General features: G+C 48.4%; 39 protein-coding genes and 1 pseudogene. 25 read left to right on the top strand and 15 right to left on the bottom strand.

Features of this window, described 5'->3' with window-relative positions:
* The 3 genes from ABJO30_09080 to ABJO30_09090 form a co-directional block, all read left to right on the top strand.
* A partial coding sequence (locus ABJO30_09080) for an acyl-CoA dehydrogenase family protein (GenBank protein ID MEP3232967.1) occupies positions 1–708 on the top strand: 708 nt, incomplete at its 5' end.
* Positions 709–710: 2 nt separating this feature from the next.
* Positions 711–1,838, top strand: coding sequence for an acyl-CoA dehydrogenase (locus ABJO30_09085; GenBank protein ID MEP3232968.1), 1,128 nt, complete (start codon positions 711–713; stop codon positions 1,836–1,838).
* Positions 1,839–2,012: 174 nt separating this feature from the next.
* Positions 2,013–3,788, top strand: coding sequence for a pilus assembly protein TadG-related protein (locus ABJO30_09090; protein ID MEP3232969.1), 1,776 nt, complete (start codon positions 2,013–2,015; stop codon positions 3,786–3,788).
* Positions 3,789–3,873: 85 nt separating this feature from the next.
* On the opposite strand, the gene acs is transcribed toward ABJO30_09090, so the two are convergent.
* Entirely contained in the window at positions 3,874–5,835 is a 1,962-nt protein-coding gene (gene acs / locus ABJO30_09095; GenBank protein MEP3232970.1) for an acetate--CoA ligase, read from the bottom strand.
* A 240-nt stretch (positions 5,836–6,075) separates the two neighbouring features.
* Between acs and ABJO30_09100 the strand changes: the two genes are divergently transcribed.
* The 5 genes from ABJO30_09100 (at position 6,076) to ABJO30_09120 (ending at position 14,243) form a co-directional block, all read left to right on the top strand.
* Complete coding sequence (locus tag ABJO30_09100) at positions 6,076–6,483, top strand: D-Ala-D-Ala carboxypeptidase family metallohydrolase (GenBank protein MEP3232971.1); 408 nt, start codon at positions 6,076–6,078, stop codon at positions 6,481–6,483.
* Positions 6,484–6,698: 215 nt separating this feature from the next.
* Positions 6,699–11,495, top strand: a complete 4,797-nt coding sequence (locus tag ABJO30_09105) for an NAD-glutamate dehydrogenase (protein MEP3232972.1) — start codon at positions 6,699–6,701, stop codon at positions 11,493–11,495.
* Positions 11,495–11,956, top strand: a complete 462-nt coding sequence (locus ABJO30_09110) for a GNAT family N-acetyltransferase (GenBank protein ID MEP3232973.1) — start codon at positions 11,495–11,497, stop codon at positions 11,954–11,956. The genes ABJO30_09105 and ABJO30_09110 overlap by 1 nt, the downstream gene beginning before the upstream one ends.
* A 127-nt stretch (positions 11,957–12,083) precedes the next feature.
* Positions 12,084–13,124: a DMT family transporter gene (locus ABJO30_09115; GenBank protein MEP3232974.1), complete on the top strand. Its 1,041-nt coding sequence runs from the start codon at positions 12,084–12,086 to the stop codon at positions 13,122–13,124.
* A gap of 48 nt (positions 13,125–13,172) precedes the next feature.
* The gene (locus ABJO30_09120; protein MEP3232975.1) at positions 13,173–14,243 is read left to right on the top strand and encodes an enolase C-terminal domain-like protein; all 1,071 of its coding nucleotides are present in this window, start codon (positions 13,173–13,175) and stop codon (positions 14,241–14,243) included.
* Between the two features lie 9 nt (positions 14,244–14,252).
* Here ABJO30_09120 and ABJO30_09125 read toward each other — a convergent pair whose 3' ends face one another.
* The 4 genes from ABJO30_09125 to hemC all read right to left on the bottom strand — a co-directional run bounded on the left by ABJO30_09125 (position 14,253) and on the right by hemC (position 19,648).
* A complete protein-coding gene (locus ABJO30_09125; protein ID MEP3232976.1) occupies positions 14,253–16,037 on the bottom strand; it encodes a heme biosynthesis HemY N-terminal domain-containing protein in 1,785 nt (594 codons plus the stop codon).
* Positions 16,038–16,053: 16 nt separating this feature from the next.
* Positions 16,054–17,901 (bottom strand): hypothetical protein, encoded by a 1,848-nt coding sequence (locus tag ABJO30_09130; protein MEP3232977.1) that lies wholly within the window; start codon positions 17,899–17,901, stop codon positions 16,054–16,056.
* 64 nt (positions 17,902–17,965) lie between these two features.
* A complete protein-coding gene (locus ABJO30_09135) occupies positions 17,966–18,691 on the bottom strand; it encodes a uroporphyrinogen-III synthase (GenBank protein MEP3232978.1) in 726 nt (241 codons plus the stop codon).
* A gap of 3 nt (positions 18,692–18,694) precedes the next feature.
* Complete coding sequence (gene hemC / locus ABJO30_09140) at positions 18,695–19,648, bottom strand: hydroxymethylbilane synthase (protein ID MEP3232979.1); 954 nt, start codon at positions 19,646–19,648, stop codon at positions 18,695–18,697.
* A 72-nt stretch (positions 19,649–19,720) separates the two neighbouring features.
* Here hemC and tsaD point away from each other — a divergent pair, with 72 nt between their 5' ends.
* From tsaD to ABJO30_09175, 7 genes are all read left to right on the top strand, one after another.
* Positions 19,721–20,857, top strand: coding sequence for a tRNA (adenosine(37)-N6)-threonylcarbamoyltransferase complex transferase subunit TsaD (gene tsaD, locus ABJO30_09145; protein ID MEP3232980.1), 1,137 nt, complete (start codon positions 19,721–19,723; stop codon positions 20,855–20,857).
* Complete coding sequence (locus ABJO30_09150) at positions 20,854–21,831, top strand: NAD(P)H-dependent glycerol-3-phosphate dehydrogenase (protein MEP3232981.1); 978 nt, start codon at positions 20,854–20,856, stop codon at positions 21,829–21,831. Before tsaD ends, ABJO30_09150 begins: the two co-directional genes overlap by 4 nt.
* A gap of 38 nt (positions 21,832–21,869) precedes the next feature.
* Positions 21,870–22,532, top strand: coding sequence for a hypothetical protein (locus ABJO30_09155; GenBank protein MEP3232982.1), 663 nt, complete (start codon positions 21,870–21,872; stop codon positions 22,530–22,532).
* A 103-nt stretch (positions 22,533–22,635) separates the two neighbouring features.
* Positions 22,636–22,917, top strand: a complete 282-nt coding sequence (locus tag ABJO30_09160; GenBank protein MEP3232983.1) for a YciI family protein — start codon at positions 22,636–22,638, stop codon at positions 22,915–22,917.
* A gap of 5 nt (positions 22,918–22,922) precedes the next feature.
* Positions 22,923–23,360 carry an EVE domain-containing protein gene (locus tag ABJO30_09165; protein MEP3232984.1) on the top strand — a complete coding sequence of 146 codons (438 nt, stop codon included), beginning with the start codon at positions 22,923–22,925 and terminating at the stop codon, positions 23,358–23,360.
* Positions 23,360–23,710 (top strand): DUF6614 family protein, encoded by a 351-nt coding sequence (locus ABJO30_09170; GenBank protein MEP3232985.1) that lies wholly within the window; start codon positions 23,360–23,362, stop codon positions 23,708–23,710. The genes ABJO30_09165 and ABJO30_09170 overlap by 1 nt, the downstream gene beginning before the upstream one ends.
* Positions 23,710–24,894, top strand: a complete 1,185-nt coding sequence (locus ABJO30_09175) for a crosslink repair DNA glycosylase YcaQ family protein (protein ID MEP3232986.1) — start codon at positions 23,710–23,712, stop codon at positions 24,892–24,894. The genes ABJO30_09170 and ABJO30_09175 overlap by 1 nt, the downstream gene beginning before the upstream one ends.
* Before the next feature lie 39 nt (positions 24,895–24,933).
* Here ABJO30_09175 and ABJO30_09180 read toward each other — a convergent pair whose 3' ends face one another.
* From ABJO30_09180 to rsfS, 6 genes are all read right to left on the bottom strand, one after another.
* Positions 24,934–25,461 (bottom strand): RNA pyrophosphohydrolase, encoded by a 528-nt coding sequence (locus tag ABJO30_09180; GenBank protein MEP3232987.1) that lies wholly within the window; start codon positions 25,459–25,461, stop codon positions 24,934–24,936.
* 20 nt (positions 25,462–25,481) lie between these two features.
* Positions 25,482–26,720 carry a divergent polysaccharide deacetylase family protein gene (locus ABJO30_09185; protein MEP3232988.1) on the bottom strand — a complete coding sequence of 413 codons (1,239 nt, stop codon included), beginning with the start codon at positions 26,718–26,720 and terminating at the stop codon, positions 25,482–25,484.
* 170 nt (positions 26,721–26,890) lie between these two features.
* Positions 26,891–28,228, bottom strand: coding sequence for a S41 family peptidase (locus ABJO30_09190; GenBank protein MEP3232989.1), 1,338 nt, complete (start codon positions 28,226–28,228; stop codon positions 26,891–26,893).
* Between the two features lie 36 nt (positions 28,229–28,264).
* Positions 28,265–29,905, bottom strand: coding sequence for a peptidoglycan DD-metalloendopeptidase family protein (locus ABJO30_09195; GenBank protein MEP3232990.1), 1,641 nt, complete (start codon positions 29,903–29,905; stop codon positions 28,265–28,267).
* Between the two features lie 135 nt (positions 29,906–30,040).
* Positions 30,041–30,523 (bottom strand): 23S rRNA (pseudouridine(1915)-N(3))-methyltransferase RlmH, encoded by a 483-nt coding sequence (rlmH, locus tag ABJO30_09200; protein MEP3232991.1) that lies wholly within the window; start codon positions 30,521–30,523, stop codon positions 30,041–30,043.
* Between the two features lie 42 nt (positions 30,524–30,565).
* Positions 30,566–30,937, bottom strand: coding sequence for a ribosome silencing factor (rsfS, locus tag ABJO30_09205; GenBank protein MEP3232992.1), 372 nt, complete (start codon positions 30,935–30,937; stop codon positions 30,566–30,568).
* 316 nt (positions 30,938–31,253) lie between these two features.
* Between rsfS and ABJO30_09210 the strand changes: the two genes are divergently transcribed.
* A complete protein-coding gene (locus ABJO30_09210) occupies positions 31,254–32,447 on the top strand; it encodes an NAD(P)/FAD-dependent oxidoreductase (GenBank protein ID MEP3232993.1) in 1,194 nt (397 codons plus the stop codon).
* Between the two features lie 32 nt (positions 32,448–32,479).
* Entirely contained in the window at positions 32,480–33,277 is a 798-nt protein-coding gene (locus ABJO30_09215; GenBank protein MEP3232994.1) for a fumarylacetoacetate hydrolase family protein, read from the top strand.
* Here ABJO30_09215 and chrA read toward each other — a convergent pair.
* Positions 33,274–34,557, bottom strand: coding sequence for a chromate efflux transporter (gene chrA / locus ABJO30_09220; protein MEP3232995.1), 1,284 nt, complete (start codon positions 34,555–34,557; stop codon positions 33,274–33,276). The two genes, ABJO30_09215 and chrA, sit on opposite strands and share 4 nt — an antisense overlap.
* Before the next feature lie 168 nt (positions 34,558–34,725).
* On the opposite strand from chrA, the gene otnI reads away from it, so the two are divergent.
* The 6 genes from otnI (at position 34,726) to ABJO30_09250 (ending at position 40,349) form a co-directional block, all read left to right on the top strand.
* The gene (otnI, locus tag ABJO30_09225) at positions 34,726–35,499 is read left to right on the top strand and encodes a 2-oxo-tetronate isomerase (GenBank protein MEP3232996.1); all 774 of its coding nucleotides are present in this window, start codon (positions 34,726–34,728) and stop codon (positions 35,497–35,499) included.
* A gap of 100 nt (positions 35,500–35,599) precedes the next feature.
* Positions 35,600–36,067 (top strand): TerB family tellurite resistance protein, encoded by a 468-nt coding sequence (locus tag ABJO30_09230; GenBank protein MEP3232997.1) that lies wholly within the window; start codon positions 35,600–35,602, stop codon positions 36,065–36,067.
* Between the two features lie 18 nt (positions 36,068–36,085).
* Positions 36,086–36,790 (top strand): glutamine amidotransferase, encoded by a 705-nt coding sequence (locus ABJO30_09235; protein ID MEP3232998.1) that lies wholly within the window; start codon positions 36,086–36,088, stop codon positions 36,788–36,790.
* Positions 36,791–37,188: 398 nt separating this feature from the next.
* Positions 37,189–37,485 carry a YggT family protein gene (locus ABJO30_09240; GenBank protein MEP3232999.1) on the top strand — a complete coding sequence of 99 codons (297 nt, stop codon included), beginning with the start codon at positions 37,189–37,191 and terminating at the stop codon, positions 37,483–37,485.
* Between the two features lie 138 nt (positions 37,486–37,623).
* Complete coding sequence (locus tag ABJO30_09245; protein MEP3233000.1) at positions 37,624–39,669, top strand: NADH:flavin oxidoreductase; 2,046 nt, start codon at positions 37,624–37,626, stop codon at positions 39,667–39,669.
* A 29-nt stretch (positions 39,670–39,698) separates the two neighbouring features.
* Positions 39,699–40,349 (top strand): pyridoxamine 5'-phosphate oxidase family protein, encoded by a 651-nt coding sequence (locus ABJO30_09250; protein ID MEP3233001.1) that lies wholly within the window; start codon positions 39,699–39,701, stop codon positions 40,347–40,349.
* Positions 40,350–40,403: 54 nt separating this feature from the next.
* On the opposite strand, the gene ABJO30_09255 is transcribed toward ABJO30_09250, so the two are convergent.
* The 3 genes from ABJO30_09255 to ABJO30_09265 all read right to left on the bottom strand — a co-directional run bounded on the left by ABJO30_09255 (position 40,404) and on the right by ABJO30_09265 (position 42,213).
* Entirely contained in the window at positions 40,404–41,201 is a 798-nt protein-coding gene (locus tag ABJO30_09255) for an alpha/beta hydrolase (GenBank protein MEP3233002.1), read from the bottom strand.
* Between the two features lie 120 nt (positions 41,202–41,321).
* Positions 41,322–41,846: an inorganic diphosphatase gene (ppa, locus tag ABJO30_09260; GenBank protein ID MEP3233003.1), complete on the bottom strand. Its 525-nt coding sequence runs from the start codon at positions 41,844–41,846 to the stop codon at positions 41,322–41,324.
* 184 nt (positions 41,847–42,030) lie between these two features.
* Positions 42,031–42,213 (bottom strand): DUF6356 family protein, encoded by a 183-nt coding sequence (locus ABJO30_09265; protein MEP3233004.1) that lies wholly within the window; start codon positions 42,211–42,213, stop codon positions 42,031–42,033.
* A 1-nt stretch (position 42,214) separates the two neighbouring features.
* Here ABJO30_09265 and ABJO30_09270 point away from each other — a divergent pair.
* Positions 42,215–42,400 (top strand): annotated as a pseudogene (locus ABJO30_09270) (Lrp/AsnC ligand binding domain-containing protein).
* 278 nt (positions 42,401–42,678) lie between these two features.
* Positions 42,679–42,912: 50S ribosomal protein L21 (gene rplU, locus ABJO30_09275; protein MEP3233005.1), on the top strand; the 234-nt coding region annotated here is incomplete at its 3' end.

Here is a 42,912-nt window from a genome sequence, read left to right on the forward strand (position 1 = left end):
CAATATGCCGACTGGATTTTTTGCCTTGTGCGCACATCCAGTGAAGGCAAAAAGCAAGAAGGCATTTCCTTCCTTCTGATCGACATGAAAAGCGAAGGCATTAGCGTGCGCCCTATCGTGCTGCTTGAAGGGGAGCACGAAGTAAATGAGGTCTTCTTCGACAATGTGAAAGTGCCAGTTGGCAATCTTGTTGGCGAAGAGAATAAGGGATGGACCTACGCCAAATATCTGCTCACCCATGAGCGGACGGGTATTGCAGGTGTGGGCTTTGCAACGGCTGGATTAGAGAATTTAAAATCCATCGCGCGGCAACAGACAAAGCGTGGCAAACCATTGATTGAAGACCCGCTCTTTTCTGCCCGCATTGCAGAAGCTGAGATTGACCTTGATGCCATGCGCACGACAAATTTGCGCGTGTTGGCTGACGCTACAGGGGGCGCTGCTGGTGGGTTGGAAAGCTCGATGTTGAAGGTAAAAGGCACCGTGCTTCGCCAAAACCTCAACGCGCTCACCCGCCAAGCCCTCGGCCCTTACGCCTTGCCGTTTATCTCAGAAGCCTTGGAAGAGGGTTATAATGAGCCGCCAATTGGCCCTGATTATGCTGCCCCCGTTACCAAGCAATATTTCAACAACCGCAAAACCTCGATTTATGGCGGCTCCAATGAAGTGCAAAAATCAATCATCGCAAAACTAAGCTTGGGGCGTTAGGCATGGATTTTAATCACACAGAAGAACGCCGCATGCTCGCGGAATCTTTAGGCCGCTATTTAAACGACAACTATACCTTTGAAACCCGCATGAAAATTGCCGAGAGCGACGATGGTTATTCGCCCCAAAAATGGCAAGAGCTTGCAGAAATGGGTATCATTGGCGCGTTGTTTTCAGAAGACAAAGGCGGCTTTGGCGGCGCTGGGTTTGACATTACTGTGGTGTTTGAAGAATTAGGCCGCGCAGGCGTAGTCGAACCATTTCTTAGCACACTATTGGCAGGCTCTGTTCTGGCTCAATTAGACGACCACGACCCACTGATTGAAAGTATGATTGCAGGTGAAGAGCTCGTCTCGCTTGCCCACGGTGAAGCCAATGCCCATTACGATCTTGACCATGTGGCAACAACGGCCACAGAAGCCGGAGACGGCTTTGTCTTGAATGGCGCGAAAGCCGTCGTGCTCAATGGCGGTGAAGCAAATAAGCTTATTGTCAGCGCCCGCATATCTGGTGAAACATTCTCACAAGACGGCATCGCACTTTTTCTCGTAGATGCAAATCAGGTGGGCGTTATCATCCGCCCCTATCCAACAATGGACGGTTCTCGCGCGGCTGAAATATCGTTTTCCAATGTTAAACTGAAAACCGATGCCCTCCTCTCATCATCACCAAGCACATTCGCCATTTTGGAAACCGCTTATGCGCGGGCCATTCTTGCCGTATCCGCTGAGGCTTTGGGTGCGATGGAAACCGCAACCCGCATGACGGGTGAATATTTAACGACCAGAACCCAATTTGGCCAACCCATCGGCATGTTTCAAGCGCTTCAACATCGCATGTCTGAGATGATGATCGAACTGCAACAAATGCGCTCTTCGCTCATCAACGCAGCCGGTAGTTTTGAGGACGATAAAGCAGCCCGCGACAAAGCAATTTCTGCGGTTAAGAACCTAACAGGTCGCGTGGGAAAATTGGTTGCTGAAGAAAGCATTCAAATGCATGGCGGCATTGGCATGACATGGGAATATGCCCTGCCCCATTTTGCTAAGCGGATCATTATGATTGATCATCTGTTTGGTGACAGTGATCATCATCTAGAACGCTTTGCCGCTCTATCTCAAACGCCATAACAAAAGCGCTAACAGCCATCTTATTTTACAGCATTAAATCACATTTACTTGCAATTATGTATTTGTAAACTTGCAGAAATTATAATTAGACCTCAACTAAGTTTGAGCTAATTCAGAAGGTAGTTTCTAAAACTTAACCATTCTAGGCTCACCGCAAACAAAACGGGCGATACCATGAAAACCTTCCGCACTCTTCAAGGCCATATAAGACGTTTTTGGAATGATGAAACAGGAAACATCGCCATGCTTACGGGGTTGGCAGTTGTCGCTGTCGTCTTTAGTGCCGGCGTAGGCATCGATCATATGCGCGCTCTGAATGAAAAAGCGACATTGCAAAAGTCTTTAGATGCAGCAGCGATTGCGGGCGCTACAACAATTGCAACGGACCCAGGCGGCGCAGAAAACGCGGCGCTTCAAGTCTTCAATTTGAATTATAGCGCCGAAAATGGGATCAACAATGGTGAGGTAGGGTTTACCTTTAACCAAACTAATGGCCTGATAACAGTAACAGCAACTTCTCAAATAAAGACCTTGCTGACTAGCATTTTAGGCAGAGAATTCATTCCGGTAAATGCACTTGCCTCAGCGCAAGGATCCCTTTCACGCGTCGAATTTATCTTGGCTGTCGATCAATCAGATTCAATGCGCGGCTCTAAACAACAAGCTTTAGTACAAGCGTTGGATGCATTCAAAAACAATGTTTATCAAACAGATGAAGACGGCAATTTCGTTGATCGCGACGAAATTCTTGTTGGCCTAGTCCCTTGGCAGTCATTCGTAAATGTTGGCATTGAAAATGCTACAAATTGGACGAGAGGATTCAATTCTTCAGCCATAAACTTTAATATCACGGACCCTTCAAGCCCAAGCAATTTGCAATTCAATGAAAACACCGATCGAGATGTGATCATTGATGCAATTGCACAACACGATTTCGCTGAGCATGGTTTTGATGTTCCGCAAAATAGCCTAGATTTGGCCAGCCGCAGGCAGTTTCTTGAAGATAATGTTTTCGATATCAACTTTCCTGAGCCTATTGAGTCGGACGATTATTCAGGCTTGAGCTGGCGTGGTTGTATGATGGCCCGCGACACTGATGCAACAATTCCATTTTCAACGAGCGACAATATCAGTGATTTCAATCCGAGCATAACAGAGCGCACAGATCTCCCCGCCAATTTGGATGTTTTAGATCTGCCCGTTGGAAATCGTGATTTCAGGGCTTTTTACCACCCGCCTAGATGGGCAGCGGGTCAAGCACGCAATTCCGGCAACGATTGGCAGCCTTTTGGTGTTGTTTTCGCGCAGCAACCAAGGTCCAATGAATTTCGCAATCCCAATGTCGGCTGTATCACTTATGAAACAACTTACTTGACCGAAGATGCTAATCAAATCTCATCTGCAATCGACGTATTAAGGGCCGTGAACCCTGATGTAGGAGGGGTTGGCCCATTTGATGATGAAACGGCGCACACAGACAGCAGCATTGGTATGGTTTGGGCATTGCGGATGCTTGACCCAGATTGGGCAAGTGATTGGGCTGGTAGTGCCGTCCAACCTGCCGCATTTGATGATAATGAGGCTAGAAAAGTCATTATCTTGCTGACAGATGGTGCGAATGGCATCGGCTCAAACACAGCGCCGCTCACATGGAGTCCGTACGGTGACACAGAACAAACGTTAAATGTAGGCAACAATAATCAAGCAAGAAATGCCTTGAATATCCGTACCCTTCGGATATGCGAACTCGCCAAACAATTGGATGTTGAAATCTACACCATCGCTTTTGAAGTGGATGATGGTAACGCTAGAGAAATGCTTCAAAATTGCGCAACGCCAGATAACGGCAACCAAACTTATTACTTTGAAGCCAGTGCGGATGGAACGGCATTGGAAAGTGTCTTTGCGACTATCGCGACACAAACAAGACGCATCCTCCTCACTCAGTAAATAAATTTATAGACAAAAAAACCCGCTTTTCAGTGATGCTGAAAAGCGGGTTTTATTTACGACAATTCAAAGTACGCTAATAAGATTAGCTGTTTGAACGGTTTTGACGGTTCTCAATCAAATCATCCACCACAGACGGATCTGCCAAGGTTGATGTATCACCAAGGCTTGAGAAATCATCTTCCGCAATCTTGCGAAGGATCCGGCGCATAATTTTACCAGAGCGGGTTTTCGGCAGGCCTGGTGCAAATTGAATTGCATCAGGTGAAGCAATTGGCCCAATTTCATTGCGAACATGGGTGCGCAATACTTTCTTGAGCTCATCTGTTGCTTCAACGCCAGCCATCAAAGTGACATAACAATAAATGCCCTGTCCTTTAATATCATGCGGGAAACCAACCACAGCGCTTTCAGAAACAGCATCATGCGAACCTAAAGCACTTTCAACTTCTGCTGTGCCCATACGGTGACCCGATACATTGATCACGTCATCCACACGGCCTGTGATCCAGTAATAACCATCCTCGTCACGACGACAGCCGTCACCTGTAAAGTACTTGCCTTTATAGGTTGAGAAATAGGTCTGAACGAAACGCTCATGGTCACCATAAACCGAGCGCATTTGGCCCGGCCATGAATCAGTAATGCAAAGATTGCCGTCTGTTGCGCCTTCAAGCGGGTTGCCATCATTATCAACAAGCTGCGGCTGAACACCGAAGAATGGCAATGTTGCAGAACCTGGTTTCAATGCGGTCGCACCTGGAAGCGGCGTGATCATATGACCACCCGTTTCTGTCTGCCACCAAGTGTCAACAATCGGGCAACGCCCTTCGCCAACAACACTATGATACCAATTCCAAGCCTCTGGGTTGATCGGCTCACCGACTGTACCCAAAATGCGAAGTGATGAACGCGATGTTGATTTCACCGGATCGTCGCCACCTTGCATCAACGCGCGAATTGCCGTTGGAGCTGTGTAGAATTGATTGACTTGGTGCTTATCGCAAACCTGCCAGAAACGAGAATTATCTGGATAGTTCGGTACGCCCTCAAACATCACTGTCGTCGCGCCATTCGCAAGCGGACCATAAACGATGTAAGAGTGGCCAGTTACCCAGCCCACATCCGCCGTACACCAGTAAACGTCACCGTCTTTATAATCGAAGACGTACTCATGGGTCATTGCTGCCCAAACGAGATAGCCGCCTGTTGTGTGAAGCACACCTTTTGGCTGACCAGTTGAGCCAGACGTGTAAAGAATGAAAAGTGGATCTTCCGCGTTCATAGCTTCTGGTGGGCAATCAGGAGAGGCTGCATCGCAAACATCCCCATACCAAACATCACGACCATCTACCCAACCGATATCACCACCGGTGCGCTTGACCACGATTACTTTTTCAACATTGACGCCACCTTTAGCAGCAATATCAATCGCCGCATCCGTATTGGCTTTCAATGGAATACCGCGTCCACCGCGAAGACCTTCGTCGGCTGTGATCACAAAGGTTGATTCACAATCAACAATGCGGCCTGCAAGCGCGTCTGGTGAGAAGCCACCGAACACGATGGAGTGCACAGCACCGATACGAGTACAAGCAAGCATTGCATATGCTGCTTCAGGGATCATCGGCATATAAAGAGTAACGCGGTCACCCTTTTTAACGCCGGCGTCTTTCATTGCATTTGAAAGACGGCAAACTTTTTCATGAAGCTGATTATACGTGATATGCGCATCATCTGTTGGCTCATCGCCTTCCCAAATGATGGCCGTTTGATCACCGCGTGTTGCCAAATGACGGTCAATACAGTTGGCCGATACATTGAGCAGGCCATCTTCAAACCATTTGATTGAAACATCTGGATACTCAAATGTGGTGTTTTTGACCTTGGTAAAAGGCTTGATCCAATCAACACGTTTACCGTGCTCAGCCCAAAACCCTTCAGAGTCGTTCACGCTTTGCGCATACATCTCATCATATCGCGCTTTATTAATGTGCGCGCTATCTGCAGTTGCCTGATCTACTGCATAAACTTTCACGTCAGACATATATTCCTCCCGTTGACGATCAGCTGCGACCAGCAATGTGGCCACAAAAATCTGGGCGCACCTTAAGCACAGCAAGACTTCAAGTCCATTAGACTATGAGTGAACGCTGAGCCAAAAAACGATATTAAGGATTGATTAAGCAACAAAACCAAAATCTGAACAAAGATTAACAAAATCATTCGAATTTTAACCGTTTTGGCTCACCCTGAACCCAAGTGTTATCGTTATCCGGTCAGTAAAATGCGTACCCGTAAGCTTGTATCTTTGTCTTTTTTTCTGTCAGCCGCCGTTCTTCTAAGCGCCTGCGCAAAGACCCCCGTCGTCAATCTGTTTTTTGCCGGGGACAAAGATGTGCGTTATCTTGATACCAAGTCCTGCGTACCATTCAGACTGCGCCGCGTCTTAAATCATACGTCGCGTAAATTTGGCCGTGTAACGGTTACATCAACCAAGCGCGAGAAAAGTGAAAACCGTCGCAAAGGCGGGGCTAAAAAATCATATCACCTGCGCTGCGAAGCGACCGATTTCACCCTCAAAGCCGATCGCCGTAAAGTACTCAAGTTTTTGAAAAATCATAAGGGCGTCGGCGGATACAGTTCTTATGTGCGCCACTATCACATAGATACTGGCCCAAGGCGCACTTGGTAGATCAATTAACGAACCAACAACCAAGAAGTCAGCAAAAGTGTGACTTGTCGCCTGCTTTTTCATTGCAAGGTTGCAAAGTGTGCATTGTCGGCTCACAGTGATTCGCAAGGATTGGATATTGCCCTCAGGGTGAGCCGGACCGTGCAGTTATTTTGCACCAGACGTTTCCCGCGGGTTAACCGATCATTTTGCAACGGTCCGGGAACTAATTGATCATGGATAAAGCTGCCCCCCTCGCGTCTAAAAAGCTTAATGAAGCGGCGAAATTACTTAATCGCAAAAACAAGTCCCTCGGGACCTTCCTTCAAACAACTTACGAATTCGCCATTGATGACGATCTTGAACGCTATAGCGGACAAGATATCGCGAAGTTTAGCGAAGCCACTTTCAAAGCGCTCTCAAATCGAAAAAGCGGTACGCCACTGATCGATATTTCTGAGCATGTGATTGGCAGCAAAACCAATCCTCGCACGGTTACAACCCTTAATATTGTAAACGACAACATGCCGTTTTTGATTGATAGCGTTGTGCCAGAAATCCGCGCCCTCGGCCACGACATCGAATTATTGGTGCATCCAATTTTTGTGGTTGAACGCGACAAAGCTGGCAAGCTGAAATCAACACCCCTTGCGCGCACGCCATCAACAGGGCCGACGGAAAAACAAGAAAGCTTGATCCACATTCACGTGGGCAAACTGACAGCCGCTCAACATAAAGAACTGAAGTCATCACTAACCACCCTTTTGAAATCCGTGAAAGGTGTCGTGCGTGACTGGCGCCCGATGTTAAAGCGGCTTGATCAGGCGATCGAACAATACAAAACGTCGCCGCCTGCATTAGAAGTTCAAAAAATTGCCGAAGCGGTGCAGTTTTTAGAATGGTTGCGAAGTGATCATTTCACCTTCTTAGGCATGCGCGAATATCGCCACGATGAAAAAGCCGAACGGTTTATTCAACCCGTTGAAAATAGTGGCCTTGGTATTTTGAAAGACCCGAAGGTGCATGTGCTGAAACGCGGGAACGAACTGGTGTCTATCACTCCAGAAATCCGCGAATTCATAACACGCCCCGAACCTTTAATTATCTCCAAAGCCAATGTGCGGTCTAAAATTCACCGCCAAGTGCATATGGATTATGTCGGCATCAAGCTTTATGACGAGGATGGATCCGTCACAGGTGAATTACGAGCAATCGGCTTGTTCACAGGGCCTGTCTACGCAACATCAATTGCAGATATCCCGTATATCCGCCACAAAGCAGAAGCGGTGATGAAACGCGCGCCTTTTGCCGAAGACAGCCACTCAGGCAAAGCGCTTTGGAATGTGCTTGAAGCCTATCCACGCGATGAATTATTCCAAATGGGTTTCCAGCAGCTTGATGAATTTGCTCACGCTGTTTTGGCTCTTGATAACAGGTCAACCGTGCGGGTGTTGCCACGATGGGATAAATTTGACCGCTATGTCTCCGTCATCACCTTTGTTCCGCGTGATCGCTACAACACAGATACCCGCATTCGCATCGGCGAATATTTTGAAGAAATTTTTGACGGCCGCGTTTCCGCGTTTTATCCAGGCTTCCCAGAAGGTCTCCTTGCACGGGTCCACTTCATTATTGCCCGCAATCCAGGCGAACAACCCGCGATCAGCGCCGACCATTTAGAAATCGCAATTGAAGCGATCACCCAGACATGGGAAGACAGCCTCATCGAAGCGTTGCAAGCTTCGCGATCTAAAGAGAATGCCTCGCAATATCGCCAAGCGTTTTCAGCGGCCTACCAAGAAGCCTTCATTCCTGCAGACTGCCTCAGCGATATTAAGGTCCTTGAAGAGCTGCAATCGAGCAACGATATTCACGCAGATTTCTATCGCCGCCCTGATATGCCTGCAAACCGCATTGGTTTGAAATTATACAATCAACTAGAGCCAATTGAACTTTCCACACGGGTGCCACTGCTTGAAAACATCGGCTTTCGGGTCATCAACGAACGGACTTACAAGATCGAACCATGGGGAGAGGCAAGCACTTATCTCCATGACATGACATTGGAGACAACCTCTGGCGCAGACCTTGATCTAGGCGAGAGCAAAGAGCTTCTCACCAATATGCTGCTTGCCATTTGGAATGATAAAACAGGTAATGACGGCTACAACGCGCTTGCCATTAATGCGGGCCTTGCTTGGCGCGACATTGCGGTTTTGCGCACAGTATCACGCTACCTCCAGCAAATTGGTGTTACCTACAGCCAAGACTACATGTGGCGGGCACTCAACAAAAACGCAGAAATCGCAGCCTACTTAAGCGCGCTGTTTAACGCGCGTTTTGATCCCGACACCAAAGGCCGCGACAAGAAACAATCAAGTATCAGCAAGCAGATTGATGCAGCGCTTGAAAATGTTGCAAGCCTTGATGAAGATCAAATCATCCGTCGGTTCCGCTCTGTGATCATGGGAACGGTTCGAACCAACTTCTTCAAGAAAGACGCAAACGGCGACACAATTCCTGAGATTTCGCTCAAGCTTGCCCCGCGCGAGATTGAAGGCTTGCCTGAACCACGCCCTTACCGCGAAATCTTTATGACAAGCCCACGGGTTGAAGGCCTGCATTTGCGTTACGGCAAAGTAGCACGGGGCGGCCTTCGTTGGTCAGACCGTCCAGAAGACTTCCGAACCGAAGTGCTGGGTCTTGTGAAAGCGCAGCAGGTCAAAAACGCTGTGATCGTGCCAGTTGGCTCCAAAGGCGGTTTCGTTCCTAAGAAACTCACACCAACCATGAGCCGTGATGAATTCATCCATGAGGGAACTGAGGCCTATAAGATTTTCATCTCAAACTTACTTGAGATCACGGACAATCTGGACGGTACAAAAGTGGTGCATCCAGAAAATGTTGTGCGTCATGAAGAAGCCGACCCTTATTTGGTTGTTGCAGCGGACAAAGGCACAGCAACCTTCTCCGACACGGCCAACGGTATCAGCCAAGATCATGACTACTGGCTAGACGACGCTTTTGCTTCGGGCGGCTCTGCTGGTTATGACCATAAGAAGATGGCCATCACCGCGCGCGGTGCATGGGAAACGGTTAAACGCCATTTCCGTGAGATGGATAAGGACATCCAAAAAGAGCCGTTCACCGCAGCCGGTGTTGGCGATATGTCAGGTGATGTTTTCGGCAATGGTATGTTGCTATCAAAAGCCACAAAACTTGTAGCCGCTTTTGACCACCGCGATATTTTCATTGATCCAGACCCAGACCCAGCAAAGACCTTCAAAGAGCGCAAGCGCCTGTTTGATATGGGGCGCAGCTCTTGGCAGGACTACAACACGAAACTTATTTCAAAAGGCGGCGGCATTTTCCCTCGCTCTTTGAAATCAATCAACATCAGCCCAGAAATCCAAAAGATGCTTGGCGTCACGACTAAGACAATGACGCCATTTGAGTTGATGCGTGCCATCTTGAAAATGGAGGTTGAGCTATTCTGGTTTGGCGGCATTGGTACCTATATTCGCGGCCCATTGGAAACTGACGCAGATGCCGGTGACCGCGCCAATGATCCAATTCGTATTGAGGCCGCTGAAGTTGGCGCTAAGGTAATTGGCGAGGGTGCAAACCTTGGCATGACCCAACGCGCGCGTATTGCCTATAACAAACTTGGCGGGCGCAGCAATTCAGATGCGATCGACAACTCAGCGGGCGTGAACTCTTCAGACGTTGAGGTGAACATTAAAATCGCACTTGGTGATGCTGTCCGCGCTAAAAAGCTGACGCTTCCAAAACGTAACACCTTACTTGAATCCATGACGGAAGAAGTCGCTGACTTAGTCCTGCGAAACAACTATCAGCAAAGTTTGGCAATCTCCCTCACAGAGCTTGCAGGTATGGAAGACTTCCACCACCAAACCCGTATGATGCAAGACCTTGAAGGACGCGGACTGTTGGATCGTGCGGTGGAAGACCTACCCAACGACGTCATTCTTGAAGAACGCCGTGTAGACGAAATTCCGCTTACCCGCTCTGAAATCGGTGTGTTGCTTGCCTATGCCAAGATCAATCTGTTTGATGATTTGATCGACAGCAAAGTGCCTGATGATCCTTATCTTGAAAAAGAACTGACACGCTATTTCCCAACTGCCATGCAGAAGAAATACGCGGGCGAAATTGCAGGTCACAAACTACGCCGTGAAATCATCGCGACGCAGGTTTGTAACGCCATGATCAACCGTGGGGGCGCGACTTATCTAGAGCGCGTTCAAGCACAAACAAGTGCGACGACACCTGAGATTGCTAAAGCCTACATTCTGGTCCGCGATGCCTTTAGCTTCCAAGCTTTGAATGCCCGCATTGACGCACTTGATAATAAGATAACTGGCGCCGTGCAGCTCGATCTTTATCATATGCTTCGCCGCGTTCTTGTAGGCCAAACAGTCTGGGCCTTGCGTAACGGTTCATTCAAAAAAGGCATTGAGGCTGCCATCAAACCAATCGCTGATGGCATTGAAACATTGCGCCCAACCCTGAGCAAAATGCTCTCAAGCTACATGGAAGCCGACCGTTTAAAACTCAAGCAGTCTTATCTTGATGGCGGTGTGCCGAAAGATATTGCCGAGGATATGTCACTTCTACCAGCCCTTGATCTTGTACCAAACATCATCATGGTGGCGGACAAAGCTAAGAAGCCGCTTGCAAGCGGTGCTAAGGCTTACTTCGCGCTGGATGAAATGTTCTCCCTCAACCGCATTGATGCCATGGCGCGCGATGTTGAAACCACCGACTATTATGACAATCTTGCCTTGTGGCGTGGCCGACAACAACTCGCCCGCGCGCACCGTGCAATCACCCATGATGTGTTGACTAAGCACAAAGGTGCGGATCCAGTCGCAAGCTGGTACAAAGCCAATAAGCCAGCAATCGATGCTGCCCTTCTTGATCTTGCAGAGATCATCGAAAGCGATAGCATGAGTGTGGCGAAGGTTTCAGTTGCCGGTAACATTGTGAGTGACCTCACCAAGGGAGCGTAATGCCAGACTTACTTGTTAAACTCTACGACCTACCGAGCGAGCGTCCAAGCCTGCCGGATGGCGTAACTATGCGTCCCGTCATGGCCGCAGAAGTAAGCATGGTACGTGATTGGATTGAAGAAAACTTCAGTCGCGGCTGGGCCGATGAATTTCTTAAAGGGGCCTATGCGGAAACCACAAGCTCAATCATCGCGATGCAAGATCGAAAGGTCATAGGCTTTGTTTGCTATGACGTTTCAGCCATCGGCATGTTTGGCCCAACCGGCGTTGACAAATCACAGCGAGGCAGAGGTTTAGGAGCGGCTCTTTTGTTTGCAGCTCTTGATGCGATGATCGCAAAAGGGCATGTCTATGCCACCATTGGATGGGTGGGCCCGATCGAGTTTTATGAAAAACTTGTCGGCGCAACCCTTATTGAAGGTTCTGAGAAACGCTATAGCGGCAAGCTAATTCAATCTTAGCCCTGACCTTCACTTAAACTCACAACCACATTAGAACATTGTGAATTTTGATGAATTGCTAAAATCACCTATGACACTATGTTACAGGTAAGCAGTCGAATCTGACGAGCATTTTTAAGGAAATACTATGGCAACCGCAACAATCGAAGCAACAGGCGACAACACCGTGTCGAAAGGCAAGGGTTTGATTTTCGTCTGGATCGCAATTTTCATTTTTGCTTCAGCAAATTCAATCGTCTTGCTTCTGTTTGATGTTGGCGCTGCAAACCCAATTCATGGCCGCAACCCGGTTAGTTTTTGTAATGTTTTATTCGCAGGTAACATCGTTGCTTGTGTCACCATGTACATTTTTTATCGCAAACAATGGACGAAGGAAGCCTTAGCAAAGCTGACCTCTGGTGATTGGTGGAGCCTCATCATTTTAGCAATCATCACCGGCGCACTCGTTCCTTCTCTCATGTTTTTGGCGCTCACCAATTCAAGCGTAACAAACACTATTTTGGTCGGACGTATTGAGCCAATTTTCCTGATCATCCTGTCGATGGTTGTTTTGAAAGAAAAGGCTGATGTATGGCCTACCATCGGCGCAGCTATTGCGTTTCTTGGAGTTGCTTTCACTTTTTACCTTGAAAGCGGCGGCACTGGTTTTTCATTCGGCAAAGGCGAGATGCAAGCAGCAGGTGCTGCAGTGCTCACTGCCATCTCAACCATCGTTGCTAAGGTGCGATTGAAAAACATTCCACTTGGCATATTCACAGTCATCAGAACAGGTCTGGGCGCGATCATCTTCCTAGGCGTTACCATCTATCTATTGGGCCTAGAACATTTCATAGACCTTGGCAGTCCGCTCTTATGGCAGCTCATGCTCATCTACGGCGCAGTCATTGTTGTGGGTGGTCAATACTTCTGGTTTGTTGGGATCAAGTCTGCAAACACAGGCGATGTATCAGTAGCCTCTTCTTTCACTCCGATCGCAGGCGTTGCTTTTGCTTTCCTTCTTTTGGGCGAAGAGCCATCTAACGCTGTACTAATCGGCGGCGGTGTTATCGTTCTCGGTATTTTGGTTGGCCAAATTGGTAACTTCAAAGACAAGCTACCGAATATCCCACTCCTATCGACTAAGTATTTGATGGAACGCGAACGTGAGGTAAACTTCAAAGGCGTCTAACCTTCGTTAGGCTAAAATTTTGAAGCTTACCAAAGGTTGCTTGGGTTTATGAATATCAAATCCTTCACAATTCGTGCCGCTCGGCTTCCCATGGCCGAGCCGCATAAAACGTCATCGGCCATCATCAATGTATGTCCTATCGTCACGGTCTCAGTATTGACCGATGAGGGCGTGCGAGGTGATGGGATCATATTCACGTATGCCGATGTCTTTTTGAGCACAGTCCATACCCTAGCCACCACAATAGCTCCGATGCTTGAGGGTCAAGATCTAAGCCCCTCTGCCAACACCGACATGCTGCATGATCGGTTCAAGCTACTTGGCACACAAGGCATGATGGGCATGGTTCTATCGGGTTTTAACATGGCACTTTGGGATGCCAAGGCGCGCGCTGAAGGCAAAGCGCTTTCTTCTCTGCTTGGTGGTGCCACGCAACCCGTTATTCCCTATGCCAATGTTGGCTTTGATGGTGTGAAAGGTTCAGCTGAAGGCGCAGGGAAATTTGCAGCCAGCGGATTTAAAGCCGTAAAAGCAAAAATTGGTTATGAAACGGTCGCAGATGACCTCGCCGTTATTCGCGCCATGCGTGAAGCTGTCGGCCCCAATGTTGAGTTGATGGTCGACTACAATCAAAGCCTTTCAATTGATGAAGCCCGCACACGCCTTCATGCCCTTGAAAGCGAAAGCCTTGCATGGGTTGAAGAACCAATTCTGTCCCACGATTTTAAAAACTACGCAGCCCTTCAAAGAGAAACAGCCACACCGCTTCAAGCAGGCGAAAACTGGTGGGGGCCTTCTGATTTTCAAACAGCTTTTGACCTTGGCACAACAGGCCTCATCATGCCCGATGCACAAAAATGCGGTGGTGTTACGGGCTGGATGCGCATTGCAAAATTGGCTGAGCAAAACAATATCAAAGTCTCAAGCCATTTATGGCCAGAACTAAGCGCGCAATTATTGAGCGTAACACCAACTGCTCATTGGCTAGAATATGCTGATTGGTTTAATCCAGTGATCCGCGAGCCATTGAAAATTGAAAATGGCTACGCGGTAACAGATAATGTTATTGGCACCGGTGTCGAACTGAATGATGATGCGCTGGCAACCTATGCTGCCTAGCGCTCAACATTAAAACAGACGGAAACGCTTTTTCGGTTTCTCTGCTTCAGCTTTCGCGCCTGGATCATCAATAGGCGGCTTGTTGATCGGGTCTTCTTTTTTCTTTGGCTGTTCTTCATCGTTAGAAGAAGCAGCAGCCTCTTCGTCCTCAGCCGCAGCTTCACCCTTTTCTTCAAGCACTTCTTCGCTCTCGATAATCGGTTCGTCAGCCGCTTCTTTTTCTGTTTCGGCGTCCGTTTCATCCGCCTCATCAGTATCAGATTTTTCAGCGCTGCTTGGTTCTTCCGCTTCAGAGGTATCTAAGTCCTCAGCGTCTTTGGTTTGCGCAACTTCATCATTTGCTACATTAGCAACAACTTCGCTTGCCTCATCTTCGATAACATCAACAACATCATCGTCATTGGCAACATTCATGATGGCCACACCACTTGCTGCCTCAAGAACAGGAAGCTCCATTGGGCCAGATGGAATTTGCTCTAATTGGAGATCTTGTTCTTCATCGAGGTTTTCGACCGGAACACGCCATTCAAACGCATCCAATTCACCGGTTACAGGTGAGAAAGGTGCCCACTCATCCGCCACATATCCATCAGCAGTCCATGCTGCATCACGTGGCGCACGCACGGCACGCGACAACCATTCGCGAACATGGCCACGATCACCAAATTCACCTTCTTCAATCTCAGACATCAACAAGCAAGCATTTCTTGTCGGTTCCGTGGCGAGCAGGCCTTCAAGGTCTTTACGCGCGCCAATCCAATCTTGAACATCAATCTTGGCACGGACAACACCCATCACACCTTCAGGGTGATTAGGTTTCATATTATTGAGGTTTTCAGCACGTTTCAAACGGTCAAGACCGCTATCGCCAGAACGCAATTGTGTATAGGTCGCAATCAACTCAGGATGCGTATCGAGTTTCCACGATGTTTCAACAATTTTTGCTGCTTTGCGAAGATCACCAACACGAGCCAATACACGCGCGGCAATAACTGCAGCCGGTACAAGTTCAGGGGCAAGACGATGCGCCTCTAAAGCTTTTGCCTTCGCTTTTTGTGGATCACCACCCTCTTCCAGTTCCGCTGCATGCCCTGTCAACAAGACAGCACGCAAACGCTTTGCCTCTTTTTTCGTATAAAGCTTAGAATCGGCATTTTGGTGAAGGGTTAGCAGAGCGCCTTCCCAATCACCTTCCGTTGCCTGCATGTTCAACAGTGCTTTTCCAGACCATTCAACGCCAGGACGCGCACTAACCGCTTCTTCAACAAAGTGCCGAGCTGCTTCAGTTTCACCGGTTTCTTCTGCTTCTACATAAAGCCCACGCAGACCCAATAGTTTGGTCTCCGGTTTTTCAAGCATCATTTCAAAGGCCTCACGAGCCTTATCCGTTTTGCCCTCCATTTGTGCTGCTTGCGCCGTCAAGAGTTGGGTTACGGGCTCTTCAGGCAAATATTTAATTGAGTTTTTCGCTGATCGTTTGGCCATGCCAATATCGCCAGAACCGACGGCAATGACACCTTCTGCCAAAGCCTGCCAACCTTTTTCGCGGCGGCGGTTCCTAAAGAAGCTACCAATGCTTCCAGGCGTCTTCCAGACCATGGTCAAGATTATCCAAACGAAAATAATCGCCAGCAAGACACCAAGAGCAATCGCTGCAATTATTGCCAAATTCTCTTCGGCAAATTCAAATCCGCCAAGGCGAACAACAAGCAAACTTCCTGGTTGATCGGCAAGCCAAGCAAAACCGGCTGCTACCAAGAAGACTACGACAAGAAATATTACCAGACCAATCATCGACCCAAACCTTTACTTACTGTGACGACGTTTCATCGGCAGGGTTTCCTGCCACATCTTGTTCAATTTTTTGAATGAGAGAAGACAATGCTAAATTGCCTTTCCATTCCACGAGCCATTCATCGAAAATCTGTCTTTGGTCTTCGCTCAACGTTTCCCAAGTTTCTAGGAAGCCATTCACATTGCTTTCGTCAAAATGTTTCTGCAGCTGATTAAAGGGACCCGTATCATCATCGCTTAGTGAACGAATTTTGATGAAACTTTTTGCATTCTTCGCCAGTTTTTCAAAAGCAGAAAGTTCCGGCAGTGTCTCTCCCGTCACACCATCTTTGGCAGAGGCCAACGTAATTAAGTTGATCAACTCACTTTTCAAGCTCGCCCCATCCTTCAACCCAGTTACACTAAATGGTTGCAGCGATTCAATCGCTTCTGGTTCAATACCAGCACGTTCCAAAGACGTGAGAGCGGAACCAAAAGCTCCGCCATTTTGAGCAATCTTTTTGAGGTTTTCGAGAGCTAAACTTTTTGTCGCAAGCTGTACACTCGCCGTGGTTTCATTCTGCGTATCAAGAGCCCCTTCAACGCTACCAAGCTTTTCAGTGAGCGCTGTAAGTTTACCGCCAATATCGCTTTGAGCACTGTCAACAGATGCAATCTTGTCTTGAACTGCACCAAGCAACGAAGATGTCTCATCAAGCTGGCCTTGAAGTGCGATAAACTTTGGATCAATCGTTGAAAAAATAGACTGTCTTGCCGCACTTACTATCGCGTCATTGCCGCCTTGGCCTGCCACTGGAATTGCAAGAGCTGCAACCTTTTTTTGCAAGGCTGCTAACTGTGACTGCAAGCCCGAAGACGCATCATCGCCCGCGCTGCCCGTAACGCCGTCAGAACCAGTGTTCACATCTCCTGCTGGTTGATTAGCGCTGTTTGCAACTTTCAACTCGGCTTGAACAGCTGTAAATTCTGCATCTAGGTTTGTCAGTTTCTCGTTCAAAGCAGTAATTTGACCATCAACACCTGCTCCTTCGCTCGCACTCAGCCGTGCTTCAATCGCAGCGAGGCGCTCAGTAATGCCACTTGGCAACGCTGCATCACCAGTAGTCGCAGGTGCGACACTTCCTTCAGCGTCAGCCAAACGCGCTTCCAATGCTGTTAGGCGCGCTAAAACTTCCTCAGGAACAGAGTTTTTATCATTATTTTCAATGCCCTGCTCCATTTCATCGAGACGTTCAGAAAGAGAAACAAACTCATCGAGACTTACTGCATTTACGGCAGGCGCATCTTCCAAATTAGCGACACGACTTGTAAGGGCATTTACTCCACCGTCACCAAAACTTGGAATAACCTCTGCTTTTTGCAAGCCAATAAGGGCACCAATCGCGATAACACCGCCGACAATTGAAGCCACAAGGTTTGGGAAAAATGAACCGCCTGATTTTTCAGTCTTCTGCACAGGAGGCTTGGTGGGAGGCGTTCCTCCAACATTCGTATTTTTGGCCTCAGAATTGTTCGGCACTTCTTTACTGCTCGAGGCTGTCGGTTTCGATGCTGTTGGAGCTGGCTTAGCCTGCGACGTTTCTGCTTTGGCGTTCGTCGCTGTAGCCGCTGCAGCCTCTGGCTTTGCAGCACTCTTAAAAGGCGCGCTTTTTTCGCTGGTTGTTTTAGTAGTCGAACGCGTTTTTGGAACTGACGTTTTTGCTTCTGGCTTAGGCGTTACATCCTTTGCCTCAAGATCAATTGTCACCGATTTTTTTGCGGCGCGCGCGCGTGCTTGTGCACTTTGTGGTTTTGATGCCGTGCCTTTACCTTTGCCACGGCCAGTAGCTCTACTACCAGGTTTTTGATTTTCACCAGTTGCCATATTCTAACTCGTTCTATTGTGTTCGCCGGCCAGGTAAAAACTGTCATTTTTTTCCTAACGGCTCTTAACCACGGTTTTGATAATGCGCCAAAGCATCGAACATAGATTGTTCATTTGGATGCTCTACAACAATAAGCTGTATTTTTCCATACCTATCGAACACAGATTCAATGCCTTTGGCAAGGCAGAAAAACTTTATTGAGTTAGTCAATTGACTTATTTTATATCGTTTAATCACACCCTCAAATGCCTCAGCAGTGCGGTTTGAATAGAGCAGAACTGCGTCGATTGTTTCACTTTCAATCGCCGTCAAAATATCGGGTGAGAGATGATCGACGCTATCACTGTAATAACGAACAGCAACATCTACCTGCCAACCATTTGCCTTTAGCTTATCTTCAAGCCTTCCTTTGCGATCTCGCCCACAAACATAAATGAGGCCCGCACGATCATCCGAGCGAGCAGGACCGATCAAATCAACCAATTGATCGACAGCACCTGAAGCAGAGCGAATATGTTTGAACCCGAAACCACGCGCCAAAGCTGCTGTTGCATCGCCCACAGTATAAAGGGTTCTTGTTTCGCGGGTTTCTTCGTCTGCAACCTTAGCTAACGCCCGCACACCATTTCGGCTTGTGACAACAAAATCACCCGTGTGCATATCATCAAGCGGTTCGTTTAAAAAAACTGTTTCCAACATCGGCGCAACCAACACCTCATACCCTGCGGCCCGTAGGCGCTCAGCTGTTAAACTGGCATCGGGTTCTGGTCTGGTGACGAGTACACGCATGATTTAACGCTGGTGGAGGCTTTGCACGAAATCATCGCTCAACTGCGATTTCAGCCGAAGCCCCGCTTCCTCACCAATCGCAACAGCATCGGCAATGCTTCCCGAACCATCAATCGGGAAACTCTCAGAACCATCAGGCCGAAGCACTTCTCCTTTGAAAGAAAGTGCATCACCCTCGATGCGCGCAATGCCTGCAATCGGGGTTCGGCATGATCCATCGAGCACTTTCAAGAAAGCGCGCTCACACTGAACTGCAGCCGCCGTTCCAGCATCGTGAAGCGGTGCGATGAAGTTTTGCGTCACATCGTCACCATCGCGCGTTTCAATTCCAATCGCCCCTTGAGCACAGGCAGGCAAGAACGCTCCCTCATCAAGATAATCAGCCACAATATGCGACATACCCAACCGACTAAGGCCAGCAGCCGCCAACAATGTTGCCTCAGCCACGCCATCTGCCAGTTTACGCAAACGAGTTTGAACATTGCCGCGAAACATAATCACCTTGAAATCAGAGCGATAGCGCAACAGTTGCGCCTGGCGGCGCAAAGAAGATGAACCAATCACCGCCCCTTGAGCCAAACCATCAAGCCCGCTTGCCTTTTCGCAAATGAAGGCGTCGCGCGTATCTTCACGCGGCAAGAACACATCAAGCACCAAGCCATTTGGCAGAGTTGTCGGCATATCCTTGGAAGAGTGAACCGCAATATCAATATCGCCATCAATCAGCGCTTGCTCAATCTCTTTGGTGAAAAGCCCTTTACCACCAATCTCAGACAAGGGACGGTCGACAACAATATCGCCCGTGGTCTTGATAACCGTAATAGAGAACGCATTTTCCTCCATTGCGTGCGCTGCCATTAACAGACTTCGCACTTCACGCGCCTGTGCCAAAGCAAGGTCGCTGCCACGGGTTCCAATTTTTAAAGGGGAGTTGGATGAGAAAGATGTCGGATTCATTTGCAAGCAGTTCGGCTCAAGTGATAGGTTCCGCGACACAATAGCCGTTTGGTTCTCTACATCAACGCCCTTATGTCCGATTTCACAAAACTTAAACATTCAAAACGACCTGCGCCCAATGCGAGCAATCCACTTGTTCTGGCTTTAGAATCAAGTTGCGACGAAACCGCAGCCAGTGTTCTTTGCCGCCATGACGACGGAACGAGCCATATTTTGTCCAATGTCGTGTTGAGCCAAATCGAAGAACACGCAGCTTTTGGTGGTGTCGTACCCGAAATTGCGGCACGCGCGCATGTGGAAGCCATTGATGGCGTGATTGCTGCCGCTTTGAATGATGCCAAAATCAAGGCCCAAGACCTCGACGCCATCGCCGCCACCGCAGGCCCCGGCCTTAATGGTGGATTGTTGATTGCCACGATGACAGGCAAGGCAATGGCTCATGCATTGGCCGTGCCGTTTTATCCAATCAATCATTTGGAAGGCCACGCTCTTACAGCGCGGCTAACAGACAATGTTGCTTTTCCTTATGTGTTACTTTTGGTTTCTGGCGGCCATACGCAAATTTTGCTCGTTCATGGCGTCGGCAATTACGAGCGCATTGCCACAACAATTGATGATGCACTGGGTGAGGCCTTTGATAAAACCGCTAAAATGCTAGGGCTAGATTATCCAGGCGGTCCGGCTGTGGAACAAATGGCAAAAGCAGGGGATGAAGCGCGTTTTAACTTCCCTCGCCCCATGCAACACCATGAAACATTAAACCTGTCATTATCTGGCCTTAAAACAGCTGTTCGATTGGCCGCAGAAAAACACGCCCCTTTAACAGACCAAGACGTCAGCGATATTTGCGCGTCTTTCCAGCAAGCGGTCAGTGATATTTTAAAAAATCGGATCGAACGCACTTTGGCACTTTTTAAAGAACAATTTCCTAACCAGAAAAAACCAACGCTCGTGGTAGCTGGTGGGGTTGCAGCCAATCAGAAAATCAGATCAACACTTGAAAAACTTTGCGAGACGGAAGGTTTTTCACTCTCCGCACCACCGTTGAAGCTATGCACGGACAATGCGGCGATGATTGGCTGGGCGGCATTGGAACGCATCGCGCTTGGTGAAAGTGGCGACTTATCATTTACCCCTCGCCCGCGCTGGCCGCTTGATGAAGAAAGCAGCACAGTGGTTGGCAAGGGCAAACGAGGGCCAAAAGTATGAAGCGAATTTCAGTTATTGGAGGCGGCGCTTGGGGCACAGCCCTTGCCGCCCATCTAGCGCGCGCAGGCAAAGCCCCGCAACTATGGGCGCGGTCTGAAGAACTTGTGGCTGATGTAAATGATAACCAGAAGAATGAGCGCTATCTTTCAGGCATAACTCTGCCAGCGGGCATCCAAGCCACGACTAGCCTCGTAGACATCAAAGGCACCGAGCTTGCTCTTGTTGTCATCCCAACCCAATCGCTACGCACTATCTTAGAAGATGCAAAACCGCACCTTTCAAACGACGCGACAATTCTGCTCTGTGCAAAGGGCATTGAGAAAACTACCGGTAAACGCACGAGCGATATTGCGGCTGAAGTCATGCCCAATAATCCAATCGCGGCTTTGTCAGGCCCAAGCTTTGCCCATGATGTAGCGCGTGGCCTTCCTACAGCGGTCACCTTGGCGGCACCAACATTGGCAATGGCAACGACCCTATCTGAGGCTATCTCAAGCCAAGGGCTTCGCACTTATGCCTCTGATGATGTTATCGGTGCCGAACTTGGCGGTGCGCTTAAAAACGTCATCGCGCTTGCCGTTGGTATGGCGCGGGCAAGAAGGCTTGGTGCAAGTGCAGAAGCAGCCCTTACAACACGTGGTTTTACAGAGCTTTCCCGTATCGCCAGCCACTTCGGTGCGAAGCCTGAAACGCTGATGGGACTTTCGTGCCTCGGCGATTTGATGCTGACATGCTCCAGCCCCCAATCGCGAAATTTTGCTTATGGCATGGCTGTCGGTAACGGCGAAGACCTTACACAGCTAAAACTTGCCGAAGGCGTTCACACAACATCAATTGCGGCTAAGCTCTGCAAAGATGCGGGCATATCAACCCCAATTATTGACGCAATTGATGCGGTTTTGAGTGAAGCCTTGCCAATTGATGAAGCGATGAGAAAACTCATGCAGCGCCCTTTAAAAGCTGAGCTAGGCTGATAAACTGGCCTCTTATATTTTATAGAAAGAGGCCTCTTATGTTTTTCAAAGGCACAAAAATAGCCATATTATTGGCACTGATTACACCCTTGCTACATTCCAATGCACAAGCGGCTGATGCAACGTCAGCCTATTCCAAAATCGATTGGGATAAAGACTGCAAACGGATCGACACACCGCCAGTCGATGAACCTGATCTAGGCGGGCACTTTAAATGTGCCGGTTATCAAGATTATCCAATTTGGATATCAACAGGAGACCTACGCGAAAGCGTTCAATTCGGTCATCTAAACCACCAAATAACAACCCAAAGTTCTTGGGAAAGTTTTAGTAGTTTCAACCAGATCAACCTGACAATTGAATGGCGCTTGAAAAAAGGTCGCCCCATCGCTGCGATCTATCGTCATTTCATCGATAACGGAGAAGGCAATGCGACGAGCCGGAAACAGTTTCTCGTCATCAAGAGTGTCGCAAGCCTAGACACTGGCGGCATCGGCTGTGTTTATGGCATGGTCAATGGTCGTGAAAATAAAGCCAATGAGACCGCGCGACGGGTGGCGGATGGTATGAGCAACCCCTTATCAAAATGCGAAAACGGGGCGCCGGTTGATCTATATACAGCCGCCAAAGCTGCACCCTTTTATGTGCTCAAGTCACAAGCAAAGACGATGTCTCGTCATTTCCCTGACCCAATTAAATAGTCGTCCCTAAAATTTGATACCCACATATCGCATCTAGGGTGACACCAACTCATACCAATGGTAATCCCTTGGCTAGAAACTTTAAAATAAAAGGAACCTTCTCATGCATTTCGTATTTTATGGCAAAGACAAAAAAGGCGCTCTTCAAGTCCGCGTTGATAATCGCCCTGCCCACGTTGAATGGTTGAAAAGCAACCCAATCGTTCTTGCTGGCCCAATGCTTGATGAAAATGGCGATATGTCAGGTTCTATGGTTGTGTGTGAAGCGGCAGACCAAGCAGCAGCAGACGCGCTTTTTGCTTCAGACCCATATGGCAAAGCAGGCCTATTTGAGAGCGTCGAAATCTCTCCTTGGAAATGGGTCATCGGCGCACCTGCGGAGTAAGCGAAATGCAATATTGGTTGTTTAAATCCGAGCCCTTCAAATGGTCTTGGGAGCAGCAAAAAGCCAAGGGCGACGTTGGCGAAGAATGGGATGGCATTCGCAACTACCAAGCACGCAATTTCATGCGAACAATGGAACTTGGCGACCGTGCCTTTTTCTATCATTCCAATGAGGGGTTGAATGTGGTTGGCATCTGCGAAATATCCGCTCTTTGCCATCCAGACAGCACCATCGACGATGATCGATGGGAATGCGTCGACATCCGTGCTCTTTGCGATATGCCAATCCCTGTCTCTTTGAAGCAGGTGAAAGCAACGGAGAGCTTGGCAGATATGTCACTGGTGACATCCATGCGCCTATCCGTTCAGCCGGTAAAACCGAATGAATGGGACATTGTTTGCAATATGGGTGGTCTTAACCCACAAACATTGAAGCCGGTCTAATGGATATTTATCACGGCTTTTTCGATCTTAAGAGCGGCCAATCCGACATCGAATTTGCCGATGATTTGGCTCAGTTCATGAACCACCTCAAACGCGAAGAGAAAATCGTCTCTTGGCGTTTGATGCGGCGCAAGCTTGGGCTTGGACCAGAAAGCCTTGGCGAATTTCACATCATGATTGAAGTGGAAAACCTCGCACAGCTCGACGCTGCCTTTGGCATGGTCTCTGAACGCGCTGGCGATGTTGAGAAGAAACACGCATCAGTCAATCAACAAGTGGCGGGCATTAAATTTGCGCTCTACCGCGACTTCCCAGACCCGCATCGCAAAAGCGGCGAAGAACGGTTTTAATGCTGAAGCTCTCAGCAAAAACGGCACGCCATACCATCTTGCATTTGCAAGGTTTGACGCGCCCGCCGAGCATCAAACAATCAAACCAAGAACTCTATGAGCTAATCGAGCAATTGGGCTTCGTGCAACTTGATAGCATCCAGTGGGTTGAACGTGCCCACCACATGACGCTATTTGCCCGCAACCAAACCTATCGCCCACAACATTTGGAACCCTTGATTGAGCGCGATCAGCTGCTGTTTGAAAACTGGACCCACGACGCCTCCTTCATTCCAACCGCCTTTTATCCCTATTGGAAACATAAGTTTGAGCGCGAAGAAGCGCGGTTAAAAAACAAGTTCACAAAGTGGCAGGGCAACGGATTTTCTGACCATCTAACAAGCCTACTATCACGCGTTGAAGAACGGGGTTCTTTGATGTCACGTGACTTAGAGCGCACAAAAGAAAAACGCGATATGTGGCAATGGCACGATGGTAAAGCAGCGCTTGAATATCTGTGGCGTACAGGAAAACTTGGCACCAAAGCACGGCGCAATTTTCAAAAGGTCTATGACTTACCAGAACGCTGTTTAAGTGCAGAAAATTGCAATGCCACCGTTAGCAAACAAGAATTCATCGATTGGGCATGCCGCTCTGCATTAGAACGGTTGGGCTTTGGCTCGCCTTCAGATATCGCCCATTATTGGGACCTTCTCTCCATCACTGAAGTGAAAGAGTGGCTCGCGAAACAAAACTATAAATCCGTCTGTTCGATTGAAGTTGAAGGGCTTGGGAAATCAACCAAAGAACTTTTTGCCCGCGCCGATATAGAAGACATCACCGACAATCTGGCCCCCTTACCAAACCGCGTCCGCGCCCTCTCGCCCTTTGACCCCGTAATCCGTGACCGCAAACGACTTGAATGGTTATGGGGCTTTGATTACCGCATTGAAATTTACGTGCCCGCCGCCAAACGCAAATGGGGCTATTACATTTTTCCGCTACTTGAAAAAGACCAGCTTATTGGCCGTGTTGACATGAAGGCCAATCGAGCAGGCAAGAGCCTTGATATTGCAAAAGTTTGGCTAGAGCCAGGCATCCGCGCTTCTCAGGGACGACTTCAAAAAGTTGAGGCGGAGTTTATGCGCCAAACTCGCCTAACTGGCATGAAGACAATTCAATGGAACGGAAAAGTGGAAGGCTGAGTTGAGTGTATAAGGATCAACACTGTTTGCGGCTAACGCTTAAACAGTTGGTTTCGCAAAATCTGCAAAAGCCTCAACCACCCGCTCATAAACATCGCGCTTAAACGGCACAACAAGGTCTGGCGCTTCAGTTAAATCACCCCAGCGCCATTCCGAAAATTCCGCCGGATGCGCGCCGCCACCAGGTGCTGTGACATTGATCTCGCTCTCATCGCCTTCAAACAAAAACGCAAACCAGCGTTGTGTTTGACCACGATATTTTCCCTTAAGGCCAACGCCCAGCATTTCCGGTTGCAGATCATAATTCAACCAGTCTGGCACTTCACCAAGGAATGAAAAGGACGACACACTCGTCTCTTCATAAAGTTCACGTTCAGCCGCAACACGCGGGTCTTCGCCTTTATCAATGCCACCCTGCGGCCATTGCCACAAATAGTCCGGTTCACGATGTTCTGGCACATGGTTCCATTGCCGCTTACCGAGCCATACCTGACCCTGCTTATTAAACAAAACCACCCCCACACACGGGCGATAGGGCAGGTCATCATGAGTGAGTTGCTTAGACATGAGAGATACTTTGTGCAGAATTAGAAGCTTGATTTATCAAGTGTACCAGTAATCGGGATCAATTTAACACCCCGTCGATCAGCGTCTTTCGCCCATCGCACCAACCGATCAATAGTAATTGGGAAGGCAGAAGCAACACCGATCACAGTGCCTTTGTCGCGGGCAAGACCTTCAAGTTCAAGCAAGCGTGCATCGATATCTTCTTCTGTCAAAACAGAATCGATCACCAACGAACTTTGAGCAAATGGAAGTTTACGATCAAACGCAACTTCACCCGCGCGGCTAAGCGGCGTAGAGCCATCGTCCACGTACATTAGGCCTCGATTGCGCAGTTCCGTGAACAACGCGCCAAGCGCATCTGGAGAGGCGGAATAACGCGCGCCCAGATAATTCATCGCGCCGACATAGTTGGTCATACGGCTTAACAACCAATGCAATTTGTCTTCATTAGCAGTCCATGGCGCTTCCACAAGAAGTGTGCGTGGACCTGGGTCATTGTTTGGATAATCAAACGGCTCCAATGGCAATTGCATTAACAGTTCATGGCCACGACTTCGTGAGCGAGACATCCAATCCAATAGACCGTCTGCGTAAGGGGCAAAGGCAAGCGTCACTTCTTGGGGAAGTTCACTCAACGTGCGCTGTGTTGTTGTTTTGTTGATACCCAAACCGCCGATGACAATTGCAATGCGGCTTTTGCTGGCAGCCGCACCGCTTAACGGACGGCTATAAGCCAAAAGTGGTTTTTCGCCATTTTCACCAACCTTCGGCAAAAATCCATAACGCGACCGCTCAAGCAGTGCTTTATCACCCACGGTCGAAAGGCTAATTTTCTTTTTAGTCTCTGCAATCTTACTTGGGTCATAAATCAGCACTTCATCAGGGTCGAGCGGCTCCAAAACACCCTCACTATCAGGCGTGAGTTCTGTTAGGACCGTCGGCTCATCATCCAGACCGTCTTGAATGCTCTTGGCTGTTTCCTTTTCGCGAACAGAAACCAAACCAACATCACGGTCAGCGCTATCAAACTTCGGCTCAACAATGCGCACATTGACAATTGGTTCGCCGCCATTCGGATTATCGACAACAGCAACCCAGATGACAGAAATTATTCCAAGACCAAATATAAGAAATGCAGACATAAAGACAAAAGGAACCCGCTGCATAAAACTGCCGAGCTTCCTGTTTCTTTGCGTTTTGGCCTGCTGCTTCTTCTTTTTTAAAGCAGCTGCACCAAGAGGTTTGGTGAGATCTTTCACCGCAGTGTCCTTATTTATGTCGCATATGTCTTGCGATTCGACGAAGCGATAGTATAGCGGCAAACAGTCTTAAGCATTTCTTAACCTCAATTTCTAAAACGAGGCTAAAACACAAAAAACCCCGCCGTTGAGCGGGGTTTTTCAATTTTTCATGTGTTTGCGACGAAAGCCTAGTTCGGCACACCTTTTGAAGCATCAGGTGGGAACATCGCATGGGTTTGTTTGCCACGTAGAAGATCAAGAGCAAAATCAAGCTGCTTATCGTCCGCACGTTCACGCGGGAAATAGGCAGGCGAACCCTTTTTCTCACCATCATCATCTTCACTACTGCTTAGATGACGAGGAAGGTCAGCTTCACTCCGATTTACGTCCACACCTTGCAACTCTTTTGGCAATGGCTGTTCAACATCGATATCCGGTGTGACGCCTTTTGCCTGAATAGAGCGGCCTGATGGTGTGTAGTAACGGGCAGTTGTCAGGCGGATTGCACCGCTTGACCCGATCGGGATAATCGTTTGTACAGATCCCTTACCAAATGAACGTGATCCGATAATTGTCGCACGACGGTGATCTTGCAGAGCGCCAGACACAATCTCAGATGCGGAGGCAGAACCACCATTGATCAAAACGATAACAGGCTTGCCTTTGGTCAAATCACCTGAGCGCGCGCTATAGCGTTGCGTTTCATTGGCATGGCGTCCACGGGTTGAAACGATTTCACCTTTGTCGAGGAAAACATCAGAAACAGCAATCGACTGGTCCAAAAGTCCACCCGGGTTGTTGCGAAGATCAAGAACGAAGCCTTTTAGCTTGTCGCCAATTTCTTCTGATTGCTTCTCAATCTCAGATTTAACACCGCTGAAAGTCTTTTCATTAAACTGAGTGATGCGGATATAAGCCACGTCATCTTCAACACGGCCACGCACTGAACGAATTTTGATGATGTCGCGAACAACCGTAATTTTAACTGGCTTGTCGGAACCTTCACGAACAATCGTCAAATTAAGCGGTGTTTTCACTTTACCGCGCATTTTTTCAACGGCTTCATTCAACTTCAAGCCACGAATTGCATCACCATCAAGATGGCTAATCAAGTCACCAGCCAAAACGCCCGCTTTGTCAGCAGGTGTATCAGCAATTGGTGTCACCACACGGACATAGCCCGTTTTCTCATCCAAGGTAACTTCAATACCAAGTCCACCAAATTCACCCGTCGTTTGGGTGCGCATTTCTTCAAACGCTTTTGGCGGTAGATAGCTGGAATGTGGATCAAGAGACGTCAACATCCCATTGATCGCGTTTTCGATCAGCTTTTCTTCTTTTGGCTCTTCGACATAATCTGAACGAATGCGTTCAAAAATGTCACCAAACAAATGCAATTGGCGATATGTGCTTCGGCTCGCTGCCTCAGCAGATGAGCCAGACAGATAACCACCTTGGGATAGCACTGAAGCACCGATGCCGCCAATCGCTATACCCACGACTAATAATGTAAACTTACGAAACAAGGTGCTTACCTCTTTCCAATATTGGGCCCACCAGCCTTAAGATGATTTCGTCCACCAGGACGAAGAATTTACAGAATTACCATTCTTCCGTAATTCAACATATAGTATGGGCTGCGTTTGACCAGAAGAAAAATTACTCGCCAACAAGGAAGCTGCATCGGTAGAGACGCCAGCAAGCCGTTTTGAGCGCTTTCCACCCATGGACGCAACAGGCTCACCCGCAACAATCTTATCGCCAACTTTCACATCAATCTTGTTCATGCCAGCAAGGACCATGTGGTATCCGTCACCAACATCAATGATCATAAGTCGATCAAATCCAGAAAACGCACCCGCAAAAACCACACGTCCCGAAGAGGGAGAAACCACGGGCGCCTGTGCGCGCGTCTCCATGGTTATACCTTCAGATACACCACCCAAACCATCGGCCTCACCAAAAGCACGAAGCAAAACACCGCGCACTGGCAAATTTAGCGTTCCACGGCTTTTTGCAAAGGATCCCTTAGGGTTAGCGGCGGAATCATCATCGAGCAATGCGTTATAATCAACCACTTCGCGCGCCACATCAGGAAGAACTGCAGGAGCTTTTCCTTCTTCACTATTGTAAGCCAGAACCACGCCTGCTTCACCGGATTGAGCGAGTGTTTCACCCGCGTCACTTGTCTCAGGCACTTCAACCGAACGCAATTCATTGATGTCGGCCAGCGTCTTCAAACGCCCAGCCTCAAAGGCTGCTGTTTTCTTTGCGGCATTGCGTTGTGCCTGTGTTTGCGCCGCGCGTGATGCAAAATCAATCGTCTCAATTTCATTAGAAACAGATGCGATCAGTTCACGCAGATTTGTAGCTTTACCAAACAGTGATTGATTGTCGTCCGTGGCGCTCACAAGCTCTTGACCAGACGAAGCCTTGAGGCGCTGATTCTCTTTGATCAACAAATCAAGCCGAACTTGCTCCTCACTGAGGGTACGTTCTTGGTCAACACGCTTTTGCCATTCGGCCTTAGTGCTGGCAATAATTTTTGAAAGCGAGGTTAGATCCGCGATCAACGCTTCAGCTTCGGTGCGCAATTCAGGCAATACAGAACCCAACAAAATAGCACTTCGGACAGCCGACAATGTATCACTGGCACTAACCACAATCGCTGGCGGTGGATTTTTGCCCATGCGCTGCAAAGCGGCAAGCACTTCAGATAAAACCGCGCGACGTGAAATCAGGGATTTTTTGATGATCTTTTCTTGAGCAGCAAAATCATCAAGGCGCTTCTTACTTTTTAAAACCGCCTCTTCTGTTTGCTGAATAGAACGGGCGGTCGAAATCAACTGATCAACCAGAGCGGTGCGATCTTCATCCAGAGCAGCAACACTGTCTTCCAGCTCTTTGCGCTTGTTGTTTGAAATGATCAAAGCATCATTGATTTGACGTAAAGCTTCCTCGTGCTCGGCTTTGCGCTGATTAGCGGCCTGCTTCTTCTTGCCAAAAGAAGGATCAACAGGCGCTGCTTCAAAGGTGGGCGCTACTTCAGGCTGAAGTAGAATTTCACCTTCTTGATTTTGCAGCAAAGCGTCCTGCGCAAAACCGTTGCTGGTTAAGCCAAACAATGAGACGCAGCTCGCCGCGAGCAACAATGCCCGTGCTTGCCCAAACCCCAGTTTCTTTTGCCTAGTGCGATAAGACATCGACAGCCTTTGAGAAGTGATTTCAAACACTATAACCAAACATCTGGGTTAACAGGTGTTTAATCCGCCACATATTTTGAAAAATTGATCACACTAAAAACCACATCATCGGGCAGTTTTCGCCAGAAATAGGTTTCAAATCTTATGATAGGGGTGATTGCCCATAATCGAAATGGCGCGGTAGACTTGTTCTGCCGCCAGCACCCGCACAATTTGGTGCGGCCATGTCATGGCACCAAAGGCGATGGTTCGTTGCGCCCGTTTGCGCACGGCATCATCCAAACCATCAGCGCCGCCAATCACAAACACCACTTCTTTCGCCCCATCATCGCGGGCGCGCCCTATCAAACTGGCAAAATCTGGGCTGGAAAGGGTTTTACCCCGTTCATCAAGAGCAATCACGAAACTTGAGGCATCAATATTGCTCAAAATCTCATCGCCTTCTTGGCGCTTACGGTCAGGACCACGCTGCGCTTTGGATTCGCTATATTCTTTAACAATGATGGGATGAATGCCCTGCTGTTTACCGCTGGCAGAGGCACGGTCAAAATAACGGGCAAAAAGCTCGCGCTCTGGCCCGTTCTTCATGCGGCCCACAGCATGGAGGGATAACTTCATCAAACCCCTCCTACTCTACTTCTCAAAACACCAAGCACTTGCTTAAGCGTTGGCAATAACAGTTTCTTGCCCATTGGCTACGGACCACATTTTTTCAATGTTATAAAACTCACGCACTTCCGGGCGGAAGATGTGAATAATAACATCGCCTGTATCAACCAACACCCAATCACAATGGGGCAAGCCTTCAACATGGGCAGAACCATATCCTGCTTCTTTGAGATCACGGGTTAAGCGATCCGCAATCGCTCCGACATGACGGTGCGAGCGGCCAGATGCTACAACCATAGCATCGCCGATGCTTGATTTGCCGGTGATGTCGATGGAGACAATCTCTTCGGCTTTAGCATCTTCTAAAGAGGTGATCACAGCGGCAAAAGCACTGGCTGTAGAAGCCGGTAGTGTTTTTGATATATCTGTTTGGGCCGGCACAGCAGCAGACCCCTCATCGTGGGAGGTTTTCAGAACTCTTGTCCTTTCCTAAGACTATGAGTGATGAGGAAATTGAGCGTAAATTTGATCCTGTCGAGCGGCATTCACCGTCGACCAATTGAAGAATTTTGTTTGTCGTCTCTTCAAAAGAAAAGATCAAGTCCGCTCCAGATGACTTTCATACATTGACGTTAATTTACATCGGGCATTGATGTTAATTTACATCGGGTGATGAATGACTTACTCAACACGCAGCTATTGTGCGCCCTTTTTGTGAATTTTTCAAGACGTCTAACCCATGCAGACCCATTATAAAACCGTAATTTTAGGCGCAGGTGCCGCTGGCATGATGGCCGCGATCCATGCAGGAGGTGATTGCTTGGTGGTTGATCACGCCAAATCACCGGGCGAGAAAATCAGAATTTCAGGTGGCGGGCGGTGTAATTTCACCAATATTCACGCCTCTCCTGCCAATTTCATTTCACAAAACAAGCACTTCGCAAAATCAGCGTTAAGCCGTTACACAGCCCGCGATTTCATCAATCTGGTTGAGGCGCACGGCATTGCCTATCATGAGAAGACTTTGGGCCAGTTGTTTTGTGATGAGAGTGCGAAAGACATTATCGCGTTGCTTTTAAAAGAAATGACCAAGGCGGATGCTAAACTTTCGCTCGAAACCAGCTTGACCGACTATCAAAAAACCGAAAGCGGCTTTGCTTTAACCCTCGTTAAGTCTGGCAAAACAATAGAAATGACCTGCGAGAATTTCATTGTTGCGTGTGGTGGCAAATCAATTCCCAAAATGGGGGCCACTGGTTTTGGTTATGAGATTGGCGAACAGTTCGGCCACTCAATCATTGAGACCCGCCCCGCCCTCGTGCCACTCACCTTCGCAGATGACATTTTGGCTTTAACCCAAAAGCTTGCAGGCCTCTCGCTAGATGTGTCTGTAAAGTGCGGGAAAACCAGCTTTGATGAGGCGATGCTGTTTACTCACCGCGGATTATCTGGCCCTGCAATTTTGCAAATATCATCCTACTGGCGCGAAAAATCAGAAATCTCTCTAAATTTAAAATCGAAATTAGACTTCTTCTCTTCGTTAAAGGAAGAGCGTGGAAAAAATGGCAAACACGCTCTATTCGCATTTTTATCCAGCATGATGCCAAAGCGGCTCGCTGAAGAAATTCTCGCGCGGCTCTCTCTTTCCGGCAATCTTGCGGATCAATCAGATAAAAAACTGCGACAGTTAAGCGACGCGATCAACAATTGGACGCTTCAGCCCATTGGCTCAGAAGGCTATCGCACAGCCGAGGTGACACTTGGTGGGATCGATACCAAAGATTTAAATTCTCGCACCCTTGAATCCAAGCATGTGAACGGGCTTTACTTCATTGGCGAAGTTGTCGACGTGACGGGTTGGCTTGGTGGATATAATTTCCAATGGGCTTGGTCGTCAGGCTTTGCCGCAGGAACCGCCATTGCATCACGATGAGGCAAGCGTACTAAGTAAAAGAGGAAAATTTGATGGACGCGAATAAAACCGAAGCGATCGCCCGCAAGCTCTTTAATGCAAACCAAGCACGCGAACGCTTTGCGCCTCTACGCGGTGACGACGAACCGACAACATTAGAAGAAGCTTATAAGATCCAAGACGCGCTTTACCGCATCATGCGTGCTGAGACCAAACTCGACAAATTCGGTGGCCACAAGATCGCGCTCACCTCTCCTGACATTCAAGCCATGTGCGGCGTTGATCAACCCGCATATGGCGGGCTTTTCGACGACAATATTTTTCACACGGGCCATGAGCCAGTTGTCGCCGATTATATTCGTGTAGGCTTTGAATTTGAGGTGGCTTTTGAACTGGCAGAAGATGTGCCGCTTGATCAAGCTCCTTTCACCCGCGAGACCATCGCCCCTTTCGTGAAGTCAGCTATGCCAGCGCTTGAGATGATCGACGACCGCGACGCGGACTATGCCGACCTTGATGCCAAATCTATTTTAGCGGACCGCTGCTGGAATGGCGGCATCGTTCTGGGCAAGCCGGTTTATGACTGGCAGTCACTAGATATTGGCAATCTTAAGAGCCACGTTGAGTGGAACGGTGAAACAGTGGACCACGGCAACACTGGCAATGCGCTTGGCCATCCGCTGGAAGGTCTGGCTTGGATTGCGAACCATCTAGCAAAACGCGGCGGTGCATTGACCAAAGGCCAAGTGATCATGACAGGCAGCGCCCTTAAAACTCTGTTCCCTAAAGCCGGAGACAAATGCATCTATAAGATTGAAGGGCTTGGTGACGTGATGGCCACGGGGCGTTAAAACCCAGCGAGCGAAAGCCCCACACCACAAACAACCATTACGCCTAACACCATCAAAACGGACCATTTAAGCCGCAGCAACAACACGGCACTAATGAGCGCAAGAATAACCACGCGCCAGTCCAGAGTGGCTAATTCTGGCAGCCATATTTTGAAAGCTGCCCATTGTACTTGCTGAACATCGGCAAAGAATACATGCAAAGCAAACCAAATACTGAGGTTTAAAATCACCCCCACCACGGCTGCCGTAATGCCTGCAAGCGCACCCTTTAATCGCGGTTGATCAGATATCCATTCTACATAAGGCGCGAAGGTGAAAATCCATAAAAAACACGGCGCGAAGGTCATCCACAAAGTGATGAATGCCGCGATGAACGCAAGGCCGTAACCACCCTGACTGAAGCCCGCGAGGAAGCCGACAAACTCCGTCACCAAAATCAACGGGCCGGGTGTGGTTTCTGCAAGGCCGAGACCATCCATCATCTGCCCAGCCTCAAGCCAGCCAAACCCCTGCACCACATCTTGCGCCATATAAGCAAGAACCGCATAAGCCCCGCCAAAGGTGACAACAGCAAGCTTTGAAAAGAACAAGCCAATCTCAGTCAACACATGATCAGGCAAGACCAGCCAAAGGGCCGCAAGCGGTACAAGCCAAATGAAGAGCCAGATTGCGGCGGTCTTTACTGTTCCCGCAAAGGATTGCCCCAAAGCAACAGAGGGTGAGCGGTCCTCCACTTTATCAATCATCACTGCGCCATAGCCTGCCGCCAGAAGGATGATCAACGGAAAGGGCAAGTTGAGGCTAAAAAGCGCGATAAAGGCGAGACCCGCAATTACCCAATAATCAAGACGTTTAAGTGCCCGCCTTGCCACTTTGATCAAAGCCTCAATAACGATCACAACAACGGCTGCTTTAATCCCTAAAAAGATCACGCCCACCAAGGGAACCGCGCCGAAACCTGCATAAAGGCTGGCGAGCAATAAAATAACCAGAGCGCCCGGAAGCACGAAAAGCAAACCTGCAATCAGCCCGCCGACCACACCCTTAATGCGCCATCCAGCATAGGTCGCAAGCTGCATCGCCTCCGGTCCAGGCAACAACATACAAAACGATAAAGCGCTTAAATATTGCGCTTCAGAAAGCCATCGCTTTTCTTCAACCACCACCTTATGCATCAAGGCTATTTGGCCCGCAGGTCCACCGAATGACAGCACACCAATTTTACCAAACGCACGAAATAAATCGCGGAAACTATGGTCGCTTGGTGTGGGATTAGTCATGTCGAGATACACATTGGCGTGGGTGTTGGTAGGGGTCTTTCATCCGTCATATCTTTTACCCCCTCTCCATGTCAAAGAAACAAACCGTTGCGGCACTTTTCAACACAATACGGTTTGCCTGTTTTGAAAAACTGCTATAGCCAAGGGGCACCATCACGGAGAGACCCCATGCCAAATTTTGCTGCCAACCTTTCTTGGCTTTTCACAGAGCTCGATTTTCTGGATCGCTTTGAAGCGGCTAAAAAAGCTGGCTTCAATGCCGTGGAATATCTCTCTCCATATGAGCATCACCGCGATGATATTGCTGAGAAGTTGAAAGAGCACGATCTTCAACAAGTCTTATTTAATATGGCAATTGGTGATTGGGATAAGGGCGAACGTGGTATTTCGATTTTGCCAGAGCGACGCGAAGATTTTAAAGAGAGCCTTGCCATCGCAATGGCTTATGCCGACGCATTAAACTGCAAAAAAATTCACTGTATGGCAGGTCTCATTCCCGACGAGTGTGATCTTTTTGAACTTGAAGCAACCTATGTCTCAAACCTTAAATATGCAGCAGAAGAAGCGGCGATGGCAGGCATTACATTGTTGATCGAGCCCATCAATTCCGTCGATGTTCCAGGCTATTATCTCAATTACATCGAACAAGCATCAAGCGTCGTTGAGAAGGTTGGGGCCGACAATCTCGCCATTCAATTTGATGCCTATCACGTGCAAAAATCACAGGGCGACATCGCCAACACTTTTAAGACCTATCAAAATCAAATCGGCCATATCCAAATTGCTGATAATCCGGGCCGCAATGAACCGGGCACGGGTGAAATCAATTTTGACTTCCTGTTTCAGTACTTTGACGCGCTTGGTTATGATGGCCACATCAGCGCGGAATATAAGCCAAAGACAACAACCGATACAGGTCTTGGCTGGTTCAATAAAAAATAAGCTGCAAATTTGTTACAAACATAATTTCATGTGTTTGTTGAATTGTAGAACGATGAAAGCCCCTCTATGCTTTGGTAAATAGCACGATGGGGCGATCACAATGTTTGAAAAAATCATGGAACTATTCAGCAGCGTTTCCGCAGAGCCGGAAGCAGAAGCTGCGCATTTTGATGCAAATGACCCGCGCCTCTCTGTTGCCGCCCTTTTGACCCATGTGATGGTCGTTGATGGTTTTATAGATCCTGCGGAACGAGAAACCCTGACCAAGATTTTAAAAGCGGAATACGATCTTGAAGCCAGCGAAATGGATGCGTTGATCAATGAGGCAATGGCTGCGGATAAAGCATCTGTCGATTTTTATAATTTCACCAGTCTCATCAAACGCCAATTAGACCGCGACGGTCTTTTGAACATTGTCGAGATGCTATGGCAAATTGTGCTGGCCGATGGTGTTTTGCACGAAATTGAGGATAGTGTGGTTTGGCGCATTGCAGAGCTGCTTGGTGTTGAAACACGCGAACGCGTTCGATTGAGACAAAAAGTCGAAGCAAAGCTGGCCGCACAATAGAAAACTCGTAAAGCACCTATGCCAGAAAAAATCCTCATCATTGTTCATCAAGAGCAGTCCACACCGGGTCGGGTTGGAAAGTTATTAGAAGAACGCGGGTATGAATTGGATATCAGGCGTCCTCGTTTTGATGATCCACTGCCTGAAACGATGGATGAACATAAAGCCGCAATCATCTTTGGCGGACCTATGAGCGCCAACGATCCTGATGACTTCATCAAGAAAGAAATCGACTGGTGTTCGGTGCCGTTAAAAGAACGCGCCCCGTTTTTCGGTATTTGCCTTGGCGCGCAAATGCTTTCAAAAAATCTCGGTGGCAAGGTTTACGAGCATCCAGAAGGAAAAGCTGAGATCGGCTTTTATCCCGTCATCGATGAACGGCCAAAAAACCACAATCACGCCATGCCAACAGCACCCAGCCACGTCTTCCAATGGCATGCAGAAGGTTTTGACCTACCACGCGGTGCTCAACAGCTCATTTCTGGCGAGATGTTTGAAAATCAGGCATTCCAACTGGATGATGCAATTTTCGGTGTTCAGTTTCATGCCGAACTCACGCTTGCCATGCACTATCGTTGGTTGATCGGGGGAGCAGAGCGCATGACAATGCCTGGCACCATGCCGCGAGAACAGCATTTGGAAGGGCGATTGCTCTATGACAAGCCGATAAAACGCTGGCTTAATCAGTTTCTAGATAATTGGCTTGCTGCAGATCCAAGATAATTTATTTTTTTGAAAAAAATTCACTCAAAAATTCGCAAATTCGACGCTCAGTCTCTCATTTTGCAAAACATTCGTTTCTTTTTGAGACACAAATGTAAACAGCAAGCAAATACATTCTATATCTAGTAGTTTAAAGCGTAAGCCCTCAATATATGGCACTTACACTTGTTCAGAACTTGGAAACCACAATAGGTCATATTGTCCGAGCTGAATGTCAGGTATGTGCGTCTTTCAGCAGAGTATTTGAGTACGCGGGCAAATGGAAGCTGCAAGGGCTGCCATTTGCCCGTTTCTCGTTTGGGGACACGTTCACCAACATTGAACGACAAACTTGCTTTTTGCGCGTGGGCTTATTATGTCGGCTAAGGACAAACCCTAAGCATAGAGTAGGCTCCCGCATGATTGCAGTCTTCGCCACGATCGATTTCATCTTTGATATTATCTGGTTCTTGATTATCGCCAGCGCGATTTTCTCATGGCTCTATGCGTTCAACATTATCAATACAAGCAATCAGTTCATCTCAACAATTGGTAGTTTCTTATACCAAGTCACAGAACCGATGCTGCGCCCGATCCGTCGCTTTGTTCCGGCCATTGGTGGCATGGACTTATCACCGATCATTTTGTTGGTGATCTTGTTCTTCCTGCAAACCTTCATTGCAACGTCAATTAGACCAGCTGTTCTCGGCTACTAGCCCCAAACAGGCCGCTCCAGATATTTGGCAAACTTGATTGCGTAAAAGTCGCAATCAGGCGGTTGTGCCTTGACAGATATGCTCTCATAAAACCAACGTAGGCCTGCGAAAAGCCGCGCCGATTTTTGGGAGGAAATCATGTCAAAAGATCCATTATTACAACCTTTTCAACTCAAGCATTTGACGTTGAAAAACCGGATCATGATTACGGCGCATGAACCTGCCTATCCTGAAGATGGGATGCCAAAAGAGCGTTATGCCGCTTACCATGCAGAACGTGCAAAAGCAGGCGTCGCACTGACAATGACGGCGGGTTCTGCCGCTGTATCAAAAGACAGCCCACCCGTTTTCAACAATATCCTCGCTTATAAAGATGAAGTCGTGCCGTGGGTTAAGCAACTCACAGACGCTTGCCACGAGCATGATTGCGCCGTGATGATCCAGCTCACCCACCTTGGACGGCGTACAGGTTGGAACAAAGGCAATTGGCTTCCCTCTGTCTCCTCCACCAAACATCGCGAACCTGCCCACCGCTCTTTTCCCAAACTGTTAGAAGATTGGGATATTGAACGCATCATCACAGATTTTGCTGATGCGGCAGAACGCATGAAAGCGGGCGGCATGGATGGGGTCGAGTTTGAAGTTTATGGCCATCTGCTTGATCAGCTCCGCTCGCCACTCACCAATGATCTATCTGGACCTTATGGCGCGGACACGCTGGAAAACAGATCACGGCTTGTTAATGACGTGATTGCCGCTTGTCGCAAGCGGGTCGGAGACGACTTCATATTGGGTATTCGCTTCACCGCCGATGAAGTTGAAAAGGGTGGCACTACAGCTACAGAGGGACTTGAATTTGCCAAGATGGTAGCCGACCACGGCCAAATTGATTTCTTCAATATCATTCGCGGGCGCATTCATACCGACGCAGCAATGACAGACGTGATCCCAATACAAGGCGCAAAGAGTGCACCTCATCTCGATTTTGCAGGTAGCATAAAACAAGAAACCGGTATGCCAACCTTCCACGCAGCCCGCATTCCAGATGTGGCAACCGCTCGCCATGCAATTGAAAGCGGTCTGCTTGATATGGTCGGCATGACCCGCGCACATATAGCTGATCCGCATATTGTTGAGAAAATTCGGAATAAGCGCGAAAATGATATCCGCCCTTGCGTTGGCGCCACCTACTGTCTCGACCGTATTTATCAAGCTGGCGAAGCTTTGTGCATACACAACGCGGCAACGGGCAGAGAACTCTCCATGCCCCATACAATCACACCGAGCGATACGCGGAAGAGAGTGGTGGTGGTTGGCGCTGGACCCGGTGGGTTAGAAGCAGCCCGCGTTGCCGCAGAGCGTGGCCATGAGGTGACGGTTTTCGAGGCGCAAGCGGATGCTGGTGGCCAAGTGCGACTTACCGCACAATCTGCAAGACGCAAAGAAATGATCGGCATTATCGATTGGCGTATGGCGCAGTGCGAGGCGCGCGGTGTGGTGTTTCATTTCAACAAATGGGCCGAAGCCGACGACATAACCGCGTTAAACCCTGATGTGGTCATCATCGCCACAGGTGGCCTGCCCAATCTTGAGCTCCACGAAAAAGGCAAAGAAGAAACCGACGTCATTTCCGCATGGGATTTAATTTCTGGTGACGTGAAACCAGCAGACCACGTGTTGATATATGATGAGAGCGGCGATCATCCGGCCATGCAGGCAGCAGAAGTTGCAGCTTTCGCGGGATCAAAGGTGGAAATTATGACGCCTGACCGGATTTTTGCCCCTGATATTATGGCCATGAACCTCACCCCCTATATGCGGGCACTGCAAGATAAAGATGTAACCTTCACCGTTACCCGCCGCTTGCTTGGGGTTAGTCGTAGCGGCAACAAAATAACCGCAACCATCGGCACGGATTATAGCGAACTCACCCATGAACAAACCTATGATCAGGTGGTCGTCAATTATGGTACCATGCCACTCGATGATCTTTATTTTGATCTCAAACCAGTTAGCAGCAATGGCGGTGCGGTAGATTATGACGCACTTCTTTCAGCAGATGAACAAGACATCGTCCGCAATGAAGACGGCGCGTTCCAGCTCTTCCGTATCGGTGATGCGGTGAGTGCGCGAAACACCCATGCAGCAATCTATGATGCCCTTCGTTTGGTTAAGGATTTATAAGAGCAAAACGAAAACGGGAGAAGAAAGCAATGGCCAACGACCAGATAAAGCAAGAGTTCCTTTTGCAAGATGAAGATGCCTTGCGCGCTTGTTTCCCAAAAATGCATCCGCTTTCTGGAGACAAAGTTCAAACCACATTGGACCAACACTCACGCGCCTTTATCGAACGCTCACCGTTTTTATGCCTCGGCACACAATCAAAAGACGGAAGTGCCGATGTATCCCCGCGCGGCGATCTACCAGGTTTTGTTCAAGTCTTGGATGACAAGACGATGGTGATACCAGAACGCCCCGGCAATAATCGCCTCGACACCCTTGGCAATATCGTCAGCAATCCATCTGTCGGCTTGTTGTTTTTAGTACCAGGCTTTGATGACACAATGCGCGTTAATGGCACGGCGCAAATCTCAAACGATCCCGACCTACTCGCCATGATGGCCGTGAAAGAACGCCCTGCCCTTGCCGCCATTATCGTCACTTTGGATGAGGTCTTCATTCATTGCGCCAAAGCGTTTCGTCGTTCAAAATTATGGGATGTGGCGTCGCATCAAGATCGAGATGAACTTCCGTCCATTGCTCAAATCATTATGGAGCAAACCAAAACGCTTCCCGATAGTCCTGAAGAAATTGAGAAAATCGATCGCGACATTGAAGAAGAATACAGAAAAACGCTCTACTAAACGTGGATGATTTCAAATCAAGGCCAGCCCCAACGTAGTGAGACTGCCGCACCTTTAAGATAATGTCTTCATCCAAGACAAATATGTTTCTGCCGCCTTCTCCCAATGTTTTGACATCATCACATTGTGTGAAGCCCCATCGATAATATGGCACTCTCCATCATAATGCTTGGCGATGGCTTGCTGAGAGCTTGGCGAAAATAACTTATCGCTCACCCCACCAATCACGCAGACAGGCGCAGGCGCTTGCGGTCGCTTGGGCAAGTTGAGAAACAGCATATCCAGAAAACCAAAATAAGATTCGTCGCCCAGTTTGCTTGCAAAAGCATGGCCCTTAGACGGCTCAACATCCTCATCCAAAAACAAAGCCACCGCCTCATTAGGGTCGCTCACCAAGGGATAGAGAGACATCGCCATATTGGCTTTTAAAAAACTAAGGGGGCTGGATTTTACCGTTCGCAGCGTTGCATCCCAAACACCATAATGCGGCGCACTCGCCAGCAAACCAACGCCCGACAAATGGTTGGTTCGTGCCATTAAATGCTGACAGACAAAACCACCCATAGAATGACCGATCACGATAGGTGGGTGCTCAAATGTCTCAACAACGCTCAAGACATCATCGACATAATCAGAAACTCTATTCCACCGCATCGCCTTTTGCGCCGGACTGTTGCCGTGACCTCGCAAATCAATCGCGCAGGTTTCATGGCCATTGGATGCAAAGTAATCGAGAAAATTATCTTGCCAGCACCAAGCTCCATGCCAAGCGCCATGCACCAGAAGAACAGGAGGCAACGCCGCATCTACGCCATTCATATCACTGCGAATTATATTGAGTTGAGGCTCCATTATACGCCAACGAAATATCATCGACGCCTTAATGTCAATTCAAACGAAAAGACCAAGAAACCAAAAAAGCCGCATCCAGTGCGGACGCGGCTTTTTAAAATTAGCAACAATGAGAACGAATTAATTCGCCCGTCGAATTGCCTCTTCAATCATCTCGCGCGCTTTTGCAGCATCGCCCCAACCTTGAATTTTGACCCATTTGTCGCTTTCAAGATCTTTGTAGTGTTCAAAGAAATGGCTGATTTGCTTCATGGTAATTTCTGGTAAATCAGTCACTTCCATAACCTCATCATAACGACGGGTAAGCTTTGAGGTTGGCACTGCGATGATTTTCTCATCCATGCCAGCTTCATCTTCCATGGTCAAAACACCAATCGGACGGCACGCCATGACCGCACCGGGCATGATCGGGCGTTGGTTTGGCACCAACACGTCAATCGGATCACCATCATCTGACAATGTATGCGGAATAAAACCGTAATTGCCTGGATAGCGCATAGGAGTGTAGAGGAAACGGTCCACAAACATCGTGCCTGCGTTTTTGTCCATTTCATATTTAATCGGTTCGCCACCAGTGGGAACTTCGATTAAAACATTCACTTCATGTGGCGGATTATCACCAACGGGAATTGCATCTAGGCGCATAATTCTACTTTCGCTTAGCCCATTCAGGCTCATTTCATCTTGGGATAGGCAAGGCTTAAGGCAAGCCAACCCATGTTGCAACGCACATAGACCAAATATGCTACAAATTGATGAAGAGGCTTAACCGGATTGGACCTATATGCAGCGACCAACGTCTTTTTCTTCACCCTTCTCCTGCTGCAACTCAGCCCTCCCGAAACGGTGCAGAGTGTCGGGCGTTTAGCTCTGCATGTAATTTTTCAACCTGCTCACTGGCCGCTGTTTCAAACCACGCAGGAATAAATGCATGCAGCAAAGCCAAGAGGCCTGCAAACATCAACCGAAAACCAAATTTGAGCGCGAAGTTTGAGAAGGCTGTAAAAGACATGCCCGAAATTGTGGGCGCCCACAGAATGGCGGGTGATTTGGATTACCTTCTACGGGTGCGGGTCTCAGACGTAAAAGACTACGACAACTTCTACCAACGCCTAATCGCCAAAATCTCGATTTCAGAAATTTCAGCAAGCTTTGTGATGGATGATATTAAAGACACGACGGCCTTGCCGCTTTTTTGATTTTGTAGAGGTTGGAGCTTTCCTCTCGTTACAAGATGAAGAGGGACGCAAGTCACCGCACGTTACTTGCAATTCTCACCCCATTTACCCTTGCAAACCCCCCACAAAAAGAGTATTTACCCCTCATGTCTGGACTAGAGAAATCTGTCCGGCTTTTTTAGTGCTTGGAATTTGCATGTGCTAAAAACATAACTTGAACCGTAATAGACTGAACAAAAAGCCAATCATTCAGCCGTTTTGCTGCATAGATTTGGGATCAGAACATAAAGGAAAATAACATGTTCGCAGTCATGAAAACCGGTGGTAAGCAGTACAAAGTTGCTGCTGACGACGTGGTAAAGATTGAACGCCTTGAAGGTGAAGCGGGTGAAACCGTTTCTTTCGAAAATGTCCTCATGGTAGGTGGTGACGACGGTGTAACCGTTGGCGCTCCTTTCGTTGAAGGCGCAACAGTTGTTGGTGAAGTGGTGGATCAAGGTCGTGGTCGTAAGATCATTATCTTCAAAAAGCGC

Source organism: Hyphomicrobiales bacterium (assembly GCA_039973685.1).
Taxonomy (GTDB): domain Bacteria; phylum Pseudomonadota; class Alphaproteobacteria; order Rhizobiales; family JACESI01; genus JACESI01.

What these genes read in the sequence shown, in the direction of transcription:
- ABJO30_09160 (MEP3232983.1), top strand. Translation starts at nt 22,636, where the DNA reads ATGCATTTCGTATTTTATGGCAAAGACAAAAAAGGCGCTCTTCAAGTC.
- ABJO30_09085 (MEP3232968.1), top strand. Translation starts at nt 711, where the DNA reads ATGGATTTTAATCACACAGAAGAACGCCGCATGCTCGCGGAATCTTTA.
- ABJO30_09265 (MEP3233004.1), bottom strand. Translation starts at nt 42,213, where the DNA reads ATGTCTTTTACAGCCTTCTCAAACTTCGCGCTCAAATTTGGTTTTCGG.
- chrA (MEP3232995.1), bottom strand. Translation starts at nt 34,557, where the DNA reads ATGACTAATCCCACACCAAGCGACCATAGTTTCCGCGATTTATTTCGT.
- ABJO30_09255 (MEP3233002.1), bottom strand. Translation starts at nt 41,201, where the DNA reads ATGGAGCCTCAACTCAATATAATTCGCAGTGATATGAATGGCGTAGAT.
- ABJO30_09210 (MEP3232993.1), top strand. Translation starts at nt 31,254, where the DNA reads ATGCAGACCCATTATAAAACCGTAATTTTAGGCGCAGGTGCCGCTGGC.
- ABJO30_09165 (MEP3232984.1), top strand. Translation starts at nt 22,923, where the DNA reads ATGCAATATTGGTTGTTTAAATCCGAGCCCTTCAAATGGTCTTGGGAG.
- ABJO30_09150 (MEP3232981.1), top strand. Translation starts at nt 20,854, where the DNA reads ATGAAGCGAATTTCAGTTATTGGAGGCGGCGCTTGGGGCACAGCCCTT.
- hemC (MEP3232979.1), bottom strand. Translation starts at nt 19,648, where the DNA reads ATGAATCCGACATCTTTCTCATCCAACTCCCCTTTAAAAATTGGAACC.
- ABJO30_09090 (MEP3232969.1), top strand. Translation starts at nt 2,013, where the DNA reads ATGAAAACCTTCCGCACTCTTCAAGGCCATATAAGACGTTTTTGGAAT.
- ABJO30_09125 (MEP3232976.1), bottom strand. Translation starts at nt 16,037, where the DNA reads ATGATTGGTCTGGTAATATTTCTTGTCGTAGTCTTCTTGGTAGCAGCC.
- ABJO30_09230 (MEP3232997.1), top strand. Translation starts at nt 35,600, where the DNA reads ATGTTTGAAAAAATCATGGAACTATTCAGCAGCGTTTCCGCAGAGCCG.
- ABJO30_09250 (MEP3233001.1), top strand. Translation starts at nt 39,699, where the DNA reads ATGGCCAACGACCAGATAAAGCAAGAGTTCCTTTTGCAAGATGAAGAT.
- ABJO30_09170 (MEP3232985.1), top strand. Translation starts at nt 23,360, where the DNA reads ATGGATATTTATCACGGCTTTTTCGATCTTAAGAGCGGCCAATCCGAC.
- tsaD (MEP3232980.1), top strand. Translation starts at nt 19,721, where the DNA reads ATGTCCGATTTCACAAAACTTAAACATTCAAAACGACCTGCGCCCAAT.
- ABJO30_09155 (MEP3232982.1), top strand. Translation starts at nt 21,870, where the DNA reads ATGTTTTTCAAAGGCACAAAAATAGCCATATTATTGGCACTGATTACA.
- ABJO30_09235 (MEP3232998.1), top strand. Translation starts at nt 36,086, where the DNA reads ATGCCAGAAAAAATCCTCATCATTGTTCATCAAGAGCAGTCCACACCG.
- ABJO30_09135 (MEP3232978.1), bottom strand. Translation starts at nt 18,691, where the DNA reads ATGCGTGTACTCGTCACCAGACCAGAACCCGATGCCAGTTTAACAGCT.
- ABJO30_09180 (MEP3232987.1), bottom strand. Translation starts at nt 25,461, where the DNA reads ATGTCTAAGCAACTCACTCATGATGACCTGCCCTATCGCCCGTGTGTG.
- ppa (MEP3233003.1), bottom strand. Translation starts at nt 41,846, where the DNA reads ATGCGCCTAGATGCAATTCCCGTTGGTGATAATCCGCCACATGAAGTG.
- ABJO30_09110 (MEP3232973.1), top strand. Translation starts at nt 11,495, where the DNA reads ATGCCAGACTTACTTGTTAAACTCTACGACCTACCGAGCGAGCGTCCA.
- ABJO30_09115 (MEP3232974.1), top strand. Translation starts at nt 12,084, where the DNA reads ATGGCAACCGCAACAATCGAAGCAACAGGCGACAACACCGTGTCGAAA.
- ABJO30_09175 (MEP3232986.1), top strand. Translation starts at nt 23,710, where the DNA reads ATGCTGAAGCTCTCAGCAAAAACGGCACGCCATACCATCTTGCATTTG.
- ABJO30_09240 (MEP3232999.1), top strand. Translation starts at nt 37,189, where the DNA reads ATGATTGCAGTCTTCGCCACGATCGATTTCATCTTTGATATTATCTGG.
- rlmH (MEP3232991.1), bottom strand. Translation starts at nt 30,523, where the DNA reads ATGAAGTTATCCCTCCATGCTGTGGGCCGCATGAAGAACGGGCCAGAG.
- ABJO30_09100 (MEP3232971.1), top strand. Translation starts at nt 6,076, where the DNA reads ATGCGTACCCGTAAGCTTGTATCTTTGTCTTTTTTTCTGTCAGCCGCC.
- acs (MEP3232970.1), bottom strand. Translation starts at nt 5,835, where the DNA reads ATGTCTGACGTGAAAGTTTATGCAGTAGATCAGGCAACTGCAGATAGC.
- otnI (MEP3232996.1), top strand. Translation starts at nt 34,726, where the DNA reads ATGCCAAATTTTGCTGCCAACCTTTCTTGGCTTTTCACAGAGCTCGAT.
- ABJO30_09105 (MEP3232972.1), top strand. Translation starts at nt 6,699, where the DNA reads ATGGATAAAGCTGCCCCCCTCGCGTCTAAAAAGCTTAATGAAGCGGCG.
- ABJO30_09130 (MEP3232977.1), bottom strand. Translation starts at nt 17,901, where the DNA reads ATGGCAACTGGTGAAAATCAAAAACCTGGTAGTAGAGCTACTGGCCGT.
- ABJO30_09245 (MEP3233000.1), top strand. Translation starts at nt 37,624, where the DNA reads ATGTCAAAAGATCCATTATTACAACCTTTTCAACTCAAGCATTTGACG.
- ABJO30_09195 (MEP3232990.1), bottom strand. Translation starts at nt 29,905, where the DNA reads ATGTCTTATCGCACTAGGCAAAAGAAACTGGGGTTTGGGCAAGCACGG.
- ABJO30_09120 (MEP3232975.1), top strand. Translation starts at nt 13,173, where the DNA reads ATGAATATCAAATCCTTCACAATTCGTGCCGCTCGGCTTCCCATGGCC.
- ABJO30_09215 (MEP3232994.1), top strand. Translation starts at nt 32,480, where the DNA reads ATGGACGCGAATAAAACCGAAGCGATCGCCCGCAAGCTCTTTAATGCA.